Origin of the sequence: Desulfovibrio porci (assembly GCF_009696265.1) — a bacterium.
Taxonomy (GTDB): Bacteria; Desulfobacterota; Desulfovibrionia; order Desulfovibrionales; family Desulfovibrionaceae; genus Desulfovibrio; species Desulfovibrio porci.
The window spans coordinates 343,459-401,129 of sequence record NZ_VUMH01000001.1 but is presented as its reverse complement, the minus strand read 5'-3'; the positions used below and the strand labels follow the sequence as shown (position 1 = coordinate 401,129).

43 protein-coding genes and 1 tRNA gene (2 of these 44 only partly in view) are annotated in these 57,671 nt (G+C 61.4%); 34 read left to right on the top strand and 10 right to left on the bottom strand.

Annotation, left to right across the window (positions count from 1 at the left end; translation table 11 throughout):
* The 12 genes from FYJ44_RS01755 to ilvA all read left to right on the top strand — a co-directional run.
* Window positions 1-529, top strand: the 3' end of a protein-coding gene (locus tag FYJ44_RS01755; RefSeq protein WP_154508557.1) for a c-type cytochrome. It extends 1,037 nt beyond the left edge of the window; the window shows 529 of its 1,566 coding nt (coding positions 1,038-1,566); its start codon lies off the left edge, out of view; its stop codon occupies window positions 527-529.
* Between the two features lie 176 nt (window positions 530-705).
* A complete protein-coding gene (gene tehA / locus FYJ44_RS01750) occupies window positions 706-1,707 on the top strand; it encodes a dicarboxylate transporter/tellurite-resistance protein TehA (protein ID WP_154508555.1) in 1,002 nt (333 codons plus the stop codon).
* Between the two features lie 147 nt (window positions 1,708-1,854).
* Entirely contained in the window at window positions 1,855-2,655 is an 801-nt protein-coding gene (locus tag FYJ44_RS01745) for a recombinase family protein (protein ID WP_195840918.1), read from the top strand.
* A 283-nt stretch (window positions 2,656-2,938) separates the two neighbouring features.
* Window positions 2,939-3,511, top strand: coding sequence for a DUF2589 domain-containing protein (locus FYJ44_RS01740; RefSeq protein WP_195840917.1), 573 nt, complete (start codon window positions 2,939-2,941; stop codon window positions 3,509-3,511).
* Between the two features lie 150 nt (window positions 3,512-3,661).
* Complete coding sequence (locus FYJ44_RS01735; RefSeq protein WP_154508549.1) at window positions 3,662-4,327, top strand: DUF2589 domain-containing protein; 666 nt, start codon at window positions 3,662-3,664, stop codon at window positions 4,325-4,327.
* Between the two features lie 32 nt (window positions 4,328-4,359).
* The gene (locus tag FYJ44_RS01730) at window positions 4,360-4,626 is read left to right on the top strand and encodes a hypothetical protein (RefSeq protein ID WP_154508547.1); all 267 of its coding nucleotides are present in this window, start codon (window positions 4,360-4,362) and stop codon (window positions 4,624-4,626) included.
* Window positions 4,616-4,924 (top strand): hypothetical protein, encoded by a 309-nt coding sequence (locus FYJ44_RS01725; RefSeq protein WP_154508545.1) that lies wholly within the window; start codon window positions 4,616-4,618, stop codon window positions 4,922-4,924. The genes FYJ44_RS01730 and FYJ44_RS01725 overlap by 11 nt, the downstream gene beginning before the upstream one ends.
* A gap of 2 nt (window positions 4,925-4,926) precedes the next feature.
* Window positions 4,927-5,295 carry a hypothetical protein gene (locus FYJ44_RS01720; RefSeq protein ID WP_154508543.1) on the top strand — a complete coding sequence of 123 codons (369 nt, stop codon included), beginning with the start codon at window positions 4,927-4,929 and terminating at the stop codon, window positions 5,293-5,295.
* A 54-nt stretch (window positions 5,296-5,349) separates the two neighbouring features.
* A complete protein-coding gene (locus tag FYJ44_RS01715) occupies window positions 5,350-5,754 on the top strand; it encodes a hypothetical protein (protein ID WP_154508541.1) in 405 nt (134 codons plus the stop codon).
* 10 nt (window positions 5,755-5,764) lie between these two features.
* Window positions 5,765-6,376 (top strand): N-acetylmuramidase family protein, encoded by a 612-nt coding sequence (locus FYJ44_RS01710; RefSeq protein ID WP_229772442.1) that lies wholly within the window; start codon window positions 5,765-5,767, stop codon window positions 6,374-6,376.
* Window positions 6,377-6,435: 59 nt separating this feature from the next.
* On the top strand, window positions 6,436-7,101 hold the full coding sequence (locus FYJ44_RS01705) for a hypothetical protein (RefSeq protein WP_154508539.1): 666 nt from the start codon (window positions 6,436-6,438) through the stop codon (window positions 7,099-7,101).
* Window positions 7,102-7,456: 355 nt separating this feature from the next.
* Window positions 7,457-8,995 (top strand): threonine ammonia-lyase, biosynthetic, encoded by a 1,539-nt coding sequence (gene ilvA, locus FYJ44_RS01700; RefSeq protein ID WP_154508537.1) that lies wholly within the window; start codon window positions 7,457-7,459, stop codon window positions 8,993-8,995.
* 117 nt (window positions 8,996-9,112) lie between these two features.
* On the opposite strand, the gene FYJ44_RS01695 is transcribed toward ilvA, so the two are convergent.
* The 3 genes from FYJ44_RS01695 to FYJ44_RS01685 all read right to left on the bottom strand — a co-directional run bounded on the left by FYJ44_RS01695 (window position 9,113) and on the right by FYJ44_RS01685 (window position 11,967).
* Complete coding sequence (locus FYJ44_RS01695) at window positions 9,113-9,613, bottom strand: protoporphyrinogen oxidase (RefSeq protein WP_154508535.1); 501 nt, start codon at window positions 9,611-9,613, stop codon at window positions 9,113-9,115.
* A gap of 87 nt (window positions 9,614-9,700) precedes the next feature.
* Window positions 9,701-11,020 (bottom strand): hypothetical protein, encoded by a 1,320-nt coding sequence (locus FYJ44_RS01690; protein ID WP_229772441.1) that lies wholly within the window; start codon window positions 11,018-11,020, stop codon window positions 9,701-9,703.
* Window positions 10,996-11,967, bottom strand: a complete 972-nt coding sequence (locus FYJ44_RS01685; RefSeq protein WP_154508533.1) for a spidroin-2 — start codon at window positions 11,965-11,967, stop codon at window positions 10,996-10,998. Before FYJ44_RS01685 ends, FYJ44_RS01690 begins: the two co-directional genes overlap by 25 nt.
* 121 nt (window positions 11,968-12,088) lie before the next feature.
* Here FYJ44_RS01685 and FYJ44_RS01680 point away from each other — a divergent pair, with 121 nt between their 5' ends.
* The 3 genes from FYJ44_RS01680 to FYJ44_RS01670 all read left to right on the top strand — a co-directional run bounded on the left by FYJ44_RS01680 (window position 12,089) and on the right by FYJ44_RS01670 (window position 15,753).
* Window positions 12,089-12,670, top strand: a complete 582-nt coding sequence (locus tag FYJ44_RS01680; protein ID WP_154508531.1) for a manganese efflux pump MntP — start codon at window positions 12,089-12,091, stop codon at window positions 12,668-12,670.
* 35 nt (window positions 12,671-12,705) lie between these two features.
* Window positions 12,706-13,116 (top strand): OsmC family protein, encoded by a 411-nt coding sequence (locus tag FYJ44_RS01675; RefSeq protein ID WP_154508529.1) that lies wholly within the window; start codon window positions 12,706-12,708, stop codon window positions 13,114-13,116.
* Window positions 13,117-13,275: 159 nt separating this feature from the next.
* A complete protein-coding gene (locus tag FYJ44_RS01670) occupies window positions 13,276-15,753 on the top strand; it encodes an ATP-binding protein (RefSeq protein ID WP_288230542.1) in 2,478 nt (825 codons plus the stop codon).
* Window positions 15,754-15,865: 112 nt separating this feature from the next.
* Here FYJ44_RS01670 and FYJ44_RS01665 read toward each other — a convergent pair whose 3' ends face one another.
* Entirely contained in the window at window positions 15,866-16,252 is a 387-nt protein-coding gene (locus FYJ44_RS01665; protein WP_154508527.1) for a helix-turn-helix transcriptional regulator, read from the bottom strand.
* A 325-nt stretch (window positions 16,253-16,577) separates the two neighbouring features.
* Here FYJ44_RS01665 and FYJ44_RS01660 point away from each other — a divergent pair, with 325 nt between their 5' ends.
* The 6 genes from FYJ44_RS01660 to FYJ44_RS01635 all read left to right on the top strand — a co-directional run bounded on the left by FYJ44_RS01660 (window position 16,578) and on the right by FYJ44_RS01635 (window position 28,279).
* Complete coding sequence (locus FYJ44_RS01660) at window positions 16,578-17,372, top strand: HD-GYP domain-containing protein (RefSeq protein ID WP_229772440.1); 795 nt, start codon at window positions 16,578-16,580, stop codon at window positions 17,370-17,372.
* A gap of 982 nt (window positions 17,373-18,354) precedes the next feature.
* Window positions 18,355-19,758: a TolC family outer membrane protein gene (locus tag FYJ44_RS01655; protein ID WP_288230539.1), complete on the top strand. Its 1,404-nt coding sequence runs from the start codon at window positions 18,355-18,357 to the stop codon at window positions 19,756-19,758.
* 309 nt (window positions 19,759-20,067) lie between these two features.
* The gene (locus tag FYJ44_RS01650; protein ID WP_154508523.1) at window positions 20,068-22,671 is read left to right on the top strand and encodes a type I secretion system permease/ATPase; all 2,604 of its coding nucleotides are present in this window, start codon (window positions 20,068-20,070) and stop codon (window positions 22,669-22,671) included.
* A gap of 1 nt (window position 22,672) precedes the next feature.
* Entirely contained in the window at window positions 22,673-24,766 is a 2,094-nt protein-coding gene (locus tag FYJ44_RS01645; RefSeq protein WP_154508521.1) for an HlyD family type I secretion periplasmic adaptor subunit, read from the top strand.
* 22 nt (window positions 24,767-24,788) lie between these two features.
* Entirely contained in the window at window positions 24,789-27,020 is a 2,232-nt protein-coding gene (locus FYJ44_RS01640; RefSeq protein WP_154508519.1) for an HD domain-containing phosphohydrolase, read from the top strand.
* Between the two features lie 14 nt (window positions 27,021-27,034).
* Entirely contained in the window at window positions 27,035-28,279 is a 1,245-nt protein-coding gene (locus tag FYJ44_RS01635; RefSeq protein WP_154508517.1) for a glycosyltransferase, read from the top strand.
* 129 nt (window positions 28,280-28,408) lie between these two features.
* Here the strand turns inward: FYJ44_RS01635 and FYJ44_RS01630 are convergent, their stop codons facing one another.
* The 6 genes from FYJ44_RS01630 to FYJ44_RS01605 form a co-directional block, all read right to left on the bottom strand.
* Entirely contained in the window at window positions 28,409-31,306 is a 2,898-nt protein-coding gene (locus FYJ44_RS01630) for an EAL domain-containing protein (RefSeq protein WP_154508515.1), read from the bottom strand.
* A gap of 7 nt (window positions 31,307-31,313) precedes the next feature.
* A complete protein-coding gene (locus FYJ44_RS01625; RefSeq protein WP_154508513.1) occupies window positions 31,314-33,353 on the bottom strand; it encodes an HD domain-containing phosphohydrolase in 2,040 nt (679 codons plus the stop codon).
* 7 nt (window positions 33,354-33,360) lie between these two features.
* Window positions 33,361-35,559, bottom strand: a complete 2,199-nt coding sequence (locus FYJ44_RS01620; protein ID WP_154508511.1) for a CHASE2 domain-containing protein — start codon at window positions 35,557-35,559, stop codon at window positions 33,361-33,363.
* 112 nt (window positions 35,560-35,671) lie between these two features.
* Window positions 35,672-37,024 carry a tetratricopeptide repeat protein gene (locus FYJ44_RS01615; protein ID WP_154508509.1) on the bottom strand — a complete coding sequence of 451 codons (1,353 nt, stop codon included), beginning with the start codon at window positions 37,022-37,024 and terminating at the stop codon, window positions 35,672-35,674.
* Window positions 37,025-37,047: 23 nt separating this feature from the next.
* Window positions 37,048-38,718 (bottom strand): FecR family protein, encoded by a 1,671-nt coding sequence (locus tag FYJ44_RS14520; RefSeq protein ID WP_320861217.1) that lies wholly within the window; start codon window positions 38,716-38,718, stop codon window positions 37,048-37,050.
* 481 nt (window positions 38,719-39,199) lie between these two features.
* Window positions 39,200-39,293 (bottom strand) — tRNA-Sec (locus tag FYJ44_RS01605).
* A gap of 290 nt (window positions 39,294-39,583) precedes the next feature.
* Between FYJ44_RS01605 and ftsH the strand changes: the two genes are divergently transcribed.
* The 13 genes from ftsH to FYJ44_RS01540 all read left to right on the top strand — a co-directional run.
* On the top strand, window positions 39,584-41,659 hold the full coding sequence (gene ftsH / locus FYJ44_RS01600; protein ID WP_154508507.1) for an ATP-dependent zinc metalloprotease FtsH: 2,076 nt from the start codon (window positions 39,584-39,586) through the stop codon (window positions 41,657-41,659).
* A 19-nt stretch (window positions 41,660-41,678) separates the two neighbouring features.
* Window positions 41,679-42,539 carry a dihydropteroate synthase gene (gene folP, locus FYJ44_RS01595; protein WP_195840916.1) on the top strand — a complete coding sequence of 287 codons (861 nt, stop codon included), beginning with the start codon at window positions 41,679-41,681 and terminating at the stop codon, window positions 42,537-42,539.
* Between the two features lie 13 nt (window positions 42,540-42,552).
* Entirely contained in the window at window positions 42,553-43,905 is a 1,353-nt protein-coding gene (locus tag FYJ44_RS01590; RefSeq protein ID WP_326833658.1) for a diguanylate cyclase domain-containing protein, read from the top strand.
* Window positions 43,906-43,917: 12 nt separating this feature from the next.
* Complete coding sequence (gene cdaA / locus FYJ44_RS01585; RefSeq protein WP_287704416.1) at window positions 43,918-44,652, top strand: diadenylate cyclase CdaA; 735 nt, start codon at window positions 43,918-43,920, stop codon at window positions 44,650-44,652.
* Window positions 44,639-45,580: a CdaR family protein gene (locus FYJ44_RS01580; protein ID WP_154508502.1), complete on the top strand. Its 942-nt coding sequence runs from the start codon at window positions 44,639-44,641 to the stop codon at window positions 45,578-45,580. Before cdaA ends, FYJ44_RS01580 begins: the two co-directional genes overlap by 14 nt.
* 36 nt (window positions 45,581-45,616) lie before the next feature.
* Window positions 45,617-46,969: a phosphoglucosamine mutase gene (glmM, locus tag FYJ44_RS01575; protein WP_154508501.1), complete on the top strand. Its 1,353-nt coding sequence runs from the start codon at window positions 45,617-45,619 to the stop codon at window positions 46,967-46,969.
* A gap of 536 nt (window positions 46,970-47,505) precedes the next feature.
* Entirely contained in the window at window positions 47,506-48,378 is an 873-nt protein-coding gene (galU, locus tag FYJ44_RS01570) for a UTP--glucose-1-phosphate uridylyltransferase GalU (RefSeq protein WP_154508500.1), read from the top strand.
* Between the two features lie 213 nt (window positions 48,379-48,591).
* A complete protein-coding gene (priA, locus tag FYJ44_RS01565) occupies window positions 48,592-50,961 on the top strand; it encodes a replication restart helicase PriA (RefSeq protein WP_154508499.1) in 2,370 nt (789 codons plus the stop codon).
* Window positions 50,962-51,102: 141 nt separating this feature from the next.
* Window positions 51,103-52,383 carry an OmpP1/FadL family transporter gene (locus FYJ44_RS01560; protein WP_154508497.1) on the top strand — a complete coding sequence of 427 codons (1,281 nt, stop codon included), beginning with the start codon at window positions 51,103-51,105 and terminating at the stop codon, window positions 52,381-52,383.
* A gap of 358 nt (window positions 52,384-52,741) precedes the next feature.
* Window positions 52,742-53,419 carry an outer membrane protein gene (locus FYJ44_RS01555; RefSeq protein WP_154508495.1) on the top strand — a complete coding sequence of 226 codons (678 nt, stop codon included), beginning with the start codon at window positions 52,742-52,744 and terminating at the stop codon, window positions 53,417-53,419.
* A 163-nt stretch (window positions 53,420-53,582) separates the two neighbouring features.
* On the top strand, window positions 53,583-54,242 hold the full coding sequence (locus tag FYJ44_RS01550) for an outer membrane protein (protein ID WP_154508493.1): 660 nt from the start codon (window positions 53,583-53,585) through the stop codon (window positions 54,240-54,242).
* 529 nt (window positions 54,243-54,771) lie between these two features.
* Entirely contained in the window at window positions 54,772-56,154 is a 1,383-nt protein-coding gene (locus FYJ44_RS01545; protein ID WP_195840915.1) for a DnaA ATPase domain-containing protein, read from the top strand.
* A 390-nt stretch (window positions 56,155-56,544) separates the two neighbouring features.
* Window positions 56,545-57,671: the 5' portion of a sensor domain-containing protein gene (locus FYJ44_RS01540; RefSeq protein WP_154508489.1), read on the top strand. Its footprint extends 979 nt past the window's final position; 1,127 of the gene's 2,106 nt are visible here — the first part of the coding sequence; its start codon is at window positions 56,545-56,547; the stop codon falls past the right edge of the window.

The window sequence follows — 57,671 nt, the reverse complement described above, 5'->3', positions numbered from 1 at the left end:
CATCTACGACGGCGCCTGCCTGCCCTGCCACGGCGCGGCCGGACGCGGAGACGGCCCGGCCGCCGGGCGTCTGCTGGTGCCCGCCGCCGATCTTGCCGCCATCCGGGCGGACCGGGACTATGTCTACGGCATTCTGAAAGAGGGTACGCCGGGATCGGCCATGCCCTATTTCCGTCTTTATGACCGGGAAAAGCTGGACCGGCTTCTGGATACGCTTTCCAGACGCTTCTCCATGTTCGCGGCCGCTACCCAGCCCGCGCATGAACCCGGTCCCGCGGCCAAGGCGGCTTGGGCGAACACCTGTTCCGTCTGCCACGGCCCGGACGGCGCGCCCAGCTCCTTCGGGCGCACCCTGCTGCCCGCGCCGCCGGATCTGCGCCGCTTCGGCCTGACGCACCAACGGGCCCTGGCCGTGATCACGGAAGGGTATCCGGGAACAGCCATGCAGCCGTACCGGGAGTTGCCCGGGGAAGTCCGCCGGGATCTCGCGGATATCAGCAACTCCTTCCGCATCACGCCCGGCAGATAGAAAACAACCTTGCCTTGCCGTATGACGCGCCCCCTGTCCCCACTTGCGAAGCGGACGGGGGGCGCGTCCTGTTCAGAGGTGATTGCGGCGGGGCGCGGCGTTTTTTTGTCCGTCTTGCCATAAGCGCATGCCTGGCTTATCAGAAAGGATAATCTTTAAGATACATGGAGGCGGATATGGCGGAACGGGCTCTCACGCCGCTGGACGGGTATTTCCCCATCCCGGCCGCGTATTTCGGCATGGTGCTGGGCATCATCGGCATGGGGTCGGCCTGGCGTTTCGCCGCGGCGCACTGGGCCTTGCCCGCCGTGGCGGGTGAATGCCTGATGGCTCTGGGCGTGGCTGTCTGGCTGGTCCTGACCTGCGTGTTCATCTATAAATGGCTGTTCCGCCGCGCGGCGGCGCTGGCCGAGGTGCGGGACCCCATTCAGTGCTGCTTCATCAGCCTTTTTCCCGCCACCACCATGCTGGTGGGCGTGGCCGTGGCTCCCTACGCCAGACCGCCGGCCTTCTGGCTGATCGTGCTCGGCACGGTGGGGCAGCTGGCCTTTGCCGCCTACCGCAGCGCCGGACTCTGGCGGGGGCGGCACACGCCGGAAGCCACCACGCCGGGCGTGTATCTGCCCACGGTGGCCAGCAACCTGATCAGCGCCATTGCGCTGGGCAGCCTGGGCTACGGCCATTGGGGCTTTCTCTTCCTGGGAGCGGGCATTTTTTCCTGGCTGAGCCTGGAGCCCGTGATTCTCGCGCGCCTGCGCACATTGGGCGAACTGCCCAAGCCGGTGCGCCCGACCATCGGCATTCAGCTCGCTCCGCCCCTGGTGGCCTGTACGGCCTACCTGTCGGTTAACGGCGGGGTGGCGGATATTTTCGCCCAGGTGCTTTTCGGCTACGGCCTGCTGCAACTGATCTTCCTGGCCCGGCTGCTGGTCTGGACATTTGAACAGCCTTTTTCTCCTTCCTTCTGGAGCTTCTCCTTCGGCATTTCCGCCCTGTCCGCATCCGCATTGCGTTTTCTGGCGCACGATCCGAACAGCCCCATCGCCCTGCTGAGCTGGCCCATTTTCATCTTTTCCAATCTGGTCATCGGACTTTTGATCATCGGCACGCTGATCCGCATTCTCCAGGGCAGGTTTCTGCTGCCCCGGCCCCGCCCGGCGGGCGGCCCCGCCGCCTGATTCCGGCGAGGAGCGCCGCCATGCCCGCATGTAAAAAGCGGCCGCGAACACGCGGCCGCTTTTTACATGCGGCCTATGATCCCGGCGTGGCAAATCGGGCGGCGCGGCCCTGGGGGGCGGATCAGGTGCGCAGCGGGAGGATCATGCATGCAGTATGTGGCGTATTATCGGGTCAGTACGAAACGGCAGGGTGAGAGCGGTCTGGGCCTGGACGCGCAACGGGCCATTGTGCGGCATTTCGCGGGCAACGCCGTGTTGGCGAGTTATGTGGATATTGCTTCCGGCAAAAGCATGGTCAACAGGGCACAGCTCCATCTGGCGCTTGAGCATTGCCGCCGCCTGAAGGCCGGGCTGGTGGTGGCCAAGGCGGACCGCCTGTCCCGCAACGTTCAGGATGCCTTGAGCATTCTGGACTCCCTAGGCGGACGGCTGGTCTGTTGCGACTGCCCCGGCACGGACCGCTTTACGCTGACTATCCTGTTTGCGCTGGCCGAACGGGAGCGGGAACTGATCAGCATCCGCACCAGATCCGCCCTGGAGGCCAAACGCCGCCGCGAAGGCAGGCAGAAGATCAACGGCCGGGAAAAGGGCGCGGATCTCAGCGTGGCGCGGGCGGCGGCCAGACTGATGCGTGAAAAAAAGGCTCTGGAGCGGGCCCAGGCTCCGGCCAGCTATGCGGAGAAATGGCTGGCCCGGGGCTGTTCGCTGGCGGATATAGCGCGCCAGCTCAATGAACTGGGCCATGTCTTTCCCACGCCATCGGGTCGGGGCTGCTGGTCGGCCTGCCAGGTGGCGCGGGCCTTACGGCGTTGGGAAGCGGAAAAAAACGCCTCGCGGGCGCCCCGGATGCGTGAACGCTTCGGAGTTGGGGATAGTTATAAGGAAAAATATATTCAATGGCTGCCGAAATATAAAATTTTTGTTGACAGTATCGAAGAAATTTGTTGAGAATGACAACAACAAAATAAAAACGGGGGTTTTTATGATGTTATAAAAATGATATATATTGTATTATACAATTAAATATTGATTGCATGAAAAATATATTATTGTGGACTCCTTTTTTTTATTGAATATCGAAAATATTAATTGACCCATATATTTTCTGAAGCGGAATAACTTCTCCGTTTCAACAATGAAAAAGCCCGGAATGCGTGCAGGCGCGTTCCGGGCTTTTTTGCGGCGCGCGCTCCGGAACAGGATAAAAACCGGGGTTTCAATCATGCGGCGGATGATAGCACTCAAATCTTTACTGGAGGCCGTGGCCGGCGCCCTGGTGGGCGCGCAGAACGGCATCGACTGGCTGCAACTCAAGCACCTTCGGGATTTTCTGCACGGCGACGCCACGCCCAGAACCATGAAATTCCGCCTGCCCGCGCCGGGCGCGGAGGAGGATGCGCTCACCGAATACCACGCGCCGCTGCTTTCGCTGGTTGCGCCCCAGATTCTGGGCATCAGCAGCGCGGAGCTGGATTTTCAGGTGGGCCTCGGGGACGTGGAATTCGAATCCGGCAGGGAACTGCCGCCCCAGATGCGTTTTATGGACATCAAAAAAGACGCTTCTTCCGGGGCCATGACCTACCGCACGCCCAAGGACATTCTGGTGGACACTTCGGCCCCCGGCGGCAAGAGCGCGCCGGGCGCGCTGCATATCAGACTCAAGGTGCGGGGCGTGGAACCGCGGGACGGCTATACCCGCCTGCTGACCCTGCTTTCACAGCAGCAGGGCGGCAATTTCGACCCGCCGGACGCGTCCGCTGAAAACGGCCCGGCCCGCGCCGCCGCCACTGCGGACGCTGAATAAATCATTGCTGCCGTCCGGCGCGGGGGCGGCAACGGAACGCCTTGGGGGAGGTCACGGACAGACCGTGAACGGCTCAGACAGCCCATAAACGGATCACAGCGCCGCCGTTGGACGGCGGGGGCCGTGATTCACAACGCAAAGGAGTGTCCCATGAGTGAGATTACTGACCAATTTAAGGGCCTGCCCATGAAGGATCTGATCGGTGGCCCCCTGCAGGCGGCCTGCGAAGCCCAGGTGCTGCTGGCCAAAGCCACGGCGGATTTTATCCAGAACGTGGGGCTGGTGGACGTGGACGGCGTGTCCCAGGCGCGCCAGGTGGCTTTCAGCTTCACCCGGCCCGCCGGTCAGTCCGGCGAGGACGGAGCGGCGGCCTATCAGGAGGAAAAGGTCAACCTCTCCGTGCCGCTGCTGGCCATCCTGAATGTGCCGTCGCTCTCCGTGCGCAAGGTGGACATCACCTTTGACATGGAAGTGAAATCTTCCTTCTCCTCCAAGGAGAGTTCGGACAAGAGCGGCAGTCTGGAGGCCAACGCCGGTCTCAAGATCGGTCCCTTCCACATGGACGTGAAGATCAACGGCTCTATTTCGTCCCATAAGGAAAATACGCGTTCCTCGGACAATTCCGCCAAATACCACGTTCAGGTGCTGGCCGAGGATACCGGCATGCCTGAAGGCCTGTCCCGCGTACTGGACATCCTTCAGAGCGCCGTCGGCCCGCGCTCGGTGGAAGCCCCGAAGCCCGCGTCGCTACCGGGCGGCGCCGTCGCCGCTCCGCTGGAGGCCGAGAGCCGTCCTGTTGCTGAAGCGGCCGCATAACCGAGGATTCTGAAACCCGGCGGAGGAAGATCATGCTGGATATGTCGGAAGTAGGCTTTCTCAAGCGCGTGGTGGTGGGCAACGACAATCCCAACCGCTTCCGCGAGCCAGAAGAAGTGGAGCGAGCCGTGGCTTTTCTCAACCGCTGCCTGAACGAAGCGCCCAAAGGGCGCATCGTGGGTTCGGAGAAAAATTTCACGCTGCTCCAACTCGGCGAGCATCAGGTGGTGCTGCAATGGACAGTCTATCATGTGGGCTTCAAGCGCAAACCCTTCTGGATGGATGACGATGCGCGCTGAACCGTGCCTGGGCCAGTTGGCCGACGCGCTGTTGTCCGGTCTGCCGCGTTTGTCCGGCCCGTTCAGCCCCGCCTTGCTGCGGGCGCGTTTGGCCTGCTTTCTGCCCGGCTGGCGTGAAGGCGCGGACTGGCGGCGGCAGCCGGTCAGGTTGAAGCGGCCCTGGTGGCTGATCTTCCCCGTCCGGGTGCGGACTGTGGTTTTTCTGGTGGCGGGCCGGGCGGTGCCCCGCGTCTACATTGACGGCAAACTTGTGCACCGTGAACCGGCCGCCGCTCAACCCTCAACCAAGGAGCAATGAATATGAACACCATCGCAAAGGACATCAGCATAGGGCTTAGCCTGGATAACGAAAATCTGTCCTCCCCGGACGTGCTGGTCAACCGCAATGCCGTATTGGCCGTCTTCAAAAGCGCGAAGCAGGAGGGCGGCGCCTGGATCATACCGGCCGGTACCGGCCGGGTGGCCGTGTTGGCCAAAAAAAAGACCAGCGGCCGCAGCCTGTGCACGATCTTCGCCGCCGAAGCCTTTGCGGCGGGCGCGTCCTACAAGGCCGTGGAGGACAAGTACGCCGGAGAGAATGCCGCCGGGAGCGAAGCGGACCGCCGCCTGGTCCTGACGCTTGAAAACGGCCAGGCCGGACCCGCGCCTGCGGAACTGGGCAAGCCGTAGCCACGAAGTACAAACAGGGCGGGCGGCAAAACGCCCGCCCCAGGAGGAAGAAGTATGCTCAAACGAATGCCTTTCCCGCTGTTGGCCGCGCTCTTGCTCTGTCTGGCGCTGTCCGGCGGCCTGGTTCCGGCCGCCGGGGCCGCCGGGGCGGGAGAGAAAGATATCTGTGTTCGTTTCCAGTCCGGGGATCCCAGTTCCATGCCTTTCTCTGTGCTGGCCGGTCCGGATACGGATATGTATCACCTGAGGAATGTAGTGAAAACAGGCGATAAAGGCTGGTGCTTCGGTTCCGGCGACAACTATGTGGGAATCAAAGCTGAGGCGGATGGCGTGTACAGCGTCATCACGTTCTTCGAGCGTGGGACCTTGCGCAATACGGTCGTCTATCAGGTTATGTGGGACGGCGGGAGGTTTTGTCTTCAAGATGGCGATACCGAACTGTCGCCGGTGAATAAGTAAGGAGTCAGGCATGGAGACACAAGACAAGATGCTGAAGGATCAGGATTACGCCACAGCCGCGCGGGAGCTGGGCGTGGAAGAGGCGCGCATCCGGGCGGTTTGCCGGGTGGAATCGGCGGGCGACGGCTTCCTTGCGGACGGGCGGCCCAAGATACTGTTCGAGGGCCACATCTTCTGGCGCGAACTGAAGGCCAGAGGCCTGGACCCGGTGGTATTGGCCAAGGATCGTGCGTGTCCGGACATCCTCTATGAAAAATGGACCAAGGCTTTCTACAGGGGCGGCGCGGGCGAGTATGAGCGCCTGGAGCGCGCCTGCGCCATTCAGCGCGAAGCGGCTCTGAGCGCGGCCTCCTGGGGGGCGTTCCAGATTATGGGCAACAACTGCAAGGCCTGCGGCTGCGCCGGAGTGGAAGACTTCGTCAAGAGCCAGGAGACGGCGGCCGGGCAGTTGGCGGCCTTTTGCGCCTTCATCCGCTCCAACAAAAAAATGTATGCGGCGCTCAGCGCGCCTCTGCCGGATTGGGTCACCTTCGCCCGCTGCTACAACGGCCCCGCCTATGCACAGAACCAGTACGATAAAAAACTGGCCGAAGCGTATGCGAAGGCCGGGGGGAAAGCCTGAACGGCAGGCTGTTTTTCCACAAATATACGGCTATCACTGTGACAGAAAAGGAGAAAACCATGAGTATGACAACGAATGATTTTTTTAAGCAATTGCCAAAGATTTACCCGGATATAGATCTCGGCCTCAGTGATGTGAGGCTGGCCGTGTGCAGGCATCTCTATGAGAATGCCGCCAAAGGAACATCGCCTTATTATCTGGGGAGGCTGCATGACAGGGAGAGCGAATTGGGACCGGTCAATTATTTCCCCCTTGCCATGAAGGCGCCTGAGGTCATAAGCCTTGTGGGTGATGATGACCTCAGGGCAAGCAATCAGGTTCAGGTCGGCGAAGTGTTGGCTATGAACGATAAAGACTGGACTATTGTGGCCAACGATTGCTGGATGCTCGGCGGCATTCATAATGAGAAGGAATATATTTTATTGGGCTCCGGCGGAATCACCGATGAAAAACTCCAACAGTTCCTGTGCGATATGGTGAAATCAGATAATGAACATCACCCATTGTCCGTTACGGGGCGGGAAATTCTCGGTCTGGGTATGTTTGGATATCATGTTTCCCGCAAGCCCGCCGACTCTCACATTTTTTTTACCTGCAAAAATACGCAGTATGCGGCGGTTGCGCACTGCAGCGGATATCACGCCACAATAGTCCAGATAGAAGAAGAGTTGAAGGTGGGTAGGGATAAACAACTGCAAGTTATTCTCAGTAGGCTCTGGGCATAGTCCGGCCTGCCGAAAAACGGCAGCCGCTGGTGCGGGCATCCATCCTGGTGGCAGCCCGCATACAATAATGTGAATCACAATCCTTTCGCCGTCTGACCCTGGCGGACAATGATCCGCACAGCGGATCAGGGCATCCGTTTCGCCTCCCCCCGCCGGATGCCCGTACTCGGTGGGGCCGCGTCTGACGCGGCCCCATCTTTTGACGTGCCGGGGAAAAGTGATGCGTGATTGAGGCTTGAGAAGCGCGCGCGCCGGGTGTACACAGAAAAGATTACGCGCACGGCCCGGCGCGCCGCCCACCGGCGCGGGATTCCGGCCCTCCGGGCGCGGTTTTTACCCAGTCGAGGACATATCCATGCACGATCACAGCGATTATCTGAACCGCATTCTTTTGAGCCGCGTCTACGACGTGGCGGTGGAAACGCCCCTGGACGAGGCCGTGAGCCTGTCGCGGCGGCTGGGCAACAAGGTGCTGCTCAAACGGGAGGATTTGCAGCCGGTCTTTTCCTTCAAGCTGCGCGGCGCGTACAACAAGATGGCCCGCCTTTCGCCCGAGGAACTGCGGCGCGGCGTCATCGCCGCCTCGGCGGGCAACCACGCCCAGGGCGTGGCCCTCTCGGCCCAGCGCCTGGGCTGTGAGGCCACGATCGTCATGCCCGTGACCACCCCGGCCATCAAGATTTCGGCGGTGCGGCGGCTGGGCGGGCAGGTGGTGCTTTCCGGCGAGTCCTTCAGCGACGCCTGGCGGCATACCCAGGACCTTATCCGCCAAAGCGGCGCGGTGTTCATCCCTCCCTTTGAAGACCCGGACGTGATTGCCGGGCAGGGCACCATCGGCATGGAAATCCTGCGCCAGCACCCGGACGATATCCACGCGGTCTTCGTGCCCATCGGCGGGGGCGGCATGGCTGCGGGGGTGGCCGCCTACATCAAGCATCTGCGTCCGGATATCCGGCTCATCGGCGTGGAGCCTGTGGATTCCGACGCCATGCGCCGCTCCATCATGGCGGGTTACCCGGTGGAACTCAGCGAGGTGGGCCTGTTTGCCGACGGAGTGGCCGTGAAGCTGGTGGGCGAGGAAACCTTCTCTCTCTGCCGTGACCTGCTGGACGACATCATCACTGTGGACACCGACGCCATCTGCGGGGCCATCAAGGACATTTTCGAGGACACCCGCGTGGTGGCCGAACCCGCCGGAGCCTTGTCTTTGGCCGGTCTGCGGGCCTATGTCGCCGCCGGCGGAGTCAAGGACGCCACTCTGGTCGCCATCGTCAGCGGCGCGAACATGAATTTCGACCGCCTCAGCCATGTGGTGGACCGCTCGGAAATCGGCGCGGAACGCGAGGCCCTGCTGGCCGTGACCATTCCGGAAAAGGTGGGCAGCTTCCGCCATCTCTGCGCGGCCATCGGCAAACGCAGCATCACCGAACTGTGCACCCGTTTTGCGGACCCGGAAAAGGCCCGGGTGCTGGTGGGCATCAAGATCAAGGGGCGCGGGGACGCTGCCGAGGTGCTGGCCGATCTGCGCGAACAGGGTTTCAGCGCCAGCGACCTGAGCGACAACGAACTGGCCAAGCTGCACCTGCGGCATATGGTGGGCGGCAACGCGCCGCAGGTCGCCAACGAGCGCCTGCTGCGCTTCGCCTTCCCGGAACGGCCCGGCGCGCTGCTGGACTTTATGGACGCCATGCGCGTGGAATTCAATATCACCCTGTTCCAGTACCGCTATCACGGGGCCGACTACGGCCGGGTGCTGGTGGGCTTTGACGCGCCCGAGGACCAGCGCGAGGCATTTGAGGACTTCCTGGCGCGGGTGGAGCGCATGGGCTACCCGCATGTGGATGAGTCGGACAATCCGGCCTACAAGATGTTTCTGGGCTGGCACGACGCATAGGGGCCGCCGGACGCGGCAACAGGCGGATGCGGAGCAAGGAAGCACTCTTCCGGTGCAGCCTTGTTCCGCATCCGCCTGTTTTTCACTAACTGCGGCTGGCGGCTGACTGCCGACCTGTTATCTTCCCAGTATGGCCCTGGCCTCGGGCGTCACGCCCCTGAGGCTGTCCACGACCTTGTCCGCGCCGATCTGATCCGGATCCTGGGCGATGATGATCAGAATCCGTTCCGGCGTGGCGGCGACCCTGGTGACAGCCTGGCCTTTGACGGTCTGGTTGCGCGGCACGCCGCTGAACGTCCAGAAGCGGCCTTCCTGACTGGGTTCGGAGGTGTCGCCCTGCAGTTCGGTCATTTTGCGGGCGAAGTCTTCGGCCGTGGACTTGGGCGTGTTGGGCAGCAGATAGATGCTGATCTGGGCCAGAAAGCGTTCCTGTTCCTGATCCTGCTTGCCCAGCACCAGCATGTATTCATCCTGGTTGCCGGTGCTGAAGGCCGTGCGTTCCTGTCCGTCCCAGCCGTCGGGCAGATCCGCGCTGAACTGGCCGAAGTCGCGGTTTTCGGCCTGGGCCGGAATTGCACAGCAAAGCAGAAGCAGAAGCAAACAAATACGGCGCGCCATGTGGTCCCTCCGTGGCGGTAAAGTGGAACGATCCTGCGTCAGGATAAGCCCTGAAGCGCCGCCGGGCAAGCCCGCGCGGACGGCCGCTCATTCGTCCCAGTGTGAAATGGCCGCGAAAATACGGCGGTCCACCTGGTTTTTGTGGGCGTCCAGGCGTCCCTCCCGGCGTTCCCTGGCCAGGCTCAGGTGTACGGCCAGCAGATTGTCCCTGGCCTCCCTCCGGGCCTCGGTTTCCGGGCTGAGGCTCAGGCGGCAGACCCAGTCCAGGCTGGGACCGTGCGCGGCCAGGGCCGTGAAATCCTCAAATAACACCAGTTGCCAGAACGTCTCCCAGTTGATGAACATCCGGCGCAGAAAAGCCAGCTGCCGGTCCTGGTTCAGGGGACTCCAGCGGGCCAGGCAATAGGCTGTGAGTGTTTTGCGCAGGGGGCTGTCTTCCGGCGCGGCGCGTTTAAGCAGCCAGGCCCGCAGGGGGCCGGGGGCCTCCAGTCGTGCCGCGTAAAGCATGGCCGTGGCGCTGACGTCCGGGTCCGGGTCGGCGAAAAGCGGCAACAGGGCCTGGGCCAGATTGCGCGCGCTCACAGGCGCGGACGGCGGCAGGGACGCGCGGCGTAGGGTGCGCGCCCCACGCCATTTGGCGTCGGCGGCCATTTTGAGCTGCGGCGGGCCGTCGCGGGCCAGGTCGCGCAGGAGGGTGAGCGCCAGGCTGTTTTCGTAACGGCAGAGGGAGTTTTCCAGGGTGAGCAGGCGGGCCAGATCACGCGGATTGTCCGGAAAGGCGCGCACAAATTCCAGGGCCGCCTCCGGAACGGCCTCTTCGCCGTTCCAGGCCACCACGGCGGCCAGTTTGAGCAGGCGGACGTCCGGGCCGTCGTCGGGGCGCAGGCTCTCCAGCGCGGCACGGCCTTTTTCGGCAGAGGTCATATCCCTGGCCAGGAGCAGCGTTCCCAGGCTCACCAGCGGATCCGGGGAGCGGGCCAGCTCCAGAAAATCCTGGCAGGGCCAGGCGCCGATGGCCGCGTAGATTCTGTCCGCCGCCCGGATCAGCCGCATGGGGTCCACAGCGCGCAGGCGTTGGCGGGCGGCTTGCCGCAGGGCGCGGTTGTCGGCCCGCGCCAGGCCCAGCAGCCAGTCCAGGGGCGCGTCGCCGGTGAGGCGCAGACTGGCCGCAAAAGCCGCCGCTTCCGTGGGGAAAGCGTTGATGAAGTCTTGCTGGGCGGCGGTCTTGTCCGGCGCAATCCGGGCCGGGGCCAGGATGAGCAGCAGCCGGACGGCATCCGCTGTCTCCCGGAGGGCGGCATCGTCCCTTGCGACTCGCTCTGCGGCGCCGTCGGTCAAAACGCATGGCAGACCGCAAAACAGGGCGGAGGCCAGGCAGAGCGTCAGAATGCGGATTGCGCGAACCATGCGGACAACATCAGGATGGAGGGCAGGCTTTCTCCGAGCGCCAGCAGCGCGACGCCCAGCCCGATGAGCCAGGAGCGGCGCAGGGGATTGGCCATGCCCAGCAGCGTGCCCCAACAGGCCACGGCCGCCGTAAGCGGAATCAGGGCATAGGCCTGTGCCAACAGCCAGTCCGGCGGCGTGCCCCGCAACAGATAGCCCAGAATTATCCCCCAGCGGTCCAGGCAGAAGGGGATATAGCCCACTGTGGCCCAGAGAGCGCACCAGCGCGTGGCCAGGGCCGTCTGAACCTCGTCGAAACCGGCCGCCGCCGCGCCGTGCCGCGCGCGCAGCAAAAAGAGCAAGGCCAGGGCTCCGGCCGGGGCGAAGGCCATGAAATATTTGTGCAGGGCGTTGCTGAACACCGCCGTTGCCGCCTGGCCGAGATCCATGCCCGGCGGCAGGGCGATGAACGGCCAGTCGCGGAGGACGTAGGTGGAGAAAAGGCACAGGGCCGTCAGGCCGCAGAGCCACAGCCGTCCGTTGATCATGCTTGTGGTGTAGCGGTCCTCCTGCGGACGGCGGCGCGGGGGCAGGGGAGCGCCTGCGCAGGCGCGGCGAAGCAGACCGGCGCAAATGATGCCGGTCAGCCAGAGCAGGAGGGGCAGGCTGTAGGACAGCATGGCCGGACTGCCGAAAGAAATGTCAGTCATATTGTGACCGGCGGCGCGCAGGCCGGACAGCAGACCGTACAGGGAGCCAAGCATGACAGGCAGGCCGAGCCAGGACAGGCCGAAGGCCAGCCCGGCCAGCCGGGACGCGCCATAGGCGCAGAAACGGGCCTGAGCGCGCCGTCCGATGAGCAGGGTCAGCGCGATTATCAGTGGCAGGGCTGCGGCGGCGTTCATGCCGATGCCCAGCAGGCTGTTGCACCATAACGGTAGGATGGTCCAGAGCGAAAGAACTTGCATGGGCCGTTTTGTACCCTGCGGCGGGGGGATCCGCAAGGGGCGGGCTTGCTCCCGGCGATGGCTTTACTTATACTGATGCGCTTGCGTTCCGCAGGGATGCGCCGCGCCGTGGGGATGAGATATGCCGTTGTATACTGTTTTGCTGCTGGCCGTGGCCCTGTCCATGGACGCCTTCGCCGTGGCGGTGGCTTCAGGTTGCGCCCTGCGCGCGCCGGATCCCCGCCACTATGTCCGTCTGTCCGCCTGCTTCGGCTTTTTCCAGTTTCTCATGCCCGTGCTGGGCTGGTATCTGGGCCTGTCCGTGCGCGAATACATGGAGGCCTGGGATCACTGGATCGCCTTTGCCCTGCTGGCCTGGGTGGGCGGCAATATGCTCCGTTCCGCTCTGAAGCCGCTGAAAGACCGCGAATGCAGTTGCCCCGCCACGGACCCCGCCGCCGGGCGCAACCTGTGGATTCTGGGGGTGGCCACCAGTCTTGACGCGCTGGCCGTGGGCCTGTCCTTCGCCTTGCTGCAAACGCCCATCTGGGGACCGGCGGCGCTCATCGGCGTGGTCTGCGCCCTGATCACGGCCTGCGGACTGTATCTGGGCAAATCCCTGGCCCGGCTCTGCGCTCTGAACGGCTGGGCCGAGCTGCTCGGCGGCCTGACCCTGCTGGCCATTGCCTGCAATATTTTACGGGAACATCACGTTTTTGACTAATCAACGAAGCAACCTCATAATATAAGGAGAAGCGCATGGCTACCATCAGCGCCAAGTATCTGGGCGATCTGCGCGTGGAATGCACGCATATGCAAAGCGGCACGAAGATCATCACCGACGCTCCGGTGGACAATCACGGCAAAGGTCAGGCTTTTTCGCCCACGGACCTCTGCGCCACGGCCTTGGGCGCCTGCGCCATGACCATCATTGGCCTGTATGCTCAGAATCACGGTGTGGATGTGACCGGCGCGGAAATGGAAATCACCAAGAGCATGAGCGCGGACCCTCGCCGCATCGGCAAAGTGGAAGTGATTTTCACCATGCCTGACCGGCCGTACAGCGAAAAGGAAAAAATCGTCATGGAGCGCGCCGCGCACACCTGCCCCGTGCATTTGAGCTTGCATCCGGACGTGGAGCAGGTCTTCACCTTCAACTGGCGGCAATAGCCCGCCATTTTTTCCGTGTTTCCCAGCGGTCCGGCTCCGGCATGGAAGGGGGGCCGGACCGCTGGCAGTCCTCTGGATTATGAGGATTATCTCATAAAATCAGGCTGTTGACTTGTATTGATCAAAACATGGCGGCGGCCCCGCCGGTGGAGCAGTCTTGTGGATGAGCGTATTTTTCTGCGCGATGCGTATCCCGGCGCGGAAGGCTTGCTTCGCCTTTCCCCCTGCCCGCTGCTGATTCTGGACATGGAGCAGCGCGTGCTGTTCGCCGGACCGGAACTGCCGCCGCCGTTCAGCGTGGAGCACTTCCCCGTGGGGGGCTTTTTCGGCGCGGGCCTGAACGGACAGCAGCGCAGAAATTTTCAGGCCGCCTGGGAAAAAGCGCTGGCCGGGGACGCGGCTGAAACCTTGCTGTCCACGGGCGGCGGCGCGGAAGAGCGTTTCTTTTTTCTGCGTCTGGTCATGCGTGACATGGCCGGGCAGCCCTGCTGCTGGTTGATGCTGCATGACGTCACCGCCTTCCGCGCGTATGCTTCCGAATCCCTCAGCGAACGCCTCAGGCAATGTCTGGATATGGCCCCCATCATTTACAGCCTGTGGGACGCCCGCATGCAGCTTGTGGACTGCAACGAGGCGGCCTTCCGTCTGTTCGGCCTGCCGGACAAGCAGGCTTTTCTGGAGCGCTTTTTCGAGCTTTCGCCGAAACGGCAACACGACGGGAATCCCTCCAGGCCGACAATCCTCCGGAAGCTGCGCCGGGCTTTTGTGGACGGGCACGTCAAATTCCCCTGGACTCACTGCACCATCACGGGTGAACTCATGCCCGTGGAGGTTTCGCTGGAGCGGCTGGAAATCCGGGGCGAATGCTATGTGGCCAGCTATGTCTATGAATTGCGCGAAATCCGGCGGCTGGAGGAAGCTCTGCGCATGCGCAATGATGAGCTGCGGCACAGCAACAGCCTGTTGCGGGTGGTCAACAAGGCCGCCGAAATGCTGCTGCTGGGCGAGGACAACGGGGACATTGACGGAACGGCCCACAGAATGCTGGCCGCGTTGGGCACGGCGGTCAAGGCGGATCGAACCTATGTCTGGGGCAACCGGCGCGGCGCGGACGGCCGCCTCTACTGCGATCAGCTCTATGAATGGGCCGGTGGCGCGGCGTCCCAGCATCACAGAACACTGGTCAAAAATGTCTCCTATGACGACATCATGCCCACCTGGAAGAGCGCTTTCAGCGAGGGGCGCTCGGTGGTGGGGCTGGTGCGCCGGATGTCCCGGAGCGAACGGGAAATTCTTGGGCCGCAGGGCGTGCTTTCCCTACTGGTGACGCCCATTTTTCTGGATGGCGACGTCTGGGGCTTCATCGGCTTTGACGATTGTCATTGCGAACGGCAATGGAGCGGCGCGGAAGAGGAGGCCCTGCGCGCGGCGGGCATTCTGCTGGGCGCGAGCATCCGCAGACACGAACTGTACCGGGCGTTGCGGCTGGCCAAGGACGAGGCGGAGGCGGCCACCAGGGCCAAAAGCGATTTTCTGGCCCGGATGAGCCATGAAATCCGCACGCCCATGAACGCCATAATGGGCATGTGTCACCTGTTGCTGAACACGGAATTGACGGAGCAGCAGCGTGATTATCTGGGTAAAAGCCGGCAGGCGGCCCGCAATCTGCTGGGCATCATCAACGACATCCTGGATTTTTCCAAAATCGAATCCGGCAAATTCGACATTGAGGCGGTCCCTTTCTCCCTGGTGGACATGCTGGACGACATCAGAAACGTGACCGGCGTGCGCGCCGCCGAAAAGGGCATCGGCCTGTCGGTCACGATGTCGCCGGACATGCCCTGCGATCTGGTGGGCGACGCCTTGCGGGTCAGCCAGGTGCTGCTCAATCTGGTAAGCAATGCCGTGAAGTTCACGGAGCGGGGTATGGTGACGGTGTCCGTGGCTCCGCGCCGCCGCCATAAAGACAGCGTGCTGGCGTTGTTCGAGGTGCGGGATACGGGCATCGGCATGAGCCGTGAGGAAGTGGCGCGTATTTTCAAGCCGTTTGCGCAGTCCGATTCCTCCATCACCCGGCGTTACGGCGGCACGGGCCTGGGCCTGGTGATCTGCAAGGAACTGGTGGAAATGATGGGCGGCGACATCAGCGTGGCCAGCGAGCCGGGCCGCGGCAGCATCTTCAGCTTCCATCTGCCGTTCCGCCTGCCGGACGCCGCCGTTCCTGCGGTCTGGCCGGAAGCGGAGGCCGCCCCCGCCGTTTATCTGCCGGGCAAGCGCGTGCTGCTGGTGGAAGACAATGAAATCAATCAGGAAGTGGCTACGGCCATGCTGGCCGAGACCGGTGTGGAGGTGACCATGGCCGCCAACGGCGAGGAGGCCGTGCAGGCCGTCGCCGCGTCCCGTTATGACCTGATCCTCATGGATGTCCAGATGCCGCTGATGGACGGTCTGGAGGCCACCCGGCGCATCCGCGCCCTGCGGGATGTCCCCGCTGATCTGCCGATCATAGCCATGACGGCCCACGCCATGCGCGGCGACTGGGAAAAAAGTCTGGCCGCCGGTATGAATGACCATCTGACAAAGCCCATTGATCCCCGCAGGCTGTTCGCGGTGCTGGAGCACTGGCTCGGACGCTGAGGCATCCATCCGGATCGGCCGGTCCTGGAGAACGCGCTGGCAAATTTCCATTGCCCGGTGGATATGGGGCCAGTCGCCAGTGCGCTTCGACGTTCTTTAATGATGAAATGGTCTATTCCGACTTTCTGGACTCCCGCAGCAGGGCGGCTAGATCGCCTGTCATCCGCACCAGATATTCCTTTTCTCTGTCGGTGAGGCCGGTCAGCGAATCCTCCAGCGCGCGCGTCAGGGCGTGATCATCCGTGCCCGACACGCGGAAAAGATCAGCCACGGAGCAACGCAGGGTCGCGGCAACATCCGGTAGACGTTCCAGTTTGGGGGCGATATCGCCGCGCTCCATACGCGAAAGTGATTGCTGGCCCACGCCGATTTTTTCCGCCAGACATTCCTGGGTCAGACCCAATTTTTTGCGCCGTTCCTGGATATTGCTTCCGACCAGCTTTGCTAGTTTTCGAGTCGCCTGGGACACCTGGACCTCCCGCGTATCCTTTTTACGCATACTTGTCAGTTGGAGGCGGTAAAAAAAATGCACTAAAAGACGTATTGACTATATCTAAAAACTGTATTAGGCAAAAAAACAGCACAAAAGGCGTACTGCCGAAATGGCGCTTTCTTGTGAATACCGGCAGCCGACGGCCATCTTGGGATGCCGCCGAAGGTTGCCTGTGCCCGGTTGCGAACCATCAACAAGTGCTGTCATTGTGCCGAGAAAGAGTTTCCCCGCGCAGGATTTCCGTCTGCCTTCCGCACCAGGCTATGACAAAATTCCTCCCCGGCTCCCGCTGGAGAAAACCTATTTTGCGGCCTCACGGATTTTTAGCGCCATGTCTTCCTTTTGCAGCGGCATGCTGCTGGAATTCGACATGGCGCGGCAGCCGCCCCTGGACCGCGCCAGGGCGTTGCTGGACGAGACTGTCGATGTTCTGCGCCGGAACTACAACTCTCTGCTCGGCATTATGATGTGCGATCTTGACGGAGAAGACCGGGCCGCGCATTGCGTGCGTACAGTCATTCTTTCCCTGCTGGTCGGCCTTCAGCTCGGCCTGGCGCCGGAACAGACGCGAAATCTCGGTTTGTCCGCCATGTTCCGCGATGTGGGCATGGCCCTGCTGCCGTATATCGCGGATTGCCCGCAGCCTCTTGCGGAGGATGGCGGGGAAGCATTGCGCCAGCACCCGGTGCTGGCGCTCGGCTATCTGGCGCACGACATTCGCTGCCGCGAAGTGTTGCGGGGCATTGTGGAGCACCATGAGCGGGTCGACGGCAAGGGCTACCCTGCGGGCCTGACTGGTGACCAGATAAGTCTGGCAGGCAAAATTCTTGCTGTGGCGGATAGTTACGACGCCCTGATCTGTGCTCATCCGTACAGCGCGTCTTTGCCGCCGCACCTGGCTCTTGCGCGTTTGCGCGATTTGAGCGGCGTTGCTTTTGACCGGGAGGTGCTGGAACATGTCATCCGTTGCCTGGGCGCGTATCCTGTGGGCAGCGTGGTGGAAACAAACGACGGTCAGCGTGCCGTGGTGGTTGAAAACAGTCCGGATACGCCCCAGCGGCCCATAGTCAGGCCGCTGCCTTCTCTTTCGGCGGATGTCGGAAGGGTGCAGGGATTCAGAGCATGACCTATAAACAGTATTGCCAAAATTTTTTTCTGTCCGGGTAGAGATGTTACATAGTTACCGCGTAGGTATGTTGATGAAATATCGACATCGCAGCGCTTGCCGCTTCAAAAGTTCAGTCAATTTCTGAAGTCAAAGCCTGAAATTTTTTGTTTTGAAGCTAAAGAACCTTTGGAACATTTCATATTCAAAACTTCATCCCGCCGAAAAATACGGTTACAGTTATCGCTGCCGTTAATTTTCGCATAAGTCCTTTGCCGCCGCCGGCATTGGCGGCGACGATACGGCGCATCGCAGACGATATTTGAGATTTTATACTGTAATGTTCCAGATTAAAAGATTTTGAGGATTAATATTTGACAAAATCAGCATACACTAAACTAATATGATGTTATATATATCACATTCTATACAATAAATAAATTACTTTTTTGTTCTTAAAAAGTCAATTTGAAAACATAATTGTAATACTATATAAAATATATAGTTATTTGCGTTAACAGTTCATCATTGCAGTAAATATTTTCTATAAAACTATATTTATAATAAAATAAAGCCTTCCGATATAATGGCACTAATTACTTTTTATATCGTGTATTTTTGATTAAAAGTAATTTTAATTTATTTTTTTAAAAAATTTCTCAGCAAAAAGAGGGTAAAAATTATTTTTGCCAATGGTCGTTTGTAAATTTATAACTATTGGAAAAAAAAGATTTTCTAGATAAATTTTTTTTTGCCCTAACATTTTTCTAGACAAAAAATTTCCGATCATGTGGACTTTCTTAGTTTTTGCATGCTAAAGAAAAATCACTGTGTGCCGTAAAAATAAATAACTGTCCTGAAAGGACGGTGGCATGGCGTGCCGTTGCGGCGCGGGATTGACGGACCCCGCCTGTCCCGGCGGTAATGTGGGCCATGGTGGCCGGCATGCCATCAGCGGGAAAACCTCCGCAACGGGGTGGTTTTCCGATACCTGGAGTGAACCGTGAAACTAGCATCATTCTCCTTCTCTGTCCTGGCGCTGCTGCTTCCCGTGGCAGGCCTAGCGGCTGAAGCCGCTTACCCCCCTCCGCCGCCTTCCGGTCAACCCATTACCGTTGAGGACACGGTATACGGCGTTTTACGCACGCATCGCAGTTTGCGGGGCATGTTGGAAAACCGTCAGGTTCTTGAGCATGAAGTGGACCGGGCCAAAGCCGGTTTCGGCCCTCGCGTGGACGTCACCGGCCGGGCCGGCGGCAGTATTCTGAGCGACTCCACCACCAGAGGCCAGGATCTGGATTCCCAGATGTGGGGCCTGGCCGGGGTCAGCGCCAAGCTGGTTCAGCCCATCTGGGACGGCTTCGCCACCCGTTCGCGTGTGCGCAGCGCGCAGTCCACTCTGGATTCGGTCAAGGACCGGGTCTTCGATACCGCCACGTCGCTTTCCCTGGACGGCATTATCGCTCACATTGACCTTTTGCGTCGCCGTACTATTTATGCCTTGTCCGAGAAAAATGTGGCCCAGCACAAGGCCATTCTGGGGCAGGCCCAGGACCGAGCCAATCTGGGCGCGGATACGGCGGCCGATGTGAGCCAGGCGCAGTCCCGTCTTTCCCGCGCGCTGTCGAGCCTTTCCGAAGCCAAGGCTTCTCTGCTGGTGGCTGAGGAAACCTACGCCCGGCTGACCGGCTTGCCCGCCGTCGGCAAACTCGCGCCGGTAACCATGCCTCCCGAACTCTTCAAGGGGCCGGAGCCGGTTTTTGATCTGGCGCAGAAGCACAATCCCAAGCTGGCCGCCTACATGAAGGATATCCGGGCCACCCGGGCAGAGCGTGAATTGGCGGATTCCGCCTTTTATCCCACGTTCAACCTGGAGGCAGGGCCGGATTACACGGACCGGGGTGGCGCCAGCGACCGCTGGATCTACAGCTTCGACGTGCTGGGCACCGTGCGTTGGAACATTTTCAACAGCGGGGCGGACCTGGCCGAGCGGAAGGCGGCTTCGGCGCGCATCCGCCAGTCGCGGCAGGTAATGTACAACTACATCGACGACCTGAAGCTGGATATTGAAAGCACCTGGACCAATTATCAGGCCGCTCAGGAACAGTATAAACATTATTCTAAGGCCATTGAGTACAACAAGTATACCCGCACTGCCTATCTGGAACAGTTTCAGATAGGCAAGCGCAGCCTGCTGGACGTGCTCGACACGGAAAGCGAGCTGTACAATTCCTCCACGCAGGCGGAAACTGCGCGCGGCAATATTCTGGTGGGCGCATACAGGCTGTGCGCTCTGACCGGCAATTTGCTGCCGCAGATGTCCATCAACACCGGGCCGCTGGGGCAAAACCCTCCAGAAGATCAAGAGGATCCGCGCGAGGTGTTCGCGCCCGGTTGGTTTAAGTAAGAGGGGATTCAGCCCGGCGTGCCAGCGCCGGGCTGAATCCGGTTTCTGCGGCACACGTCCCGGCTTCCGCCGGGCCGTCCCGTTGGCGGCGCGCACGGCGGGAGGCGCTTGTGCCGCCTTCTCCCTTGGGATACTCTCATCTCCCTTGACTTCTCTCCGGCGTTCAGGCCGCCGGGGCGGTTGACGGCATCATCGACGGAATCAGCATTATCCGACGCGGAGGTCTTTGGCTCCGGGACACGGTTAACGGCGGTTTTTTCACCGCCCGCGAAAAACTGTCGGCTTTTGCCACACAGCAACGGAAAAATCATGGATAAGCCCACTACGACACATTCCGGGCAGATGTCTGCCGCCGTTCTCGGCGGTTCTGAAGAACAGGCCAGGCCGGTCGACGCCACCGGCACTGCGCATGAGGACGGGCAAGCCTCCGCGACGCAGGTCGCCACAGTTACGGGCAGCGTGGCCTCCGCCCTGCGGCCGCATGCCGCCGGAACGGGCAAAACCGCTCCTGTGTCCGAAGAAGCGCCCAAAACCTCCCCGGCCGCGTCCCATACCGCCACCCTTTTGACAGATGATGCCGACCCGGCTCCGCAATCCGGCCGGACCGCATCCTCCGGCCAGGACCCGCGGCACGCGTCGGCGGAGGATGCCGCCCCGCCGCCTTCTCAAACTTCCGGCGGCGATCCGGACGCTCAAAACGGCGCGCCTGCTCCGGCCCGGGGTAAAGCCATGGGGCCGTTGCGGCCTTCGGACGTGGATTTCATGCCCGGTCTGCTGCGCAGTCTGTCCGTACTGCTGCGTCTGCGGGGCAAGGCGGTGTCGCCGCAATTTCTGATGTCCGGGCTCACCGGCAGCAGGGTGACGCCCCAGGCCTGTCTGCGTGCGGCGCGCAAGGCCGGACTTTCGGGCCGCATCGCCTTCCGTCCCGTACTGGAGGACATTCCGGCTCTGGTGCTGCCCTGCATTCTTCTGCTCACCAAGGACCGTTCCTGCGTGCTCACGGCCTTGCGCGGCGACACGGCGGAAGTGATCTTTCCCGAAATCAGCGACAGCGCGCAAAGCGTGCCCCTGGCCGTGCTCAAAGAGGATTACTCCGGCTATGCCCTGTTCGCGGCCGTACAAGCCGCTCCCGACGAGCGCGCGGAAAAGCTGACCCTGTCCAAGGGCAAACGCTGGTTCTGGGACGTGCTGCGCTACTATGCGCCCATTTACCGCCACGTGGCCCTGGCCAGCGTAGTCATCAACCTCATCGCCGTGGCCAGTCCCCTGTTCGTGATGAACGTCTACGACCGCGTGGTGCCCAACAACGCCACGGAGACGCTCTGGGTGCTGGCCGTGGGCATTATGATCATCTATCTGTTCAACTTCCTGCTTTCATCCCTGCGCACCCATTTTGTGGACGTGGCCGGACGCAACGCGGATATCGTGCTCTCCAGCAGCTTGGTGGACAAGGTGCTTTCCATGCGTCTGGACGCCAAACCGGAATCCACCGGGGCCATGGTCAACAATCTGCGGGAATTCGAGCAATTGCGTGAATTCTTCAGCTCGTCCAGCCTGCTGGCCTGTATCGACCTGCCGTTTCTGGTGATCTTTCTGCTCCTGATCGGCTTTATCGGCGGCCCGCTGGTCTTTCTGCCCATCGGGGCCATTCCCCTGCTGCTGGGCGTGGGCCTGCTGCTGCAGCACCGTTCCCGCCAGTGCGCGGAGGCCAGCTACAAGCAGAACATGCAGAAAAACGCGCTGCTGGTGGAAATCGTGGGGGGTCTGGAGACCCTCAAGTCCTGCATGGCGGAAAGCCGCATGCAGCGGCTCTGGGAGTCGGTGGTGGGCCTTTCGGCCAAATCCACCAGCGAGGCCCGCAAGTATAATAACCTGGCCATCACGGCCTCCATGCTCATCACGCAGTTCGTCACCGTGGCCATGATCGTCTGGGGCGTGTACCGGATCACCGACGGCTCCATGACCATGGGCGCGCTCATCGGCTGCAACATCCTGGTGGGCCGGACCATGGCTCCGTTGCTTCAGATGGCCTCGCTGCTCACCCGCATGCAGAATTCGCACGTGACCCTCAAGGCTCTGGACATGCTCATGGAACTGCCCTCGGAAAACCAGTCCGAGCGCACCTGTATGGATTTCGGCATGCTGCGGCCCTCCTTTACCATGGAGAACGTCTCCTTCGCCTATCCCCGCTCTGAGCGCCTTGCGCTGGACCGCGTCTCCCTGCACATCAAGCCCGGCGAGCGGGTGGGAGTCATCGGCCCCATGGGTTCGGGCAAGAGCACGCTGTCCAAACTGCTGATCGGCCTTTATCAGCCCAAGGACGGCGCTGTGAAATTCGGAGATGTGGACATCCGCCAGATTCCCAGCTCGGACCTGCGGGGCAGGGTGGGCGTGCTGCCGCAGGATGTGGTGCTCTTTTACGGCAGCGTACGGGACAATATCGCCCTGGGCGATCCCTCCATCAACGATCACCTGATTCTGCGCGCTGCGGCGCTGGCCGGCGTAACGGACTTTTTGCGCAACAATCCGGCGGGCTTCGCGGCCCAGGTGGGCGAACAGGGCAAGGCCCTGTCCGGCGGGCAGCGTCAGTCCGTGGCTCTGGCCCGCGCCCTGGTGCGCGACCCGGAAGTGCTGATTCTGGACGAACCCACCAGCAATATGGACACGGATTCCGAACTGATGCTGCAAAAGCGCCTGCAAACCGTTATGGACGGACGCACCGTGGTGCTGGTCACCCACCGCTTGTCCATGCTGCGCATTGTGGAGCGGCTGATTGTCATGGAAAACGGCCAGATCAAGCTGGACGGCCCGCGCGACATGGTGCTCCAGCGTCTGCGCGAGCGCTCCAGACAAAGTATGAACGTCGCCGGCGGTGAGCAACGGCCGGAGCGTCCGCAGCCGGTGGAGAACTGAAATGCCGCTGAGTTTCGATAAAAACAACGCTCCGGCGTCCACGGTGAACGAAGACCGGTCCCGGCAAACGGAAGCGCGTCCCGGCGGGGACATGCCCGCCATGCCCGGAGCGGCCCACGCCCCGGACGTTGCGACGCCTTTTGCCGCCATGCTGGACGAGCGCGCCGCGCGCGCCACGGATCTTGCCGCCTGGAAAGGGGAAAAATCCCCGGCCGCGGAACCCGGCCCTCAGGCCTGGGTTCCGCGGCCGGGCGCTTCCGTGCCGGAAGCGCCGTTGGATGTGCCTGAAGGCGATATTCCACAAAAACTGACGGATTCCATGCCGTTGATGCCCGGCGCGCCGCGCGGCGCTTCCCCGGATTCCGGCATGTCTTCGAAAGCGGCCGCTGAAAACGGCTTCCCCTTGGGTGTGCCGCCCATGCCGGAGGCCATGCTGCCGCCGATGGACGAGCTTGCGGCCATGCCTCTGGGCGGCGACGGCAAGGATTCGCCGGAAGGAACGGTAAAGAGTGGGGCGCTGGCCTTTTTGCGGGCACTGTTTGTGGGGGACGAGTCCGAGCAGAAGCCGGACCGCGGCCTGATCCAGTCCATCCGCGACCTTGTGCGCAACAGAGGCAAGGACGGTGAAGGCAACGGACCCATGGGAGACAGCGGGCCCGGCGGACCTGCCTCTGGTCCGGCTCCCGGCGCCAATCCGGGTTTGTTCGCGGCTATGGACGCGCCCTTGCACGGCCTCACCCCGGACGATATCCAGTTCGCCAGCGAAGTGGATGCCGCTCTGGCCCGGCGGCCCCGTTTCGGGGTACGCGCCCTGTCGGTCACCGTGGCCGTGATGTTTGTCTGCCTGCTGATCTGGGCGGCCTTTGCCAAGATTGACGAGGTAACCCACGCCGAAGGCCAAGTGGTGGGTTCGCAGCGCACCCAGACCATTCAGAACTTGGAGGGCGGCATCCTGCGCTCCGTGCAGGTGCACGAAGGCCAGATTGTGGAGAAGGGCGACGTGCTGGCCCAACTGGATAACGAACTGGCCGAATCCTCCTACCGAGACGCCGTGAACAAGGCCATGGAAAACAGCCTGGCCATCATCCGTCTGGAAGCGGAACTCAAGGACCAGCGTCCTGTTTTTCCCGAGGATCTTCGGGGCTGGGCCGCCAAACTCATCGGCCATGCGGTGGATGACAGCACCCTGGCCCGCGCCCGGCAGATCATCCGCGACCAGGAAAACGCCTGGCAGTCTCGTCAGAACCAGCTCAATGCCGAAATCGAGGTGCTCAAGTCCCAGTATGAGCAGCGGCGACGCGACGTGGAAGAGCAGGCCGCGCGCAAGACCCAGCTGGATCGCAGTCTGGCCCTGTCCATTGAGCAGCGCGATACGGCCTATGCCCTGGTGCAGCGCAACAATTTTTCGCGCATGGAATATCTGGGCCTGCAACAGAAAGTGGTGGAGCTTCAGGGGCAGATCGACATGCTGGCCGCCAGCATCCCCAAAGCGCAGGCCGCCGCCGATGAATCGCGGCAACGCATCGCCTCACGCAGGGCGGAGCAGAATGCGGCCATCACCGAGGAAATCAACAAGCGCCGTCTGGAGCTGAACTCCCTGCGCGAAACCCTCTCCGCGGGCAGCGACCGCGTGACGCGCACGGAGCTGCGCACCCCGGTGCGCGGCACGGTGAAGCAGATCTACATCAATACCGTGGGCGGCGTGGTCAAGCCCGGCGAACCCATCATGGATATCGTGCCCCTGGACGACACTCTGCTGGTGGAAGCCAAGGTAAGCCCCAAGGACGTGGCCTTCCTGCGGCCCGGCCAGGATGTGATGGTCAAGGTTTCAGCTTATGATTTTTCCATCTACGGGGGCCTGGAGGGCAAACTGGAGTCCATCAGCGCCGACACCATTGAAGACAAGAAGGGCAACTATCATTATCTGGTCAAGGTGCGCACGCAAAAAACGGCCATCACCTACCACAATGAAGTGCTGCCCATTATTCCCGGCATGATCGTGACCGCGGATATTCTGATCGGCAAGAAAACGGTGCTCGACTATCTGCTCAAGCCCATTCTGAAAGCCAAACAGAACGCCCTGCGGGAGCGTTGAGTCATTACGTAAGGAAATTATCATGGCACAGGATTCCACAGCTCAAAGCTCGCGCCGCAAACGGCGCACGGCGCTGATCATGCTGGCGCTGCTGGCACTGGTGGCGGTGTCCGTGGCCGTGGCGTCGCACTGGGTTCTGCAGAGTTCCCGGGCGCGGCTGTTGCGGGAGATGGAACAAAACATGAGTACCCAGGCGGGCAACAAGGTGGCCCTGCTGACGGTCTGGTCCGGCACGCTCAAGGGCCAGGTGGAAGCCTTTGTGGGCCTGGATCTGCTGCGCCTGTTCGCCGCGGAGGCGGACGCCTCCGGAATTCCGGCGGAAAAGCTGCGGGAGTTGGCCCTCCAGACGGAAGAGGACGTTCCTCCGCCGCCGGAAGCGCTGCCGGGCTTTGCGCCGGGAATGCCGGGAGATCCGGCGGAAGCCGACACGATTGACCCTCTGGATAATCTGGCTCCCCGGCTACCCATGATGCGCAGACAACTGCGCGATTTTGTCGAAAAAAACAGCCTCTGGGGCGCGTATCTGCTGAACACGAGGCTTGAGGTCTATCTGGCCCCGGCCGCCGCGGCGCAGTTCAGCGAAGAGCAGCGGGCCTTTCTGGCCGCCGTGCTGGAGAGCGGGCGGCCCGTCATGCTGCCGGTGCGCCGTCAGGACGGCGAACTGGTCATGGATATGGCCTTTCCGCTGTTCGCGCCTCTCTATGTGGACAGCTCGGGCAAACGGGTGGTTTCCATTCTGGTGGCTACCTACAATGTGCTGCCCGTGGCCAAGGCCATTACCCGCACCGACGCCGGCGGCATGTTCAATTCCGGCATTCTTCAGAGCCGGGGGCAGGACGTGCAGCTCATCAATCCTGCGGCGCGTTCCGGCACGCTTGATCTGCCCGGCTGGCGACTGGACGGCGGCCGCCTGCCGCTGGCCCTGCGCGACGAGCCCGCGACCGGCGGCCGGGAGGTGCGGGCCTATACCCTGGCTCTGCCCGTGCCCGGCATGCCCTGGCTGGTAATGCAGAGCGTGGACGCGGCCCAGGCGGAAGCCCAGTACGCGGGCTTCCGCAAAAACGTGCTTCTGGCCGCCGTACTGGTCACGACCCTGGCCGGCATTGTGCTGGTGGCTCTGTGGTGGTGGCTGGTGGGGCGGCATGAACGCGCCGTGGCCGACCAGATGCGCCGTCTCTACCTGGTGGTTAACCAGCAGAAACAGATCATGGACGGGGTCAACTCCGCCCTGTCGGCGGGCATTGTACTCAATGATCTGAGCGGGGTGATCTACTACGTCAATCAGAGCTACGCCCGGATGGCCGGTCTGAGCGTGGATCAACTGCGCGGTCTGCCGTACATCCAGCTGCCGCCGGATCTGGCCCGCAGTCTGGTGACGCATACCCTGACCGTGCACCAGACCGAGGATATGGCCAGCTTTACCGAGGCCCTGCCCGTGGACGGGCGGACGCGTCATTTTCTCACGGCCTGCTCGCCGTTCCGGGATGACAAGGGCCGTATGTCGGGCGTGGTTTCGGTGTACAGCGACATTACCGAACTGGTGCTGGCCCAGGAGCGAGCCCAGTACATGATCACCCAGACCGTGGCGGCCTTCGTGCGGTCCATTGAAGCCGTGGACCCCTACCTTTGCGGCCAATCCACGTTCACGGCCCAGCTTTCCGTGACGCTGGCCTACTGCCTGGGCCTCAATGACGCCGAAACCCTGGCGACCCTGCGCACGGCGGCCAGTCTGTCGCAGGTCGGCATGATCCAGCTGCCCCGCGAATTGCTGACCAAAACCGGCGCGCTTTCCAGAGAAGAGCGGGCTCTTCTGGAGCGGCATGTGGAGTACGCCCGGCACGCCCTGACCGGTATTGATTTTGGTCTGCCCGTGCTGGAGGCCATCACCCAGATGTTCGAGCGGCTGGACGGCTCGGGCTATCCGGAAGGGCTCAAGGGTGAGCAGATCTGCTTCAACGCCCGTATTCTGGCTGTGGCCAATACGTTCTGCGCCCTGTTGCGCCCGCGTTCCTACCGTATGGCCCACACCGTGGAGCAGGCCATGGCCATTCTTAACGAGACGCCCCGCAAGTACGATCCGCAGGTGGTGCGGGCCTTACAGGGCTTTTTGCAGACCGGGCAGGGCCGGGATTTTCTGCAAAAGCTGCGCGCCGGGGCGGGCGGTGACGACGGTGATAACGGCGGGGAGAGCGAATCTCCGAGCGACAGGAAGCGAAACGGCGCGCAAACTGAAGAGGGCGGCGTCCGGGCATAAACAAAGGCGATTGTATGCGTATTCTTTTCCTGCACGGGTCTTTTCCCGGCCCGTTCCGCCTGTTGGCCCACGCGTTTGGCGCCGAGCCGGAAAACACGGTGCTCTTTCTTTCCGAAACCGGTCAGAAAGGAGGCCTGCCCGGCGTGCGCCGCTTGCGTCTGGCCCCGCCGCTCGGCCATACCAGCGAAGATCCCGCAGAACGGGAGGCGGTGCTCCGCTTCCGGCGCGGAGCCAGGGCCGGCAACGCCATGCTGGGGCTGCGCAAGGACGGCTTCGCGCCCGATCTGGTCTGCGCTTCCTCTTCCGCGGGCGGCAGCTTTTATGTGCGGGACATTTTTCCCCAAGCCTTCTACCTCGCACAGGCGGACTGGTTTTACAACCAGGGGGAGAGTTATTGCTTCTTCAACCGGGGGCGGCCCCGGCCTCCGGCGGACTTCGCCCCGGCCAGGGTGCGCAACCTCTGGGAATACAATGCCTTGGGCGATGCGGATCTGGCGGTGATTTCCTCGGACTGGCAGCGCGATCAGTATCCGGAATTTCTGGCCCAACGTCTTCGTGTGCTGCACAGCGGCGTGGATACGGCTTTTTTTTCGCCCGCGCCGGTGAAAGGCTTTGTCGGCGGCGGTCTTGACCTTGCGGATGTGGACGAGTTGATAAGTTTTTCCGGTCCGCTGCATGATACGGCGCGCGGCTTCGCGCAATTCGCGCGCTGCCTGCCCCGGCTGCTGGAATTGCGGCCTGGTTGTCATGTGCTGGTGGCTTGGCCCGGCGCGACCCGGCCTTCCCGCGCCGGAGAAGAGGCCCGGCGGCGCAACGAGGAAGCCTTGCTCCAGTGCCGTGAAGCGCTGCCGCTTTCGGCCGAAGCGCGCGCCCGCGTGCATCTGCTGGGGCCGTGTTCGTTGAACGAATACCGGCGGATGCTGCGGGCCTCCACGGCGCACGTCTATCTGACGGCCCCGTATGCTTTGTCCACGGGCATTCTGGAGGCCATGGCCTGCGGCGTTCTGGTGGTGGGTTCGGATACCGCGCCCGTACGCGAAGTGCTCCGTCACGGGATCAACGGTTTTCTGTGCGATTTCTGGGATGCGCAGGCCATGGCTGAAACTGTGGCCGGCGTGGCGGCCCGCGCGCCCCGCCTGGCCTTCATCGGGCAGGAAGCGCGCCGCGCCGTGCGGCAGGATTACGACGCCGCCGTGCAGGTGGAACGCCTGAAAAATCTTGTGCTGGAACGCTTGGCCGCGCGCGGCGGAACAGCCTGATCGCCTTTTCCGACCTGAAAGCATCGGGCACTGAACATGTTGAACAGTCCGGCGCGGATTTCAGAAAAATTCGCGCCGGACTGTCATGTATGGGGATGCCGTTTCCCGGCGGTCCGGGGCTGCGAGAGCCTATGCCGGCAGCCGGGTTCCATCACGCAGGATCTGCTCGAATTCCCGCCGGGGCATGGGCTTGGCGTAGAAAAAGCCCTGCGCGTTGCGGCAGCCGAGCTGGATGAGAATATTGGCCTGTTCCCTGCTTTCCACGCCTTCACAGATAACCGACATGCCCAGTTCCGTCGCCATGCGGATGACATTGCCGAGCACGATCTGCTCCCGTTCGCCGAGCATATTGCGCTGCACGAAGCTGCGGTCCAGTTTGAGCACGTCGGCCATGATCTGCTGGATATTCCCCAGTGAGGAATAGCCGGAACCGAAATCGTCAATGGCGATCAGGAAGCCCCGTTCCTTCAACTGCATGATCTGGGCGCAGGCGGATTCCGGATTGCGCATGATGGAGCTTTCGGTGATTTCCACTTCCAGCAGGTGATGGGGCACCTCATAGCGGGCGGCGATCTCCGCGAGCTGACGCGCAAAATTCGGCCGCTCGAAATGCAGGCTGGAAAAGTTGCTGGAAACCGGATGCAGGGGCAGGCCCAGCTTGCCGCACTCGCTCAGGGCCTTGCAGACCTGTTCAAAGACATACAGGTCAACCTGAACCACCGCGCCGCTACGCTCGAACAACGGCATGAAGCTGCCCGGCATGAGCAGCCCGCGCGTGGGATGGCTCCAGCGCACCAGGGCTTCGCTGCCGATGATCTCGCCGCTGGTCATATCCACCTTGGGCTGATACCAGGCCGTCAGTTCGCCCTGTTCCAGGGCGTTTTCCAGGCGTCCGCTCAATTCCTGATGCAGAAGCGCGTCCTGACGCATCTTTTCGTCATAGAGCGCCAGGGAACCGCCCATGCTCAGCTTGGCGTTTCGGCGGGCGTAATTGGCCAGGTCCAGCATAAGGTGGATATTGTATTTTTCCGCCTTGTTCACCAGGTATACGCCGAAGACCGTGCCTATTTTATAGGGCAGGCCCTGGGCGTAGCGCCAGACGTCCAGGGACTGGGTCATGTCCGTGATTCGGGCCGACAGTTTCTCCCAATCGTGGTAGCGCAGCAACAGAATGAAGTGATCCGCGGAAACGCGGGCGCAGCGTTCGTCCGGGTCGACGCTGTCACGCAGAATGGCCGCGTAGGCGCGGAGCAGCTCGTCGCCCACGGCAAAGCCGAAGTTGTCGTTGATGATTTTGAACTGGCTGATGTCGCCGTAGAGCAGGGCGTATTCGTTTTTGGAGCCGGCCAGCAGCTGATTGCATTCCGCATAGAACTTGTCGATATTGTCCAGACCGGTCAGCCGGTCCCGGTAGAGCAGGGACTGGATCTGAGCGTTGTGCCTGGATTTCATGGCCAAGCTGTAGGCCAGCAGCAGGATGATCAGACCGAATACGGCCACAATGCCGCTGATGACCTCCGCCGGATGTTCGGCCACAAAATCTCGCAGGCGGATGTTGCGGGGTTTGATGGTGTTTTTCAGCACCAGATCGTCCATTTCTTCCATGGAGGTATACTGGACGCACCTGTCCAGAATGGCGAACAGCCTTGGATCGGCATGGCGGGAAACGCCGATGCGCAGTTGCCCCGTGTATCTGCCCAGCGGCGTCGCGTTCAATGTGGCGTAACGCGGTTCGGCCCGCAGGTAGTTGACAATATGGGCGTTGGCATAGGTGGCGTCGGCTTTGCCCGCCAGCAGGGCGTCGAAGCAGTCCTTTACGGAATCGTAATACAGAATTTTTTTGCCGGAATTCTCCTCGGTGACGCTCTTGGAGAGCCAGTAGCCCTTTTGCAGGGCGATGGTCTTGATTTCGTCCCCCTGCCGCAGGCGGACCAGCAAAGCCGGCGTGCTCAGATATTCGCCGGTGGTATTGAGTTTGTAATGTTCATTCCAGAGGTAATCTCCGGCCATCACGCAGACCACGTCAAGTTCGCCTCTGGCGGCCATTTCCAGCGCTTTTTCCTGCGGCAGCGGCACAAAGTCAAAGAGCAGGCCGCTCTCGCTTTCAATATGCTTGAAGAGGTCCGCCACCACGCCGGCAAAACGGCCTGTGGAGGGATCTGTATATTCCAGAGGCGCCCAGGTGGGGTCATAAGCGGCCTTGATCCGTTTTTTCCGGGCGATAAAGGCTTCTTCCTGTTCGGTAAAAACAGGTTTCTGCTCCGCATTGACCGAAAAATACGCGGTGTGCAGGCGCAGGGCGTAATAGGGGTCGCGCAGGGCGATGACATTCATGGCCTTGTTGACGCGGGTCAGCAGTTCCGGCCGGTCCTTGGCCACGGCGATGTACATGGGTTCCGGCGAAAACTGGGCCACGCTGCGGAAAACGCTGTTGCGTCCCAGGTGGGTGATGGCCACGCCGTCCAGGGTCTTGTTTCCCAGCGCGGCAAGCAGGTCGGCGGTTTCCGCATAGGGAACGATGATCAGGTTCAGGTTGTTGTCGCGGCAGTACCGGCGGAATTTTTCGCCGTCCTTGCTGCCCGCGATGATGCCTACCCGCATGCCCTGGAAGGAGTCAAAGTCCTCATAGGAGTAACGCCCGTCGTCCGCCCGGACGTTGAGCGTGGTGTACAGGTTCAGCATGGGCAGCTCGGAAAAAAGCATCTTTTTGGCCCGTTCCGGCGTGTAGTACACGGCGGGCAACAGGTCGATTTCACCTTTTTCCAGCATCGCCAGGGTATTTTCCCAGCTCACGCCGTCCACCACACGATAGGTCAGGCCGCTGAACTTGGCGATTTCCTGCGGATATTCAAAGTTGAAACCGACATATTCGCCGCCGGGAGTACGGCGCATATAGTCCCCGTCCTCGTAATAGCCGACGCGGACGGCTTTTTCCGTTTTTTCCGGCTCGGCCAGCAGGGGCAGGGGAGAGAGCAGAAAGCACAGGCCCAGAATAAAGTGCAAAATGCGCGGAGTGTTGGGGATCATAATTCTCTCACACGTCTTCCTGATCTGGAAAACGTTTGTGGATGGCGGTGATCACGTCGTGGATTTCCATGAAGACGTCGACCAGCTCGGGATCAAAGTGGCTGCCCGCGTCCTGACGCAGAATATCCACGGCGTCCTTCACGTCCCAGGCCTCTTTGTAGCAGCGCCGGGAGATCAGGGCGTCGTAGACGTCGGCGATGGCCGTGATGCGGGCCGCCAGGGGGATGTCCGTGGCGGCCAGCAGCGGATGCTCGGGCGAGCCGGTATAGCCTTTCCCGTCCCATCGCTGATGGTGGTGCAGGGCGATGGTATAGGCCAGCACGTCCACATCCTGGGTGGCGTTTTCAAACAGGCGCGCGCCCATGACCGCGTGCTTTTCCATGACCTTGCGCTCTTCGGGTGTCAGGCGTCCGGGTTTTTTCAGAATGGCGTCGGGTATGCCCACCTTGCCCACGTCGTGCAGCATGGCCGCCAGGCGCAGGCGGCCTTTGGCCGCGCGGATTTCATCGGAGAGCAGGCCGTGTTTTTCAGCCCAGCGGTGGTAAATTTCGGCGGCCATGGCTCCCACGCGGCGCACATGGCTGGCCGTTTCGCGCGGGTCGCGCAACGAGGCTGTCCTGAGCATCCGCAGGATGAGATCGTTGGCCATGCGAGCCCGTTCCAGGGAATTGCCGGCCAGCATCACCATGCGGCCCACATAGCGCGCCATGCTGGGCGTAAAGGCCTGCACCCGGCCGTTGTTCATGCTGTTGATCAGTTGCAGGACGCCCAGAATCCGGTTTTGCACGTCCGTAAAGGGCAAGGTGAGCATGGATACCGTGCGGTAGCCCGTAGACAGGTCAAAGGCGTCGTTGAAGGAATACGGCTCATTGGTCGAAATGGAGCGCACGTCCGGAATGTTCAGGGCGCGGCCCGTGCAGGCCACAAAACCGGCGATGGAACGGGTATCCAGAGGCAGGCTGGCGTTGAGATAGGCGTATTTGTTGGCTTCCGAGCCGGGGAAGAGCGTGTCGTTGGCCGCGTAGGAAAAGACCAGCTTGTTGTCCTCCACCAGATAGATGGTGCCCGCGTCGGCGTTGCTCATGGCGCGGGCCTGATTCAGAACGCTGTCCAGCACGATGTTGGTGTCGGAAAAATGTGAAATGCGGTGGAAGAAATCGCAGAGCTTGCAGTTGATGGATTCCAGGCTCTCTTCCTGTTCCTCCGTTTCGCCGCCGTGGGAGGTGATCAGCATGCCCTGGCAGCCCATCTGAAGGCTGATGGACAGACTGCGGCAATTTTCCCGCAGGCTGTCGAAGGCTTTGTCCAGCTCGCTGTCGCAATAGGAGGGGGCGTAGTGGGTAAAGATCAGATGCCTGACTCCGCGTTGGGCCAGAGCCGCGGGCCATTGTTCCTGCGCGCTGTGTCCCCAGCCGCGGTGCAGGGCATAGTCTCGGGCGAAATAGTGCCCGTCCGCCAGCACGACGTCCGCGCCGGCTGTAAAATCCAGCAGACGCTCCACGGCCGGATTGTCCGGCTTGTCGCCGCATTCGTGATCGCCGGTGAAAACGAAACTCCAGCCGTCGGCCTCAATGCGGTAAGCCGTGCAGGAGCCGGGATGCACTGTGGGGCAGGTCTTCACCGTCATGTCGCCCACCCGGAATTCCTCGCCGGGCGTGAATTCCAGGACGGGCCGCTGGGGCAGTTCCCGCCAGGGAACGGGAAAATGTTTTTCGTCAAAGATTTCCAGGAGACTCTGGGAAAAAGGAACACCCCCCAGCGTGGGGCCGCGCATGCTCAGACGCCAACTGGGATTGTAGAGCGGCTTGAAATGCGGCAGCCCCTGGAGGTGATCCCAGTGGGCATGGCTGAAGCAGATGGTGCAATCCGTGGGGACTTCGTGATCCATGCAGTCGCCAAGGGCATAAATGCCCGTGCCGGCGTCCAGAATCAGCCGGTCGCCGGAATCGGACCGGATCTCCACGCAGGTGGTGTCTCCCCCATAACGCGCCATCTGCGGCGAGGGCACGGGAACGGAACCTCGCGTACCCCACAGCCGGATTTTCATGCCAGCCTCATTTGCTGTTAAACGTCCAGATGCCGTCCCAGACCTCGGGCGGGTCCGCGCAAAGCGCCGCGCAACGGCTGCTGTATACTTCGTAGAACACTGTACTCTCGCGGAATGATTCTCGCAAGCCGTCGAAGAGGCGGCCGGCTTCGGCGAAATCGCCCTGAGCGTAAAGCCGGAGGGCTTCCGCCGTGGTGGCGAATTCCGCCTCGCGGCGCCGGGCTTCTTCCGGCTCATGCACTGAGAAGATGCTTACCGGTCGGGATTTGCCCTTGACCCGGATGCTGTCCAGAGCGCGGAAGTAAAAGGCCGCGTCGCAACGGGCCGCCATGTCGCCGCTGACCACCACTTCAGCTCCGTATTTGGCGCACATGCCTTCCAGGCGCGAGGCCAGATTGACCGTGTCGCCGATGCAGGTGTAGTCCAGCAGATCCTCGGAGCCCATATTGCCCACGTAGACGGGCCCGCAGTGCAGGCCCGCGCCGATGCGCAGGCGCACGCCGAACTCTTTTTCCAGCGCGGGATTGAGTTCGCGCAGCAGATGCTGCATGCGTACAGCGGCGGTCACGGCCCGCCGGGCATGGTCCGGGACGTCCAGAGGGGCGTTCCAGAAGGCCATGATGGCGTCGCCGATGAATTTGTCCAGCGTGCCGCCGCTGTCACGCACGCAGGCGGTCATGGGCGTGAAATAGCGGTTGAGCAATGTTACCACCTGCTGGGGGGCCAGTTTTTCCGAAAGGCTGGTGAAGCCGCGCACGTCGGTGAAGAGCACGCTCACCTCGCGTTCCTCGCCGGCAAAGATGTCGCCCTCCCGGGCGGCGATGCGCGCCACGACCTCCGGGGCCACATAGCGGCTGAAGGCCTGGCGCAGCATGCGCTTCTGCTTTTCCTCCTGCCAGAAGCGCACGGGCAGAATGCAGAGGCCTTGGGCCAGGATGGTCAGGATCACGTAGAGCGGTGAAATGAACTGCCCCTGGGCGAAAAGATGGCCGGAGCCCCAGAGCGCGCACCCGGCCAGGAGCAGGCAGGCCGGGCCGTAAATGAAGGCCCGGGTGAAATTGAATACCGCTGCCGCCGCCAGTCCGGCCAGAAGAATGGCCAGAGTCTGGATGCCGGGCGTGTAGTCCGGGCGCGCGATGTAATCACCGTTCAGAATGGCGTCCACCACTGCGGCGTGCACCTCCACGCCGGGATAGACTGCGTCAAAGGGCGTGGCGCGTATGTCCTGAAGGCCGGCCGCGGACGTGCCCACAAAAACGATCCGGCCCTCAAGTTGCTCTGGCGGGACGCGCCGCTCCAGAATATCGGCGGCGCTATAATAGGGATAAACCCCGCGCGGGCCTTTGAAAGGAACGCGCATCAGGCCCTGCGCCGATACAGGAATACGGTATGGGCCTACCCGGATTTCCGTGAGTCCCTCGGGGCCGGAACGCAGGATCATGGTTCCGGCGTCCAGCCCGCGCATGAGCGCGCGCAGGGAAAGGTTGGCGTAGATATTGTCGCCCAGGCGGTAGAGCAGGGGCACCTCGCGCACCACGCCGTCATTACTTGGGGCCACATTGATGGCTCCCACCGGCGTTTCCCGGCTGAAAACGGCCAGGGGCAGCAGAGCCGAAACGGCGCGCATGACGGTTTCGCGTGGCGGCGGCGCGCCTGCGGGGGTCTGCTCGGCCAGGCCCGTGGGCCGGGGCAGGGGAGAGGGCAGATTTTTGTAGGGATCGAACTGCATGAACACGCCGAGCACCACGGGATTCCGGGCGAGGGTTTCGGCCAGCAGAACGTCATTGTCCGCCAGTTCGGGCGGCAGTTTGCCGAGATCCAGCTCCACTCCGAAATCCTTGCGCAGGCGCCGGCGCAGAAGGTCGGGAGAGCTGCGATCCGGCTCGGCCAGCAGGATGTCCAGGGCCACGCAAGCCGCGCCGTTTTGGGTCAGGGTCTCGATAAGCCGGGCCAACAGGTAGCGGGGCCAGGGCCATTGACCGTACGCGGTCAGGCTCTTTTCGTCGATGTCCACCACCACCGGCACATCCGAAGGTGGCGGGGCCTGACGGGAAGTAAGAAAAAGATCATAGATTTCGTTGTCGAGTTGCCGGAGCAAAGGCGGCTGAAGCAGGTACAACGTCAGCAGCAGAGCACAGACGGCCAGGCTGGGCAGAAGGGTCAGGACCGCGCGCCGCAGGGGTGGATGTCCGGATGGTCTGGGCATGCTGTGCCGACTCCATTCTTGGCGGATTTTGTATGCTGCCGCAATGCGGGCAGGTCCAAGGGAGACGCGGCTGCATTGCGGGCGCGTCCGGGTTCAGCCCTTGCGGGCGGGTTCAGAACGTCCAGGCCAGCCCCATATTGAAGGTATGCTGCTGGTAGCTGTACAGCGGGGAAGAGGAGCGGGTGTCTACGTACTGCACGCCGGCTTCCGCCTGAAGATTGGCCGTCAGGTTGTATATGGCGAACAGGCCGGTGTGGAGAACGGTATCCCGGCGGTCATCAAGTTCCAGTACGGTGGGCGGGCCGTAATAATTTTCGCGACGCACGGAAGCGAAGGGCAGCAGGTGGAATTTGTCCGTGACTTTGAGGCGCAGGCGCAGACTGGCTTCCAGGCCGTTGTAGCTGTAGTCGGCAACGTCCACGGCCGAGCCCAGCGAGCGCAGGCCCAGCGTCATTTCATGGCCAGACGCGCCCAGCAGCACACGAAGATATTCCCCTACCCACCAGTAGGTGCCGTCGCGGCCGATATCCATACTGTAGACCCGTTTTTCCAGAGCGGCCCGGGTGATGAACTGCAAATTGGGCAGCGCCGCCCAGACAAAGGTGGCTTCCGGCCCCAGCACGCGCACGCGCTGGTCCAGATTCTGGTCCGCCATTTCCGCCTTGAAGCGCAATCCGGCCAGTGTCTTGGACGAAGTATGGCGCAGGCCCAGCGAGGCCCGGCCCCAGGCGAACTCATTGTTGGTAAGCAGTTTTGGGTTGCCGTTCCAGCGTTTGAAAAAGGCTATATCCGACACCAGCCACCATGGGCTGTCCTCGCTCATGCGCCAGCCCATATCCAGCATGCCGTTGAGGTAGGAGCCCCAACTATCCACGGCCTTGACCCCATGCACGCTCACATTGTCGAAAATGCCAAGGCTCATGCGCTCTGAAGCCGGGCCTTGGTTGGCGTTGGAGTCGTACATGATGCCGCCGCTGACCCGGCCATGAGCCTGAAAGAGGGCCTGGGCGTTCTCCATACGCTCCAGAATACGGGTGATGCGCGTGTCCGTGAGTGTGGGATCGTACTGTCGGGCCAGATTCAGTTCGCGCCGGGCGGCCTCTTTGTCGTCCAGGCGCAGATAGATGTCGGCCAGGAAGCGGCGCAGATCGGCGTTGGCCGGATAGCGGTCGGTGAGGCGTTCAAAGGCCAGCAGAGCCTGTGGATAGCGCTTGGTGCGGCTGGCGGCCAGAGCCAGACCATAATTGGTTTCGTCATTGTCCGGCTCTTCGCGCAAAAGGCGCATATAAAGCTGATAGGCTTCCTCGTGCCGGCCTTTGTTCAGGAGCGTTTTGGCCTGGGCGCGGCTTTGGTCCAAAGCCAGACCAAGGACGGGCAACGCCGCCGCTGCCTGCCCTTGGCCGCAGTAAAAAAGCAACGAAAAAAGAATCGCCCAGAGCAGGAACGGATGTGTATGACGGGGCATGTGCCGGTGCCGTCTGTGCGAAGTTACGGAGATACTTTGGAACCGCTGCCTGTACCGCTGAGGTCGCCTCCCGGATTCCCGGGGCGTTGGACCTCCCAGTGCTCTACCGTCACCGTGTCGTTGCCGCTGATATTGCCGTTCATGGATGCGCTGGCATCGGGATGCAGAGAATCGGGAGTGAAGTCGCCCACGTTGAAGTTGCCGTTGTCGCGATCCATCTGGCCGGTACCGTTGGTGAAGCTGTTGGCGACCGCACTGTCGGGAGTTGAGGTGCCTGGACCAACCACCATAACGCCGTTGTCTATGCCTCCGCTGCCCAGATTTACGTCAAAACCGAATGTGCCGCCTATGCCTATGCTGGATTCCGTGCCCATAAGCGTTCCCTGATAACTGGCCGTAATCCCACTGGGATTGTCGCCCGCGCCGGGTGTGAGATCACCGCCGGGCATGGGATCAGGAGTGAGATCTCCACCGGTCGTGGAATCGTCACCGGGCGCGGGACCAGGCGTGAGGTCACCGCCGGGGGAGGAATCGCCGCCGGGTGTAGAGTCAGGAGCAAGGTCGCCGCCGGGCGTGGAGCTTCCACCGGGCATGGGATCGGGTGTAGAGCCGCCGGGGCTGGACCCCCCGGGCGTGGAGCCGCCGGGTGTAGGATCAGGAGTAAGGTCGCCACCGGGGGTGGAATCGCCGCCGGACGTGGGGGCAGGCGTGGAGCCGCCGGATGTGGAACCGCCGCCGGGCCTAGAATCAGGCGTGGCGGCGCCGGGGGCAGAGCTATCGGCAAGATTACCGGTCACAACGTGCAGGATATCCTCGTTTCTTTTAGGGGCTGTGGCGGCAACCTGGCTGACTGTGGTGTTGCCCTTGCCGGCCACGCTGTGCCCTCCGGAGGGATCTTCCACGCCGGCCGCGGCCATGGGAGCGGGAGTACTCATCGTTGCCGGATTTTTAGCAGCAGTCGATGATTGCGCCTGCGCTCGGGCCGCCGTTGCCGTACCCCGAGCCGCAGCGTTGCCCGTAGCGGGGGGGTGCGGCGCTTGGCGAGTCTGGCGCGTCACGGTCTGCACCACGCTCATTTCCGCAGGCGTGGCCGGACGCAGCACATTGCCGGCGGCCCCCGCTTCAGTGGTCAGACCGGCCTTGGGCATTTCCGTATGCTGGCCCGTGGAGGCGTTTACCACGCTGACAACATGTCCCGCGCCCAGTTGGCTGAGGATGAATTTGCTCTGGGATGGATTGCGTACGTCGGCTGTCAGAATGGTGCCGCGGATGCCCACCGTGGCGTGCGGTGTGGTGACCTTGAACCCTTCGCGATTCCGCTGCACCACCTTGCCGGTGACCACACGGGCCAGACCACGGCCCACGCCCAATGCGAAACTGGCCTTGGCCGGACCGCCGAAGCTGAAATCCGCGATATTGATCAGACTGTCGGGCGCGACGGCCACAGTAGTGTCGTCGGCAAAAAGCAGTTGCAGCTTGCCGGTGGCATTGGTGCTGACCTTGTCTTCTTTGTACAGCGGGTCTTTAAGCCTGAGCGGCGTACGCTCGTTTCCGCGCTGGACAAAAGCCCCGGGCGCCACGGCGATCACGCGCGCCGCTTCGGCGGGCTGGGGTGACGCGGCAAAAGCCGGCTCGACAAAGCCCAGACACAAGCAACAGAATATTGTCCAGAAAACGGCGCGCTGGAGAAACACAGAGGCCTCCGCAAAGGCTGAAGGTTCACCGCGTTCGTTTCAGGGGGGGGAGAAACGAAAACAGACCGTTGTTGGAATTGCGCCACGCTACGGATTTTCCGCCCGCTTCAGGCGGAAAACAGCATGGAGATCATCCGGGAATGTGACGCCATATTTTTGCTGGCCTATACCCGCAGCATAGCCGTGTCAAGGCAGGCCGCCCTGGGGAAATAAAGAACCGGATCCGGACATGCAATTATGCCCGCCCGAGGTTTTTCTTCACGCCGCCCCGATACACGCCCATCCGGCCTCAGGCGGGAAAAATTCCATGCCGACGGATGAAATTACCCTGCATGAAGGGCAAATTTTTTCCGGGCTCATTTGATTGCTCTGTCGCGTCGGAGGCAGGCGTAAGGCCCCAGTGAGATTTGTCATACCCATCTGAAGAGAACTTCAGGGGATTGGACTGCCGACAATTGAAGGATCGCGGACGGGTCACGTTTGGCGGAGACGTATAGGGGTCGAACCTACCGTGGACATTTCTGCCCACCACCGGTTTTGAAGACCGGGCGCCACACCGGTGACGACACGTCTCCCCGCCGTAATGACAGCGGAACCATAAGTGAAAAACACCGTATCCGCAAGAGGCGGCCCGGGCTCCGAAGCGGACGGGGAGGCGCATCCGCAAAAACGGCCCGCCGGGACGCGGCCCATTGCCAAGCTTACAAAGAATATTATATTCTATAAACTGGGCACTGCCGGAGCGGTCGCGTACTGTCTGATTTGACACCGGCCGCATGCAGGTAGTATTTTCCCGCTCCAGACCGGGCGTGAACCCGGTACTGGCCGCGCCGTTCGGCGCGCTGAAATCGTAACGGAGGCAGCGTTGAATCAGTTCAGTCGCAACCTGATGCTGTGGGCGATTATCGTCCTGGCGATGGTCATGCTTTTTAATATGTTCCAGCAACCGCAGGCCGGTCTGCAACGGGTGCCCTATACGGAGTTCCTGAGCAAGGTGGACGAGGGACAGGTGCTGTCCGTGACCATCCAGGGACATACGCTCATAGGCAAAACATCGGACAATAAGAGCATCCAGACCTATGCTCCGCAGGATGCGGGCCTGGTCAACAGACTCATTGAGAAAAAGGTGGAAATCAAGGCCGAGCCGCCGGAAGAATCCCCCTGGTACATGACCCTGCTGGTATCCTGGTTCCCCATGCTTTTGCTCATCGGCGTCTGGATTTTCTTTATGCGCCAGATGCAGAGCGGTGGCGGCAAAGCCATGAGCTTCGGCCGTTCCAGAGCGCGCATGCTCAATCAGGAGAGCGCGCGCGTCACCTTTGCCGATGTGGCGGGCGTGGACGAGGCCAAGGAAGAACTCTCGGAAGTGGTGGAATTTCTGTCCAATCCCAAGAAGTTCACCCGCCTGGGCGGACGCATACCCAAGGGCGTGCTGCTGGTGGGGCCTCCCGGTACAGGCAAAACCCTGCTGGCGCGGGCCGTGGCCGGCGAGGCCGGGGTGCCGTTCTTTTCCATTTCCGGTTCGGACTTTGTGGAAATGTTCGTGGGCGTGGGCGCTTCGCGCGTGCGCGACCTCTTCGTGCAGGGCAAGAAGAACGCGCCCTGTCTGATCTTTATTGACGAAATTGATGCCGTGGGTCGCCAGCGCGGCGCCGGTCTGGGCGGCGGACATGACGAGCGCGAGCAGACCTTGAACCAGTTGCTGGTGGAAATGGACGGCTTTGAAAGCAATGAGGGCGTCATCCTCATCGCGGCCACCAACCGTCCGGACGTGCTGGACCCGGCCCTGCTGCGGCCCGGCCGTTTCGACCGTCAGGTCGTGGTGCCCACGCCGGATCTGCGCGGCCGCCGCCGCATTCTTGAAGTGCACACCAAGCGCACGCCTCTGGATCCGGACGTGGATCTGGAGGTGCTGGCGCGGGGCACGCCGGGCTTTTCCGGCGCGGATCTGGAAAACCTGGTCAACGAGGCGGCGCTGCAGGCGGCCAAGCTGAATCAGGACAAGCTGGACATGCGCGACTTTGAATTCGCCAAGGACAAGGTGCTCATGGGCCGCGAGCGGCGCAGCCTGATCCTCTCGGACGAGGAAAAGCGGATCACCGCGTATCACGAAGGCGGCCACGCCCTGACCGCCCGGCTGCTGCCCGGCTCCGACCCGGTGCACAAGGTTACCATCATTCCGCGCGGCCGCGCCTTGGGCGTGACCATGCAACTGCCTGAAGAGGACCGTCACGGCTACTCCCGCAGCTATCTGAAAAACAATCTGGTGGTGCTGCTGGGCGGCCGTGTGGCTGAAGAGCTGATCTTCGATGACATCACCACCGGCGCGTCCAACGATATCGAGCGCGTCACCCGCATGGCCCGCAAGATGGTCTGCGAGTGGGGCATGAGCGAGGCCGTGGGCACGCTGTCCATCGGCGAGACCGGGGAAGAGGTCTTTATCGGCCGCGAATGGGTGCAGAACAAGAACTTCAGCGAAGACACGGCCCGTCTGGTTGACTCCGAGGTCAAGCGCATTGTGGAAGAGGCTCACGCCCGTTGCCGCAAGCTTTTGCAGGACAACGAGGAAACGCTGCACCGCATCGCGCGGGCTCTGCTGGACCGTGAAACCATTACCGGCGACGATCTGGATCTGTTGATGGAGAACAAGGAACTGCCGCCTCTGGACATCAACGGCAAGCCCCTGAAATCTTCCCGGCCCGGCGGCCCCCAAAACCGGGACAAGGGCGGCGATTTCGTTCTGGAGCCGGACGATGCGGGCCAGGAAACTTCCGGCGACGCGGCTGCGGCCGACGCCATGGGCCAGACGCCCCCGGCGACTCCGGAAACTGATCCGTCGCGTCCGGAACCGGCCACGACGCCCACCCCGGAGCAGGCGGACCATGCCGGACAGGCTGATCTGAAAGACCCGGCCGACCATGCGGAACAGGATAAAAAGTAAGCGGCGGGGCGCATCCGTTATGGATGCGCCCTGGCTCGTGCGCGGGGGCAGGGCGCTGACGGCGTCCGCCCCTTTCGGCGTTATGGGCATCGTCAACCTGACGCCGGATTCCTTTTATGACGGCGGCGCGCACGCCGGGCCGCACGCGGGCCTGACGCATGCCCTGCACCTGCTCGATCAGGGCGCGGACATTCTGGATCTGGGCGCGGAATCTTCCCGCCCCGGCGCGGCGGCGCTGGAACCCGCCGAAGAACTGGAGCGTCTGTTGCCTGTGCTGACCGGCCTGCGGCAGCGCGCGTCCGGCGCGGTCATCTCCGTGGACACCTATCACGCGGCCACCGCCGCTGCGGCTCTGGAGCAGGGGGCCGCGATCATCAACGACATTTCAGCCTGCGCTTTTGATCCCGGGCTCCTTGACGTGCTGGTCCAGTATAAACCGGGTTACGTGCTGATGCACAGCCAGGGCCGCCCGGATCGCATGCAGCGCGACCCGCGTTATGACGACGTGCGCCGCGAAGTGCTGGAATTTTTCGAGCGTGAACTGGCGCGCCTGACGGCCGCCGGGCTGCCCGAAGACCACATCGCGCTGGATCCGGGCATTGGCTTCGGCAAGACACTGGAACACAATCTAGCTCTGCTCTCCCACCCTGAGGACTGGCTGGGCTTCGGCCGGCCGGTGCTCATGGGCCTGTCCATGAAGTCCGTGTTCGGCGGTCTCCTGGGCCTGTCCCCTTCCCAACGGGGCGCGGCCACCCAGACGGCCACAGCCCTGCTCTGGAGCCGGGGCGTATTCTGGCACCGGGTCCATGACGTGGCCGCCGCCCGACAAAGCCTTGCACTGGCCGCCGCGTTTGCTCCCCATGCTTCCCCCGCCGATTGAAAAAGGATCCCGTGTGCTTGAGAACAGCGGCATATCGCGGCGGGCCGCCGCCACTTTCATCATTCTGTTGATTCTGTGCAGCCTGGCCGTCTACCTTCTGGTGGAGCGGAAATACCAGTTTGAGTATATCAAGATGGAGAGGATCATCCTCAACCAGAGCAACAGGCTCACCAATGTTCTTACCCGGCTGCTCTACAAGACGCAGGCTCTTTCCGCTCTGGTGGTGCAGCATAACGGCAAGGTGGAGAATTTCGAAAAGGTGGCTGCCACCCTTCTGGACGATCCGGCCATCCTCAATGTGCTGGCGGCTCCGGGCGGCGTGGTCAGGGCCGTGTATCCCGTCGAAGGCAATGAGGCCGTGCTGGGCCTGAATTTTTTTGAAAAAGGCGCTGGCAACCAGGAAGCCGTGGAAGCCAGAGATACAGGCCGGCTGGTTCTGGGCGGTCCTTTCACTCTGGTGCAGGGAGGAGAGGCCCTGGTGGGCCGTCTGCCCGTGTACGCCGATGACGGCAAGGGCGAGAAGCTATTCTGGGGTCTGGTTTCCGTTACCCTGAAATTTCCGCAGGCCCTGAACGGCGCGGAACTGGACAAACTGTCCGAACTGGGCCTGGCGTATGAAATCTGGCGGGTCAGTCCGGAGACCAATGAAAAGCAGGTCATCGCGCACAGCGCGTATGAATATAACGACGACGCGCCCTATATTGAAGTGCCGCTTACCATTTTCAACGCCCACTGGTTCTTCCGTGTTTCGCCCATCAAGCTCTGGTATCAGTATCCCGAGTCCTGGCTGTACATCAGCCTCGGCGTGCTGGTCAGCTTTCTGCTGGCCATGCTGGCCCAGCACAATCTCGATCTGCGCCGCGTCCGCAGCCAACTGGAAAACATGGCCTATCATGATCCGCTGACCGGCATCCTCAACCGGCGCGGCCCGTTTGAACGACTGCCGGTCCTGATCGGGGAGGGCGGCTACTTCAGCCTGTATTATCTGGATCTGAACAATTTCAAGACCTTCAACGATACCTACGGGCACACTGTGGGCGATCGGATATTGCAGGTTTTCACGGAACGCGTCCGGAAGCGGATGGACTTTCCGCATCTTTTCGCGCGCATCGGCGGCGACGAGTTCATTCTCATCGCCTACGGGCAGGAGAATGAGGAAAAGGCCGACAAACTGTTCAACGGCATCCGCGTCGCGCTGCAAGACCTGGTTGTTGAGGGCGCCGGGGACGTCCGGATTTCCTTCAGTATGGGCAAGGCGGTCTATCCCCGCGACGGAAACAATATCGACGAACTGATCGCCCACGCGGACGGCGACATGTACACAGAGAAACGCACCCGCTCCGGAAAAATCGGCGCGACCGCATAAGGAAATCATACGGTGTTCGAGCATTTTGTTTTCGACTGGCGCGACCTGCTGGACATTGCCCTGGTCAGCGCGCTGCTCTACCAGGTCATCCAGTTGCTGCGCGGCTCCCGCGCCCTGGCCGTGCTTACCGGCCTGGGGCTGCTGACCCTGCTGTATTTCATGTCCAGAACCATGGGCCTGTATACGCTCACCTGGCTGTTGCAGCATATTTTCAGCTCCTTGTTCATCCTCATTGTGGTCATCTTTCAGGCCGACATCCGTCAGGCTCTGGGCGAAATCGGCGCGCATCGGCTGTTCAGGCGGCGCGACCTCAAGCAGGGCGGGGTGGAGGAAGTGGTCATGGCCTGCGTGGAAATGGCCCGCCTGCGTGTGGGCGCGCTCATCGTCATTGAACGCAGCATGCGCCTCGGCGACATGATCAAACGCGAGGGCGTACGGATGGACGCCCAGCTCTCCCGCCAGCTGCTCATGAATATTTTTTATCCCAAGGCCCCGCTGCACGACGGCGCGGTGGTCATCAGCCGCGGGCGGATCATGGCGGCAGCCTGCATTCTGCCGCTGGCCGTGGCCAAGGGGCAGAATTTCGGCACCCGCCACCGGGCGGCTCTGGGCATCACCCAGGAGAGCGACGCCGTGGTCGTGGTCGTGTCCGAGGAGCGCGGCGAAATTTCCGTGGCCATGAAAGGGGAACTGGTGCGCGCTCTGGACGCGGCGCGTTTAAGGCAGGTGCTCAATGAAATCCTCTGAGAACAATGGCGGGCTGCGGCGCGCGCCGCATCTGTTTTCACTGCTGGTGGCCGTGCTGGCCGCCGTGGCCATGTGGTACGTGGTCAGCGTGCGCGATCGCCTGGAAGCCCAGGTCGAAGTGAATATCGACTATTACGGCATTCCGCCCAACCTGGTGGTCACCGACGGCCTGATCAGCAAGATCACGGTGCGCCTGCGCGGACCGGAAACCCTGCTGCGTTCCATCCCCCAGCAGCGGCTGACCCAGGCCGTGGACCTGTCGGACATCAAGAAGGGCGTCACGATCGTGCCGCTGGGCGGTGACAATCTGGGACCCAACTTCCGGGCCTTTGAACTTGTGGATATCCAGCCGCCGCGCATCGTCATCAAGGCCGACACCCTGCTGGAGCGCAGCGTGCCCCTGCGCACCATTGTGGATTCGCCCCTGCGCGGCGGGGCTTTGACTGTGGAAAACGTCAGCGTGTCCCCGGCCACCGTGGTATTGCGCGGACCCGAGGACGTGGTGTCGGATATTTCCAGCGTGCCGCTGACCATCATGCTTGATCCCAAGGCGGCGGGCACCACCGTGCACCAGACTATCGCCCTGGACACGCCCAGCCTGGTCACCGCCACTCCCTCCTCGGTGCGCGTGCAGTACACCATCACCAGCGGGCGCACCGTGGTGTCGCGGCGCTGCAAGGTGGAACTGGCCGGGGAGAACCGCCGCCAGTATACGGTGGAGCCGGAGGAGGTGACCGTGCTGGTGGAAGTGCCCGAAGCCCTGGCCAAGAGCGCCCGTTATCTGGGACAGTTGGAGGTCAGCGTCACGCCCCCTTCCCTGGAGCCGGGCCAGAGCGAAAAGGCGGAGCTGCGTTTCCGCCTGCCCGAAGGCATGACCCTCTTGAATCCGGCCACTGAAGAAGTTACGGTTTTTCGCAAGAAAAAATAGCCTGCGCTTGTGCATGCGAGTTCAAAAGGAGTTTTCATGGCTGAACGTCTCTTCGGCACGGACGGCCTGCGCGGCACGGTGAACACCGCGCCCATGACCGTGGACGTGGCCCTGCGCCTGGGGCTGGCCGCCGGGGTGCGCTTCCGGCGCGGCCCGCATCGGCATAAGGTGGTCATCGGCAAGGATACGCGGCTTTCCGGCTACATGTTCGAATCCGCGCTCACGGCGGGCTTGTGCGCCGCGGGCATGCACGTGATCATGACCGGCCCCCTGCCCACGCCGGCCATCTCCTTTCTGACGCGCAGCATGCGGGCCGATCTGGGCGTGGTCATCTCCGCCTCGCACAATCCTTTTTCCGACAACGGCATCAAGTTTTTCGACGCCGACGGCTACAAACTGCCGGACCAGACCGAAAATGAAATCGCCGAAATGGTCCTCAATCCGGACATGGCCTGGCCCTATCCGGATTCGCGCATGGTGGGCCGGGCCACCAAGATTGAGGACGCCGGGGGCCGCTATATCGTCTATACCAAGAGCTGCTTCCCGACCCAGCTGACCCTTTCCGGCCTGCGCATCGTGGTGGACTGCGCCAACGGCGCCAGCTACAAGGTGGCCCCGCTGGCCCTGGAAGAACTGGGGGCCGAGGTTTTCCGTCTGGGCACCGCGCCCGACGGCACGAATATCAATGACCACTGCGGCTCGCTTTATCCTGAAGTTGTGGCGGCCAAGGTGCGCGAGGTGCGCGCCGACGTGGGCCTGGCTCTGGACGGCGACGCCGACCGTCTGATCGTGGTGGACGAGCACGGCAACGTCCTGGACGGCGACCAGCTTATGGCCCTCTGCGCCCAGGCCATGATGGCGCGCGGCGAACTGCCGGGCAACATGCTGGTGGCCACAGTGATGAGCAATCTGGCGCTGGAGATTTTCATGCGCGAGCACGGCGGCGTCCTGTTGCGCACCAAGGTGGGCGACCGCTATGTGGTGGAGGCCATGCGCCGCGAAGGGGCCATGCTTGGCGGCGAGCAGTCCGGCCATCTCATTTTCCGGGGCTACAGCACCACGGGCGACGGCCTGCTGGCGGCCTTGCAGATTCTGCGGATCATGCGCGAAAAGGAAAAGCCGCTCTCCGAACTGGCGGGCCTGCTCACGCCCTTCCCCCAGAAACTCGTCAATGTCCGGGTGGAAAAGCGCCTGCCCTTTGAAGAACGTCCGGGCATCGGCGAGGCCGTGGCCAGGGTGGAAAAGGAACTGGCCGGGCGAGGCCGGGTACTGTTGCGCTACTCGGGCACCGAAGCGCTCTGCCGGATCATGGTGGAAGGCGAAGATGAGGACAAGGTCAAGGTCTACGCGGCGGATCTGGCGGAGGTGGTGGCGCGCGAACTGCGTTAACGGCGTGTTGACACTACGTTTTTTTGCTCCCTGGCTGCGTCGAAATTTGCCTTTTATTCCAGTCGAGCACCATATCTCTGCTGTCCTCATCCGTAAGCAGCTTCGCTGCAACGGCTGAGGCAAGAGTACACTTTTCATAACAGGCTTGTTCTCCTTGCCGGTTAACAACTTCCTGTAGTGTCAACACTTCCTGGAGCATTGCAATGTTGAAATGCCCCGGCATTATGCTTTGTGCGCCGCATCGCTGCTGTCGATGCCCGTAGCCCGCTCCGCTCGGACGGACACGACCCTTGTTGACCGCCTTCCGGCCGCGAAAATGCGTTTTTCTCTTGCGCTTGCCGGGCTTTTGGCGGAGTATGAACTTGAGGCATATCCGGCGCGTTGCGGAACAGTCAAAGTTCTTATGGCAACGCGTCGCCGGGTTTCCCCGGCCGATGGTATGGGCGCGGCGGCAGAGCGCCGATGTGCTCCGTCAACCCGCAACGCTCCGGAAACGCTGATGCTGTTCGGATACTAATACATGAGCGGAGGCGCGCATGAAGGATATTCGCAAGGTGATCATTCCGGTGGCTGGTTGGGGTACGCGTTCATTGCCCGCGACCAAGAATATTCCCAAGGAAATGCTGCCCATCTATAATAAACCCGTCATCCAGTACGTGGTGGAGGAGGCGCAGCGCGCTAAGATCCATGATGTGATCTTTGTGACCAACCGGGACAAGAGCGTCATTGAAGATCACTTTGACTACAACCTCCAGTTGGAGGCTGTGCTGGAACGCGCGGGCAAGCTGGACAAGCTCAAGGAAGTGCGGCAGGTGGCCGAAATGGTCAACATCATGTCCGTGCGCCAGAAAAAGCAGCTCGGCCTTGGGCATGCGGTGCTCTGCGCGCGTGAACTGGTGCGCGATGATCCCTTTGCGATCATGGTGGGCGATGACCTGATGTTCGGCGGCGTGCCGGGCATCGGCCAGCTTATTGAAGTGGCCATGGCCGAAAAAATGCCGGTCATCGGCGTCATGGAAGTGCCCTGGGAAAAGGTCAGCCGCTACGGCATCATTGACGGCGAGGAAGTGGCTCCGGGCGTTTTCCGGGTGCGCAACATGGTGGAAAAGCCCAAGCGCGAGGCCGCGCCCTCGCGGATGGCCATTGTGGGCCGCTATGTGCTCACGCCGGAGATTTTCGACTATCTGGAAAAGGTCGAGCCGGGTCATGGCGGCGAAATCCAGCTCACCGACGCCCTGCAGGCCATGGCCCAGGACCGCGGCATGATGGCCGTGCGCATGTCGGGCATGCGCTTTGACGCGGGCGACTGGGCGGAGTTTCTTACGGCCAATATCTATTTCGCCCTTCAGGACGAGGAACTGCGCTACGAATTGCTGGGCCTGCTCAAGAATTTCGTCCAGTTCCAGTAGGGGCTTGCCTCCAAACCGGTTTTTTGCCTTCCGATTGCGTCAGGAGTCCATTGCGGCGCGGGTCTGTACCGAATGTGCGGTTCCCGCTCGTAGTGGACTCCTTTCTTGCGGGAGGAACGACCTTTTGGAAGACAAAGCCCGTGTTGTCCGTGTCCTTTTATTTTTTGATCTCGAACGCCATGCAGCCACTGCCGAGGTAACGGTTTTTCCAGTATGTACGCCAGCGTCGCCCTGTTGAGCCCCCCCTATGCCTGTCTGACCTATGCGCTGCCGCCGGAATTCCCGTCGGAATTCTGGCGGCCCGGCCTGCGTCTGGCCGTGCCGTTGGGCAGGGGAGAGCAGGGCGCGTTGCGGGCGGCGGTGCTTCTGGCCGTCAGCCTCACCTCAGGCCTGCCGGACAACGTGGCCTGCAAGGCCGTCTGCTGGCCGCTGGAGGACGCCCCCCTGCTGCCACCGGATCTGCTGGCACTGGCTCAGGATCTGGCCCTTCGCCAGGGCGTGGAGCCGGGCCATATTCTGGGCCATGTGCTGCCCCAGGGACTGCGCAGCACGCGCGTGCGCCTGCACCGGCTGGAAGCGGGGCGCGCGGCGGCGCTGAGCCTGCGCCGGATCAGGGAAGCGGACGCCGGAGAGCGGCTGGACCTGGCCCGGGCTCTTCGCGCGGGCGCGGCCCGTATGCTGGCCCCCGGCGCGGACGCGGCCAGCGAAGAATTCTGCCTGTTGCGCGCCGATCCGCCCTGGCCGGTGCGCCCCTCGGCCACACGTCAGATTGAAGTTCTGGAATACCTGCACGAACACGGGGCCGTGAGCCGTCGCCGCCTGCTGCAAAGCCTGGGACAGGCCGCGGCTCCCGCCTTGCAAAGTCTGCTCAAGGCCGGGCATCTGGCGCTGACGCGCGAGGAGGCCGAGGAAGAGACGGAGCAGGCCCTGCTGCCGCCCCCGCCCGCACCCTTCAGTCTCAACGCGGATCAGAGCGCGGCCCTGACCGGCCTGCGCGCGGCGCTGGATGAAGGTGCGGCGGCTTCCCGCCTGCTCTACGGCGTCACGGGCAGCGGCAAGACGGCCGTGTATCTGGAACTGGCCAGGGACTGTCTGGCGCGGGGCAAAAGCCTGCTGCTGCTGGCTCCGGAAGTGGCCCTGGCCCACAAGTTGCGCCGCGACGCTGCCTGCGCCCTGCCGGATGCCCCGCTCTTTTTTTATCACGGCTATCAGTCTCCGGCCCGGCGCGAGTCCACGTTTCGCGCACTGGCCGCGCGGCGTGAGCCCTGTCTGGTGGTGGGCACGCGTTCGGCTCTTTTCCTGCCCGTGCCAAAACTGGGCTGTGTGGTGCTGGACGAGGAGCACGACGGCTCCTTCAAGCAGGACGAGAGCCTCTCCTACCAGGCCAAGGAAGTGGCCTGGTTCCGTATGGCCCAGACGCGCGGCCTGCTGCTGCTGGGGTCGGCCACGCCGGACATCAAGACCTTTTACGCGGCGGAAAACGGCCGGTTGCCTTTACTGCGCCTGCCGAGCCGGGTGGGCGGCAGACCTTTGCCGCCGGTGGAACTGGTGGACATCAGCATGCTGTCCCCGGCGGTCTCTTCCGTGGAGGGCGGCGGCCTGCTGGCGCCGCAGAGTGAAGCGGCCCTGCGCGAAACCCTGGACAGGGGCGAGCAGGCCGTGGTGCTGCTCAACCGGCGCGGCTACGCGCCGTTGATGTACTGTCTGGACTGCAACAGCACCCTGCGTTGCCCGCAGTGCGAAATCGGCCTTACCTACCATAAGGGACGGGAAAAACTGGTCTGCCATTACTGCGGCTATACCCGGCCCTTTCCCTCGCCCTGCCCGCAGTGCAAGGGCATGAATTTTCTGCCGCTGGGCGAGGGCACCGAGCGCCTGGGCGAGCGTCTGAGCGTGCTGGCCGGACGGCCCGTGCTGCGTCTGGACCGCGACAGCACGCGCCGTCCGGGCCGCATGGAGGAAATCCTGGCGGCCTTTGCCCGGCAGGAATCGCCCATCCTGGTGGGCACCCAGATGCTTTCCAAGGGCCATCATTTCCCGCAAGTGACTCTGGCCGTGGTGGCCGACGGCGATCTGGGCCTGAATCTGCCCGATTACCGCGCGGCCGAGCGCACTTTTCAATTGCTGGTCCAGTCCGCCGGGCGGGCCGGACGGGGCGAAAAACCGGGCCGGGTGCTGATCCAGACCCGCGACGTCAGCCACTACTGCTGGCAGTACGTGCAAACGGGCGATTATGAAGGTTTTTACGCGGCGGAACTGGCCCGCCGCCGCTTGCGGCAGTATCCGCCCTTTGTGCGCCTGGCCTTGATCCGCATGTCCTTCGGCGTTGAGGAAAAGGACGGACCAGCGGCCCTGAATGAACTGACCGCCGCGCTGCGTCTGCGGGCGCGCGAACTCGACGTCCGCATGCTGGGGCCCGCGCCCGCGCCTCTGGCGCTGCTGCGGGGGCGGCGGCGTTTCCATTGTCTGCTCAAAGCCGGGGACTGGCAGGTACTGCGCCAGCTTTATTTCTTTGCCAAAAGCCGGAAAGCCGCCGCGCCGCTGCGACTTTTCCTTGACCTCGATCCTGTTAATATGCTGTGATAGTCGGCATATCTTTTTGAGGGGCGGGCGCGTCATCCGCTCCGCGTCGTTGCGCCATGTGGAAAACGTCAGGCCCGGGCCGGCGTTCTCCGGAGGGGGAGCGCGCGGCGTTGGTCTGGTCTGTGCTCTACAGGAGGAGAAATGAGGGGTCTGCGCGTTTCCTGTCTTTTGCTCGCGCTTCTCGCGGGCATGGCGTCAACGGTTCTGGCCGAGGGTTTCGCCCTCAACGAGTGGAGCGCCAGGGGCGTGTCCCTGGCGGGGGGCATGGTGGGGCGCGCCGACGACGTATCGGCCCTGGCCTACAATGCGGCGGGCATCACCCAACTGCCGGGCGCGCATGTCATGGGCGGCCTGGCTTTCATCGCCCCTATCGGCACCATCATCGCCGAAACGGGCGGCATGGAGCACGGCACCACCACCAAACCGGCGGTCTGGCTGGCTCCGCACGGTTATGCCAGCTACCAGCTCAACGACAATGTCTGGCTGGGCCTGGGCGTATTCTCGCGTTTCGGGGTGGGCAACAGCTATGACGGGAGCTGGACGGGAAGATACAATATTTATGACGTGGGCCTGCAAACCGTTTCTTTTGTACCCACCCTGGCCTACAAGATCAACGACGTCTTTTCCGTATCTCTGGGGGTGGAGGCCCTCTACGCCAGCGTGTACATGGGGAGCAAAATACCCACCCTCACAGGCGGTCCGGTCTGGGACAACGACATGCAGGTTGAGGGGCAGGGATGGGGCGTGGGCGCGCATCTGGGCCTGCATATGCGTCTCAATGACCAGTGGTCCGTGGGCCTCGCCTACAAGAGCCAGGTCACCCTCAACATCAACGGCGACGCCGATTTCGGCTGGCAAGGGGACAATCTGCTGACCAGGGCGGCGCATTTGCCCGACGCCCGCAACTGCTCGGCCAATGCCACGGTGCAGCTTCCGGATTCCCTGGCTCTGGGCATCGCTTACAAGCCGCTGGACAATCTGAGCTTTGAGGTGGGCACGGTCTGGACGCGCTGGTCCACCTACAATGCCCTGAATGTCTATTTTGACAGCGGCTACGGCTCCGTCAGCAACAAGGAATGGCGCGACGGCTGGAACTTCAACGCCAGCGTGGAGTACAAGCCCCTGGACTGGTGGAGCCTGCGCGCCGGTTTTTCCTATGAAACGCCGGTGCTCAATGAGGATCACGCCGATTTTATGATGCCCACCAACGGCCGCACCACCCTCAGTGTGGGCACGGGCGTGCGCTGGAATGACTGGACCTTTGATTTCGCCTACGCCCACCTCTGGATCAATCCCACGGACTATGACAGCACCGACGCCGCGGGCATCCGCAACAATATCTTTAACGGCGGCGTCAGCGGCGGCCATTCGGAAAATGTGGTGGCCAATATTTACATGTTTTCCGTCGGTTATACTTTTTAGAGCCGCTTAATGGTACGACTCTGCGCGGCCGGGACACCATGTTCCGGCCGGTAAGTTCCACGCCTCCGTCAACGGCTCGCTTCATTTGACTCCGCGGACAATTTTAAAAGAAAATTGCTCTGAAGCCGGCAAACGCCCATAGGGGTTTGCCGGCTTTCTGTTGTATGGCATATATTTTGCACATCTTAAGCGCCCGGCAAAGAAATGACGTCCGCAACAAGGAAGGTATTGTGGCGGATTCCGGTCGGGGCGGGAAAGTCAAGAATTTCTGTAGAAATTTTATTGACAATTTCCAGAATTTGCACAACTCTCAAAACTCCCTGTGAACAGAAGGGGAAAAGCATTCAGGAGGACTGTCATGAAACGCATTATTGCCGCTTTGGCACTTGTGCTGACGCTTGCTCTGCCCGGTCTGGCCGCGGCGGAAGGCACCGGCATGTATCTGGCCCCCAAGTTTCTGATGAGCATTCAGGATACGGGACGGATGGAACGTTCGTCCGGGCTTGCGGGTTCGGGGGTGGACGATTACAGCCAGTTCACCTTGGGTGGGGCTCTGGCTCTGGGCTATGATTTCTGGCCGCAACAAATGCTGCCCCTGCGCGCTGAAATTGAATTCGCCCTGCGCGGCAACAGCGAACATAGCTGGAGCGACGGCGGCACGAATGTGAGCGACGTCAAGGGCACCTGGAACAACTCCACGCTCTTCGCCAACCTGTTCTGGGACTTCCACAACGATACGCCCTTCACGCCTTATATCGGCGCTGGCTTGGGGCTGGCCTTCAACTATACCGGCTATGATTTCACCACCACCAACGGCAGCAAGTTCTCGGTCGATGACCGCTTCACCAATTTCGCCTGGAACGTGGGCGTGGGCGCGTCTTACAGCTTCAACGAAAATCTCGCCATTGACGCTTCCTACCGTTTTGTGGGCCTGGGCTACAACGAGGTCAGCGCATATCACAACGGTCAAAAGTATGAGGTCGGCAACGATCCTTACAATAACGAATTCATGCTGGGGCTGCGTTTCGCTTTCTAGACCGTATTTCGTATCCTTTTGAAAAGACGTTCTTCGCGATATACGCGGAGAACGTCTTTTCATTGCATTTTTCCGGAAACTATATAAAAAGATTGACGCTATGAAGAAAGAATGTAATGCTTTAACTCTGGAGAAAACATTTTTCCCTTTTGGAGGAAGCGACATGAAACGTATTTTGGCTGTCTTGGCTTTGATGGCGGTTCTGGCCCTGCCGGGCTTGGCTCAGGCCGAAGTGAACGGCTTTTATCTGGCCCCTAAATTTCTGATGTCCATTCAGGATACGGGCGTCATTTCCCGTCCGTACAGCGACATGACGGACGAGAGCTACAGCCAGTTCACGCTGGGCGGCGCGCTGGCCGTGGGCTATGACTTCTACCCCCAGCAGCAGATCCCCCTGCGCGCTGAAATTGAATTCGCCCTGCGCGGCAACAGTGAAAAGAGCTGGGATTCCATCTATAATGGTGACAGCATCAGCACCAAGGGACTCTGGAACACCTCCACTCTGTTCCTGAACCTCTACTATGACATTCAGACCGGCACCCCCTTTGTGCCTTATATCGGCGCGGGCGCGGGACTGGCCTTCAATTATGTGGAATATACCGTGGATGGTCCTGGTTACAATAATAGTGCCAGTGACAATTTCACCAATTTTGCCTGGAACGTGGGCGCGGGCGTGGCCTACAACTTTAACGAAAACTTTGCCGTGGACCTGGGCTATCGCTTCATGATGATGGGCTACAACGAAGTTTCCAAGGGCGACACCAATATCAGCAACCAGCCCTATAACAACGAATTCATGCTGGGCCTGCGCTTTACCTTCTAAGGCCTGCTTTGCAGTGTACAAAAAAACCCGCCGATCGGCGGGTTTTTTTGTACTTCTGGTCTGTTGCGCTGGCACCTTCTCTGTTTTCACAAAGGACGGCATTTGTGTGCCGTGTTCTGATAACAATTTTTGTTATCACAGGAGGTTAGAAGAAATTTTCTAGAGAAAAATTCTGATTCTCGGGCAAAAAAAAATGTTTTTCCTCTTGACAATCCGTCCCGCCTTACGGTTCGGAAGCTGGGCGAAGATAGCTAAAAAAACAGCGTATAACTGAGAAAAACAGAGAAAATTTTACTTATTATTGTGGAAAAAAATTATTCCAAATTGTTCATGAGAGGGAGCGGCAAGGTTAAAGCCTTGCCCCATAAGGCTTTGGCGGCAGGCCCCATTATCCACGCTATTAAAAAATAATTATGTATTTCACATGATTATCTAATAAAGTCTTTGGGGAAAACAAAAGAAGCCACTGCCCCAGAGCGCAGCTAACCCTCCATTGCCCGTGTCCGGCCTTTCAGGCTACAAGCCCTGCATGCGAGATCAATGGGCCGAAATTTCTGAAAATCTCAAGAAAATGCTGGATTCCGGCATTTTTAAGGTTTGGATCGCTCCTTTGCGCGCCACGCTGGAAGACGGGGTGGTGCGCCTTGTGGCGCCCAACGCGTTTATGGCCGGTTGGCTGGAAAGCCGGATGCTTTCCACCTTGCGCGAAGCGGCGGCCCCGGTATTGGGTCTGTCGCCGGAGGCCGTGGAAATACGTATTGAGATTGCCGGAAGAGATCGCGACGCCGCTCCGCAGGCGGCTTCCACGGCTGACCTTGCCGCGCGGGTTTTGCCGCAACGGCAGGCCGATCTGCCCATACCTCCCGCCGTGCCCGCTTTACGGCGGGAGGCGCGCTGGCGCTATTGCTTTGAGGATTTTGTGGTGGGGCCCAGCAACAGCATGGCCGTGGCGGCCGCGCAGGATGTCTGTCGTAGCGGTGATGTGCAGACCCTGTTTGTGAACTCCGCCTCGGGTCTGGGCAAAACACACCTGGCCCAGGCTGTGGGCCAGGCGCTCAGCCGAAAAGGCAATGACGCGCGCGTGGCCTATCTCACGGCCGAGGAGTTCGCCTCGCGCTTTGTGGCCTCCTTGCGCAGCCATGACGTGGAGGGCTTCAAATCCCGCCTGCGGGATCTGAATGTGCTTTTGCTGGAAGACGTGCATTTTTTTCAGGGCAAGGAAAAAATGCAGGATATGGCCCTCGCCGTGGTCAAAAGTCTGCAGGCCAAGGGCGGCCGGGTGATTTTCACCTCTTCGTTTTCGCCGCGTGAACTCCAGCGGGTGGACAGTCAGCTCGTCTCGTATTTCTGCTCGGGCATTCTGACGAATATGGGACGTCCCGACGAAGAGATGCGCCGCCGCATCCTCACCCGCAAGGCCAAAAGCTTTCAGGTGCTCTTGCCCGACCCGGTCTGCGACCTGCTGGCCACCCGCCTGCGCGGCGATGTGCGCCAGATGGAATCCTGTCTGAACAGCCTCATATTCAAGGCCCGTCTGCTCAATTGCGGCTTGAATCTGGATCTGGCGCTGGAAGTGCTCAACCAGTACGCCGGCGTGGAATGCGGGCCGGATCTGCCCACCATCATCCGACTGGTCTGCGAGAGCTACGGCCTGGAGCAGCGCCAGCTCTGCTCACGTTCCCGCCGCCGGGAATGCGTGCTGGGCCGCAATACCGTCTACTATCTGGCGCGCAAGCACACTGAACTTTCGCTGGAGGAAATCGGCGAGACGTTCAACCGTCGCCATTCCACGGTCATCAAGGGCATCACCTCGGTGGAGCGCGAGCTTTCCAAAGAATCCAGCCTGGGCCGCCAGATCGCCAGAGCCGTGGACCTTATTGAGCGCAACGCCGGTCTGGGAGCGGCCCAATGAGGCCCGGTTCTTTTCTCTTCGGATAAAAAATCCCTTTTTTTAGTACTCATATTCTGCGGTTCTGATATTCAAGAAATATCGCGGCATCTGATTTCATTGTTGTGGTGGAATCATCTTATATCATTTTCGTGATTGGATTTTTTATCGTTTGACATGGAAATATCTGATATTTACTGCATGAAGATTTTTTGTCCTTTTTCGTAAAAAGAACGACTTTTTTATTGCTCTGAACAAGAAAATAGGCAATATAATGAAGAGTATTCGCGAATAGCTGTTTACGGCCGGGGCATGCCCTCGGATCGGCAGCGTTATATTTCATCATTGTCGCTATTTTTCGTGCATAAGCTCCCTGTCCACTTTGAGGGAGAGCTTTATCAGAGCAGGGCTCCCATGGAAAACCAGACCAAGATCTTCGTTGATAATGCCATCGGCCAGAGCAGTGAATACAACATGCTGATGAATCTCTCGCGCCTGAGCGTGAGCAAGCATCTGATTGATGAGCATTTCACGCTCATCTGGGCCAATGAGTACTACTATGAACTGATCGGCTATCCCAAGGAAGAATACGAACGCCTGTTTGAAAACCGCCCCGACAAATTTTATGCGGCGGATCCGGAGAACTGGAAGATCCTCGTCGATAAAGTGACCGAAACGCTCGCCAGCGGCGCTTCCGGCTATCAGCTTATAGGCAGGATGCGCCATAAAAGCGGCAGAATGATGTGGGTCAAGCTGTCGAATATCTTCACGGACGAAATGATCAACGGCCACCGCGTTTCCTACACCGTGATGGCGGATGTCAGCGAGCTGCAGCAGACCTTGCTTGAACAGAGCATCACCTACAACAATATTCCCGGTTTTATCGCCAAGTTCCGGATTCGGGAAAACGGCTTCGAGTTTGTGGAGGCCAATGAAAAGTTCACTCGGCTTTTCGGGCGGTCCGATTATGCGCTGGACAGTCCGGTCGCGGTCAGGAATCCGGCCGTGCTCAGGGATAACCATGAACTCATGCGCCGGGGGGAGCCTGTCAATTTTGTTCTCCAGGCCAGGGAAAAGGACGGAAACAACGTCTGGCTGCAGGTTTCCGGTGAATGCATGGACTGGCAGGACGGCGATCCGCTTTATTTGTTTGTATATATAGATATCAGCGAGCTTCTGGAGCAGCGCGAACTGCAGAAGCAAACCAGTCGGCGGCTGGAGCAGCTGGCCTTTGTGGACCCGGTGACCGAGGGACGCAACCGCACCAGTTTTGATATTGATGCCGGAGGGGCCATCCGCTCCGCCGCGCCCGGCAGTTATGCGCTGGTCTGGCTGGACATCCAGAAATTCAAGCTGGTCAATGATTTTTTTGGCGTGGAGGCCGGCGACAGAGTGTTGCGGCATTGCTATAAAAGCGTGCAGGCTCATCTGGAGGACGGCGAATACGTGGCCCGCCTGGCGGCGGACGGCTTCAACCTCTTGCTGTGGGACGCGACCAGGGAAAGGCTGGAAGAACGCCTGAACCGCATGGCCGAGGACGT

Coding starts and splice junctions, on each gene's coding strand:
- tehA (WP_154508555.1), top strand. CDS start 706: ATGGCGGAACGGGCTCTCACGCCGCTGGACGGGTATTTCCCCATCCCG.
- FYJ44_RS01745 (WP_195840918.1), top strand. CDS start 1,855: ATGCAGTATGTGGCGTATTATCGGGTCAGTACGAAACGGCAGGGTGAG.
- FYJ44_RS01740 (WP_195840917.1), top strand. CDS start 2,939: ATGATAGCACTCAAATCTTTACTGGAGGCCGTGGCCGGCGCCCTGGTG.
- FYJ44_RS01735 (WP_154508549.1), top strand. CDS start 3,662: ATGAGTGAGATTACTGACCAATTTAAGGGCCTGCCCATGAAGGATCTG.
- FYJ44_RS01730 (WP_154508547.1), top strand. CDS start 4,360: ATGCTGGATATGTCGGAAGTAGGCTTTCTCAAGCGCGTGGTGGTGGGC.
- FYJ44_RS01725 (WP_154508545.1), top strand. CDS start 4,616: ATGCGCGCTGAACCGTGCCTGGGCCAGTTGGCCGACGCGCTGTTGTCC.
- FYJ44_RS01720 (WP_154508543.1), top strand. CDS start 4,927: ATGAACACCATCGCAAAGGACATCAGCATAGGGCTTAGCCTGGATAAC.
- FYJ44_RS01715 (WP_154508541.1), top strand. CDS start 5,350: ATGCTCAAACGAATGCCTTTCCCGCTGTTGGCCGCGCTCTTGCTCTGT.
- FYJ44_RS01710 (WP_229772442.1), top strand. CDS start 5,765: ATGGAGACACAAGACAAGATGCTGAAGGATCAGGATTACGCCACAGCC.
- FYJ44_RS01705 (WP_154508539.1), top strand. CDS start 6,436: ATGAGTATGACAACGAATGATTTTTTTAAGCAATTGCCAAAGATTTAC.
- ilvA (WP_154508537.1), top strand. CDS start 7,457: ATGCACGATCACAGCGATTATCTGAACCGCATTCTTTTGAGCCGCGTC.
- FYJ44_RS01695 (WP_154508535.1), bottom strand. CDS start 9,613: ATGGCGCGCCGTATTTGTTTGCTTCTGCTTCTGCTTTGCTGTGCAATT.
- FYJ44_RS01690 (WP_229772441.1), bottom strand. CDS start 11,020: ATGGTTCGCGCAATCCGCATTCTGACGCTCTGCCTGGCCTCCGCCCTG.
- FYJ44_RS01685 (WP_154508533.1), bottom strand. CDS start 11,967: ATGCAAGTTCTTTCGCTCTGGACCATCCTACCGTTATGGTGCAACAGC.
- FYJ44_RS01680 (WP_154508531.1), top strand. CDS start 12,089: ATGCCGTTGTATACTGTTTTGCTGCTGGCCGTGGCCCTGTCCATGGAC.
- FYJ44_RS01675 (WP_154508529.1), top strand. CDS start 12,706: ATGGCTACCATCAGCGCCAAGTATCTGGGCGATCTGCGCGTGGAATGC.
- FYJ44_RS01665 (WP_154508527.1), bottom strand. CDS start 16,252: ATGCGTAAAAAGGATACGCGGGAGGTCCAGGTGTCCCAGGCGACTCGA.
- FYJ44_RS01660 (WP_229772440.1), top strand. CDS start 16,578: ATGTCTTCCTTTTGCAGCGGCATGCTGCTGGAATTCGACATGGCGCGG.
- FYJ44_RS01650 (WP_154508523.1), top strand. CDS start 20,068: ATGGATAAGCCCACTACGACACATTCCGGGCAGATGTCTGCCGCCGTT.
- FYJ44_RS01645 (WP_154508521.1), top strand. CDS start 22,673: ATGCCGCTGAGTTTCGATAAAAACAACGCTCCGGCGTCCACGGTGAAC.
- FYJ44_RS01640 (WP_154508519.1), top strand. CDS start 24,789: ATGGCACAGGATTCCACAGCTCAAAGCTCGCGCCGCAAACGGCGCACG.
- FYJ44_RS01635 (WP_154508517.1), top strand. CDS start 27,035: ATGCGTATTCTTTTCCTGCACGGGTCTTTTCCCGGCCCGTTCCGCCTG.
- FYJ44_RS01630 (WP_154508515.1), bottom strand. CDS start 31,306: ATGATCCCCAACACTCCGCGCATTTTGCACTTTATTCTGGGCCTGTGC.
- FYJ44_RS01625 (WP_154508513.1), bottom strand. CDS start 33,353: ATGAAAATCCGGCTGTGGGGTACGCGAGGTTCCGTTCCCGTGCCCTCG.
- FYJ44_RS01620 (WP_154508511.1), bottom strand. CDS start 35,559: ATGCCCAGACCATCCGGACATCCACCCCTGCGGCGCGCGGTCCTGACC.
- FYJ44_RS01615 (WP_154508509.1), bottom strand. CDS start 37,024: ATGCCCCGTCATACACATCCGTTCCTGCTCTGGGCGATTCTTTTTTCG.
- folP (WP_195840916.1), top strand. CDS start 41,679: ATGGATGCGCCCTGGCTCGTGCGCGGGGGCAGGGCGCTGACGGCGTCC.
- FYJ44_RS01580 (WP_154508502.1), top strand. CDS start 44,639: ATGAAATCCTCTGAGAACAATGGCGGGCTGCGGCGCGCGCCGCATCTG.
- glmM (WP_154508501.1), top strand. CDS start 45,617: ATGGCTGAACGTCTCTTCGGCACGGACGGCCTGCGCGGCACGGTGAAC.
- galU (WP_154508500.1), top strand. CDS start 47,506: ATGAAGGATATTCGCAAGGTGATCATTCCGGTGGCTGGTTGGGGTACG.
- priA (WP_154508499.1), top strand. CDS start 48,592: ATGTACGCCAGCGTCGCCCTGTTGAGCCCCCCCTATGCCTGTCTGACC.
- FYJ44_RS01560 (WP_154508497.1), top strand. CDS start 51,103: ATGAGGGGTCTGCGCGTTTCCTGTCTTTTGCTCGCGCTTCTCGCGGGC.
- FYJ44_RS01555 (WP_154508495.1), top strand. CDS start 52,742: ATGAAACGCATTATTGCCGCTTTGGCACTTGTGCTGACGCTTGCTCTG.
- FYJ44_RS01550 (WP_154508493.1), top strand. CDS start 53,583: ATGAAACGTATTTTGGCTGTCTTGGCTTTGATGGCGGTTCTGGCCCTG.
- FYJ44_RS01545 (WP_195840915.1), top strand. CDS start 54,772: ATGCGAGATCAATGGGCCGAAATTTCTGAAAATCTCAAGAAAATGCTG.